The following is a 57524-nucleotide window of genomic DNA, read 5'->3' as shown; positions in this document are numbered from 1 at the left end:
GCTTCGCAAGAGCAGTGACTGCCGCGCAATTATCTTTTGTGCCTCGTGTGACAAGAAGGCAGCCCCTTATTCGTCCGCTCCGGGAACACCCCCGGATGATCAACCCCGAGACATGCTATGCCAAAGCCAGCGCGGGGGTGCCACCCTTTTCTCGGTCTCCAACTTGACTATTGTCATGTAAGGGCGGGCGCCACTGGCATAGGTTCAACGAAATTTCAGTTATCCGGGGAGCACGCCAGATGGACTTCGAGCAATTTTTCAGCCAGAGCCTCGACACTTTGAAAGACGAAGGCAACTACCGGATTTTCATCGACCTGCAACGCCGTCGTGGCGCGTTTCCGAACGCGCGTCAAACCGACGGGCCGGTTCAGCGGGATGTGCGGATCTGGTGCTCAAATGACTATCTGGGCATGGGTCAGCACCCTTCGGTGATCTCTGCCATGCACGACGCTCTGGATCGCTGTGGAGCAGGCGCTGGCGGTACGCGCAATATCTCGGGCACCACGCATGATCACGTTCTGCTTGAGGCAGAGCTGGCCGATCTGCACGGGAAAGAAGCGGCGTTGCTGTTCACCTCAGGATATGTGTCGAACTGGGCTGCTTTGGGGACATTGGCCGCGCGAATTCCCGGGCTGATCGTGTTTTCTGATGCGCTCAACCACGCCTCGATGATCGAAGGTATCCGGCATTCGCGTGCCCAGAAGGTGATTTGGAAACATAATGACCTGGCGGATTTGGACGCCAAACTGGCCGCAGCTGATCCCAACACACCCAAGATGATCGCCTTTGAATCGGTTTATTCCATGGATGGCGATATCGCCCCCATCAAGGAAATCTGCGATCTGGCGGACAAGTACGGCGCGATGACCTATCTGGACGAGGTTCATGCCGTCGGCCTTTACGGCCCGCGTGGTGGCGGGATTGCTGAACGCGATGGATTGATGGATCGCCTGACGGTCATCGAAGGTACATTGGGCAAAGCGTTCGGCGTGGTTGGTGGGTATATCGCGGCCTCAGCCGCGCTGTGTGATTTTGTCCGCAGCTTTGCCAGTGGCTTCATCTTCACCACTGCCCTACCCCCATCGATTGCAGCCGGCGCTGCCGCATCGATCCGGCATTTGAAGCATTCAAGTGCAGAGCGTGACTTGCAAAAAACCCGCGTGGCGCAGGTACGCGCCCGATTGGATGCCGAGGGCATTCCGCATTTGCCCAACCCCAGCCATATCATCCCGGTGATGGTTGGCGACCCTGTGAAGTGTAAATTCATTTCGGACACCCTGCTTGAGGAGTTTGGCATCTACATTCAGCCGATCAACTATCCTACAGTTCCCAAAGGAACCGAGCGCCTGCGGATCACGCCGTCACCCGTTCATACGGATGAGGATATCGATCATCTGGTGGGCGCCTTGTCGGCGCTGTGGCAGCGCTGTCAGATCGCGCGGATGCCAATGGCCGCACAATAACCTAAGCGTCCCTTTGCTTGGTAACCTGCCGTCCCTTTTAGGGGCGGCTTTTTTCAGATCAGGTAAAGTGCGAAGATCACAGCAGAGAACCCCGTCAGAACCATGGTGAAACCCCGCAGCCAGCCCGGGCTTTCAGCCAGGTCCAGATATCGGGCCAGGATCACACGGGCTTTGATCAGGGCAAGGAGCAGGATACCACCTGCAATGAGTTCTCCAGGCGTTTTCATCAGGGTCAATAGCGTTGAGGCCAGACTGAGCGCCAAAAGCGCCAGCCATGCGCTGGTGAGTGAGTTCGGACGCCTCCGGAGGGAGTATTTAGCAAAAGATGAAATTGCCGACATCTTGGTTATCCCAGAAGATAAATAACGGGAAACAGCAGGATCCAGACCAGGTCAACCATGTGCCAGAACTGTGCGCCCGCCTCGATGTTACGAGGATCATCGCGCCACGCGACCAGCAACAGGATACACACCCCGGCCAGAACATGCGCCGCGTGAAATCCTGTCAGCAGGTAGTAGAACATGAAAAACGGGTGGGTTTCATAGGTAATGCCCTGCCCCGCCTTTCCAGCATATTCCACGCTTTTGATAATCAGGAATGCGATCCCAAGTACGGCCGCGCCTGTCAGGGCAAGCCTGGCCTTGAACCGGAATGCTGCGCGGCGCCAGTTCAGGGCCTGCGCGGCCAGGTAGCCAGATGTGACCAGTATTGCAGTGTTAAAGGCTGCACCTGTTCGATAAAGATGCGATTGCGCCTCGGCAAAGCCTGCAGGGTCTGTCAGGCGAACGCCCATGAACGCGATCAGCCCGGCACCAAAAACCAGCAGCTCACTAATAATCAGAACCCACATCAGCAATTCGCCCGGAAGCTCGTCGATGAAGGAGGTTTCGCTCATGCACCGACCAATTGGCGATATATTTGCGGCAACGCCATGGTCAGGCGGTGCGGGTCTGGGATAACAGCGAAACCGCCCTGTCCGAACATGCGGGGGAACCAGCTTTTGCCGGTTTTGTCGATGGTGACGCCAAAAACCGATTGCCCGGCGCGGCGTGCCTCACGCACGGCCATGCACGTGTCTTCAATACCGTGACGCCCTTCGTAATGGTCAAGGTCATTGGGTTTGCCATCGGTGATCACCAGCAACAGGCGGCGTTTGCGGGTCTGACTTGCCAGATCCTTTGAACAGTGGCGGATCGCGGCCCCAAGCCGCGTGTAGTGACCGGGTCGCAGTGATGCGATACGTTGTTCAACTTTGGCGCCCATCGGCTCATCAAACCGTTTGCATCGCTGGATATAGACGCGCTGACGTTTCAGCGAACTGAAGGCATGAATGGCGAAATCGTCACCGCAGGCGTTCAGGCCCCAGGCCAAAGCAGCCAGGGCTTCACGTTCAATGTCGATCACGGCGCGACCGGTTACGGCACTTTCAGTGGAACGGCTGACATCCAGCAGGATCGAGACTGCCAGGTCGCGCGCCTCGGGGCGGGATTGTTGCCAAATGCGGTCGTTGCTTTCGCCACTGGCCATGCGGTCAGTTTCGGCACGCACGGCGGCTTCGATATCCAGCTGGTCACCATCAAGATGGCCGCGTGTCATCACACGACCGGGGCGCAGCGCCTCGAACTGGCGTTTGACCGCGCGGATGCGGCGAGCGGTGGCTGGGTCCTTGCCAAACGCGGCAGCATCGTCGCGGATATCTGCATCCGACAGCAGGACGTTGACGTGATCTGGCAGATACCGGCCCGAGCGCACGTCCCATTCGGGATAGAGGATGCGGCCGGACAGACGCTCGCGGTTCACATCCTCGGGTGCCAGATCAAGGTGCAGCTTCAGCCGCGTTGGGGGGGCTTTTGATATCTGACCCAGGCCAATCTCTTCCTGATCATCGGCCGCTTTCTTGGCATTGTCGGGATCATCATCGTCGATGCGGCGGTTGATGTTCAGGAACTCGGCCCAGCTGAGGATGGCTTCGAACTTATGCAGAATGAAACTGTCGCTGCGCTCGGCCTGATCCGATTTGCGACGACGGGCGCGGTGGGTTTTCTCACCGGATTCCTCAGGCGGACCTTCAGTTTCGGGGTTTTCCACCTCGTTATGTTCGGAAAAGCCAACTGCGCGCAGTTCAGGCCATAGGGGAACCGGGCGCATAGGCTGATAGCCGCGGGGGGCGATCAGGTCATCGTCCAATGTCAGAAGCTGCTCGGCTTTGGCCGAGAGCGGTTGAGGGTCGCCCAACTTATGGCGGATCAGCTCTTCGACTGCGTCCTCAACCGGTGGCAAGTTGGGGATATCGCGCTGATGCAACACGCCCTTGCAAAGCTCGGTATATAGCGGGCGCAGGCCGGGGGCGTCGTCCAGCGTCGCATCAACCATTCTCTGCGCGGCGATCAGCGCGCGCAGGTCGGCGCGCAGCGGATCGTCTTCATCAATTCGCGTTCCGGCATGGGCAGCCGCAGCGGCCAGCCAGACATACAGCGCGCCGTTTGCTTCGCGGGCTGGAAAAACCGCCAGCCGGTCCGGTAGGCGCAGAACTTCACCGTCGAACGAGGCGCGTGGCATCAGTTCTGCCTCTGTCGCCAGACGACGACGCCAACCCAGACGGTGGTGTGAAACCTCGGGCGAGACCGGACGCAATTCTACGCCCGGACCACCGCCCAGCCCTCGAAAGAGGACGGCCAGCCGCCCCGCGACCTCAGAGAGGTCGACCGCGGCTCCATCGTGCACCAGGGGTGCATCGAGGCGGCTGGCAAGGGTGTGCCACAGTTTCCCGATCGTTTCTTCGGGTTCCCATGGCTCAAAATCGATCTTGACCATCGGCCGGCCTCACCCAAAGACAGCCGTAACAAGATCGAGGAGCCCGCGTTTGATATCCTCGTCATCTGTCAGAGGTTCGATCATGGCGGCAAGGATGGCACGGTCGGTGGACATTCCTTGTGCGATCAGTGTCGCGGCATAAACAACCAGTCGGGTGGAAACGCCTTCCTCAAGATCCTGACCCTTGAGCCCGCGCAGCTTACCCGCCAGCCGCACCAGCGGCTTGCAACGTTCCAGCGGCAGACCGCTTTCCTGTGCAACCACTTCGGCTTCCATCTGCGCGGACGGGAAATCAAACTCCAAAGAGATGAAGCGTTGCCGAGTCGAAGGTTTCAGGGTTTTCAGGATATTCTGGTAACCGGGGTTGTACGACGCCACCAGCATGAAGCCATGTGCGGCCTCAAGCTCTTCGCCGGTGCGGTCGATTGGCAGGATGCGCCGGTCATCGGTCAGCGGGTGCAGAACGACAGTCACATCCTTACGGGCCTCGACCACCTCGTCGAGGTAGCAGATCGCGCCTTCGCGCACTGCGCGGGTCAGGGGGCCATCGACCCAGACGGTTTCCCCGCCTTTCAGCAGATAACGGCCAATCAGGTCAGCAGCCGCCAGATCATCATGGCAGGCTACGGTATAAAGCGGGCGGCCAAGTTTTGCGGCCATGTGGGCCACAAAGCGGGTCTTGCCGCAGCCCGTCGGACCTTTCAGCAGAACTGGCAAGTCGTTGTTATAAGCCGCGGTGAACACATCGCATTCATCGCCTTGGGGCAGGTAGAAGGGGGCGTTTGCCGCCCCCTCATTCAGTTTTATGGAGCCATCCATATCCATCATCACTCCGCAGGGGTTTCGGCGGCGCCGGGTTCAATAACTTCTTTCCGGGGAACCCAGATCGAGTAGATGAACAGCAGCGCGCCAAGGACCACGACGATACCGGAACCCAGACGCATCCAGTAGAAGATTGCGATCTGGTCTTGTACGTCCATGAAGTAATCTCCGACCACACGTTGCATGTGCGTCTGCACGGTTCCGCCGAAGGTCAGCACGAAGGTCATAAAGACCATACCGCTGGTCATCAGCCAGAACGATCCCATGTTCAGCACCTGATTGTAAGGATCACGGTTCTTGAGGATCGGCATCGCATAGCTGAAGATCGCCAGGTTGAGGCAAACATAGGCTCCGTAGAAGGCCAGGTGACCGTGGGCCGCAGTGATCTGTGTGCCGTGGGTATAGTAGTTTACCCCGTGCAGCGTATGCAGGAAGCCCCAGACACCAGCACCGAAGAAGGCAAGCGTTGCGCAGCCCAGCGACCACAGCAAAGCGGCCTTGTTGGGATGGTCACGACGGCCTTTCCAGACCATGACGAAGGCAAAGGCCATCATCGCGAAGAACGGGATCACCTCGAGGCTTGAGAAGATCGACCCAATCCACTGCCAGTAACCGGGGGTGCCGATCCAATAGTAGTGGTGACCTGTTCCAAGAATTCCCGAGAACAGCGCAGCGGCCACGATGACATAAAGCCATTTTTCGACCACCTCACGGTCCACACCGGTCAGCTTCAGCATCAGGTAGGCCAGGATCGACGCCATGATCAGTTCCCACACACCTTCGACCCACAGGTGGACAACATACCACCAGTATTGCTTGTCCAGCGACAGGTTGCCCGGGTTGTAGAAGGCAAACAGGAACAGCAGCGCCAAACCCCACAGACCCAACAACAGGATGTTGGTGATGGCAGTCTTCTTGCCTTTCAGAACGGTCATCGACACGTTGTAAAGGAAGATCAGCGCGGCAACGACGATACCGGCCTTGACCCATTTGGGTTGCTCAAGGAACTCGCGCCCCTCTTTGCCCAGCAGCCAGTTGCCTTCGAACAGGTTGAAGACATAGGTCAAAACCACGCCCAACGTACCGACCACAAGAATGATCAGCTGCAAATAGGCCAGCTTGGGCGAATGGATTTCACGCTCGGCCTCTTCCGGGATCAGGAAATAGGCCGCCCCGAAGAAGCCCAGTATCAGCCAGACAATCAGCGAGTTGGTGTGCAGCATCCGCACGATATTGAACGGCAGAAGCTCGCTCAGGAAGTTAGGCGACACATAGATCAGACCGGCCAGCAGGCCGCCGATCACCTGGATCGCGAACAACGCCATGGCTACCGCAAAGTAGGCATAGGCGATTTTTTGGGATTCATATTTCATTGCTCCATTCCCCTTCTCAGCCAGCCTCGTTGGGCGGCCAGTCCTGAGCATCGATATTGTCCGTCCAGATCAGGAAGTTGGTCAGATCCCGGATCTCTTCGTCGCTGAGGTTGAATTGCGGCATCTGCCGACGACCGGGAATGCCGGTGGGTTGTGCCTCCATCCAGCCCTTGAGGGATTCAAAGGCCGATTCCGGGTCGTCCAACACGCCCCAACGTGTCATCACATTGCCGACTTCAGGGGCAAAGTACGCCCCTTCGCCAAGGATCGTGTGGCAGTTGATACAGGCGTGTTTTTCCCAAACATGTTTGCCCCGAACCACACTTTCGTCGAGCTTCGCGGCATTTTCGGAATTGACGATATACAGGTGTGAATGGGCTGATAGAGCCAGAAAGATGAGGATGAAGAACAGTGACCCGCCATAGAATATGTTGCGAGCCATGCTCTTTGTCATGACTTCTCGCATCGCGCTCTCCTTTGCGCAGATTAGCTAGTGCAGGCAACATGACGCGCGGGTAACAGGGCTGCCTTAACGAAAGTCAAGACTTGTAAAGTATCCTCAGGAACGAGATCAGAGATCCGCAAGCAGCGAGAATAACGAAATGACCTTAGGGTCGCCTTGAAATCTGAGGCAATTGTGAACACTTTCGCGTCGACTTCTTGATATACCGGACGTAATCAACCACCTGAGAAAAGGTGAAAATTCCGTTTCAAAGATTGATGGGCAAAAATGGCGAACTATTCTTATATCGGTTATACACCCGGTGTCATCACGGTGAATACGATTGGGCCGGACACGGTTACGTTGGATGTCAATTTTGATCCCGACACGGATCGTCGTTTGTTTAGCGTGACGGACGCAGCTGGTGGTTTTATTCAAAACGGCGGCGGACCACCTATCGCCGACACAGGGGATGTTTTCAACGGTGACCGCTTTGACGACGAAGACGGCGATGACCTGACGCAGACCGGTACTGTCACCACCCTCGATGGTTCGACCACCTTTCTAAGCGGCCCAATATACCTGGAAGAATCCTACGTTCTGTCCAAACCAGGCGGGGGCACAATTACTGTATATCGCGTCGAAGTTGACGGCGTATTGGGCGGCTATATTACCTCAGAACCTCTTGTGCCCGGTACGACCTACTCGATGAACATCGTGAATGTCACGCCGACCAATGCGCCCGACACAACTGACCCGGCTGCCATCATTGACGTGCCGTGCTTTACTGCCGGAACACTTATCATGACGCCAGAAGGTCCGATGCCCATCGAGGATCTGAAGGTGGGTGACATGGTCGTGACTGCCGACAACGGACCGCAACACATACGTTGGATCGGAACGCGAAACCTATCGCATGAAGAGCTGGCGAAAAAACCCAAGCTGCTTCCAATCCTCATCAAAGCCGGGGCCTTGGGGTGTGACTTGCCAAAACGCGACCTGCTTGTTTCGCCACAGCACCGGATGTTGGTTCGATCCCGGATCGCCGTCAGAATGTTTGACGCAGAGGAAATCCTGGTCCCCGCGCGCATTCTTACCGCCAGCCCCGGTATCAGCGTTGCAAAAGACACCCTGTCAGTCACGTATTACCATCTATTGTTCGACCGCCATGAAATCATCTTCGCAGAAGGTGCCCCGTCAGAAAGCCTTTTTGTCGGCGCACAGGCTCTGTCCAGCGTTCCCCCAGAAGCAAGGGCAGAAATCTTCGACCTGTTTCCGGAACTAGAGACCCCTTGGCACGTTCCTCAGTCTGTGCGGCACATACCTGAAAACGGAAGACGCGCTCGTGCGCTCGTGTCCCGCCACGTAAAGAACGAACGCCCCTTAATATTCTGAACTGCAATCCGCGCTTAAGGTTCCGTGTCAGCCGTGCTTTGCTGCGCGCGGACCCGTCAGCGCTGGCCACATGGCAAACAGGTACAACCCAATTGCGGCAATCCATAACCCGTCAGCCGTCAGCATGGCGGTCATATATCCACCTGCTAGCCCGGACCCCAGCCAGCGGACCAAAGCCGCCGCCGCCATAAGCCCGTATCCGACCGCCATGGGCGACGGTGCAACAAGGGGGCGGCCACTGTGGCCAAGGGCAGCGCGGCTCATGACGGCAAGGGTCATGCCACCAACGCACCCAATCCCCAAAATGTGCAGCGCGCCGATCTCATTACCATATCCGATGACGGCAGACCCCCACAGCAACAACCCGAGGGCCAGCATCATCAAGCCTAAGTGCAGAGCAATCAGGATCGGCTGCCGCAGCGCCCAACCCGCTCTCCACCGTGCCATGCGCATCAGCTGGGCGCCGCCCAGCAACAACGCGCAGATACCCGCCAAGGAAACACTGCCCAAGCTCAGCACCAACAACGGCAGCACAAGGGCAAGCGCCATCACGGCCTTTTCCAGCGCCGCGTTTGAAGCCGGCCACAGGGCCTCGGGAACACCCTCGCGTTTCATTGCATTGCGCGTAAAGGCCGGAGTTATACGTCCCCCCAGTATCGCTATCATTGAACACAAGGTCAGTAGCCCTGCACGAACCCCGGTATTCAACGTGTCTGCGGCGACACCTATCCATTCCAGATGAACCATCAGGTTGGCCACCCACACCAAACTCAGAAGATACAGAAATATCATGTTCTGTGGCTTGGGCCTTCGTACCAGCTGGCTAGCAATTTTCAGGACAAGAATCGGAACAAAGCTCAGGTCAACAATCGCGACGGTAATCGGAGAGAGCGATCCTGAAAACCACACCGCCAACCGCCCCGCCATCCAGATCAGCGCTACGATCGTGACAAAGCGCGCCCGCACTTCCGGCGTACCGGTCCAGTTCGGAACTGCAGTCAGAAAGAACCCACCCAGTGCCGCCGTTGCATAGCCAAAAATCATCTCATGGGCATGCCACATGACCGGGGGCATTCCATAACTTTGCTCGTCATAAGGTAAAAGCCCATCCAATGAGGCCAGCCAAATACCCCAAGCGACACCGGCAAACACACCATAAAGACCGGCGGAAAGGAAAAATATCCGAAACCCTTCGCTGAAAATGCGCGATATTGCAGATGACATGCCTGCTCTCCATGGCCCATCTTGTCGTTCAACAAGCAGTACCGTCCGACGGGATTGGGGCACTTAACCGAAATCAAGACGCCAAAAACATGTGTGAAAAAAACAGGTTTTATTGGTGAAATCTGCACCTGGTTTTTGTCCAAAGAACAAAGTTAGCGCCGCGCCCGTTGACTTTGGTCAAGGATGACAATCCCGTGATGGATCAGTCTCCGCATTGCCTCACCACGCAAATGGAGAGTGATCATGTCACTTGGAATCAGCTACAACAAGACCGGCCGCGCTTTTGGGGTCGGATTGGCAATGTTGTTGGGCAGCGTCGCTGCTCCAGCTTTTGCCGACGAGCCAACACTTAGCGACGAAGCCTTTGAAGCTTCGAAACAACTGTACTTTGAACAATGTGCAGGCTGCCACGGGGTTTTGCGCAAAGGCGCTACCGGTAAAAACCTGGAGCCGCATTGGAAGAAGACCGCAGCCGACGGCACCGTAACCGAAGGCGGCACCCTGAAACTGGGTCAGGAACGCCTTGAGAAAATCATCGCCTGGGGAACTGAAGGCGGGATGAACAACTTCTCGGACATCATGTCCGAGCAGGAAATCAAGGATATGGCGACCTACATCATGATGGAGGCCCCAAAGCCGCCTGAAATGTCGCTGGAACAGATGAAGGCAACCCGCAAGGTTTACGTCGAAGAAGCAGACTACCCGACCGAGCCGCTTCACGGCCGCAACTGGGAAAACTTCTTTGTCGTCATCGAACGCGATGTGGGCAAGGTTGCCGTCATCGACGGTGACACGAAAGAAGTGCTGACGCATATTCCGACCGGCTATGCCGTGCACGTCCTGAAGGCTTCGGAACATCACAACATCACCGAACCCGAAACACCTGGACGTTTCTGGTACACAATGGGCCGTGACGGCAAGATGACCAAGATCGACCTCTGGCAAACGCCGGACAAGATGCTGGTTTCGGAAGTCAAGATCGCCTATGACGCGCGCGATGTCGCCGTGTCCGGTGACGGCAAATACGTCATCGGTGGTGGGTACTGGCCGCCTCACTTTGCGATCGTTGATGCGCAGACCATGGAGCCGGTCAAAGTCGTTTCGACCCGTGGCACAAACGTAGATGGTGAGTATGTGGAAGAAGCCCGTGTGGCCGCTATCTACACCACGCCGAACGAACCCACCTGGATCGTTGCCGTGAAAGAGCTGGGTCAGCTTTGGCAGGTTGACTACACCGACCTCGACAACTTGCGGATTGACAAGATCAACTCGGCCAAGTTCCTGCATGACGGGTTCTTCGACCCGACAGGCCGGTACTTCCAGATCGCGGCAAACGCATCGAACAAGATGGTCGTTGTCGATACCGAAACGCACAAGCTTGAGGCTATGATCGACACCGCTGCCCTGCCGCACCCCGGCCCGGGCGCGAACTGGATTGACCCGAACTGCGGACCTGTGGCGGGCACAACCCACCTGGGTGTCGGTACCGTGACAGTCTGGGGCAACGACCCAGAAGGCCACCCGGATCAGGCGTGGAAAACCTGTTACGAGGTGGAAACCGACGGCCCCGGCCTGTTTGTCCGCACCCACCCGAACTCGGATTACATCTGGGCTGATCAGACCAAACACCCCGAGCCGGAAATTCAACAATCGGTTCAGGTCATCTCGAAAGAGACCGGCGAGATCGTGAAAACCATCCAGATCACCGAAGACGAAGGCAGCGCCGCTGTTCACTTCGAATTCAACGCCGATGGTACCGAGGTCTGGGTTTCCAAGTGGAACCTGTCGGACTCGAAGGAACCCAACGGTCAGATTGTGATCTTCGACGCCAAGACATTGGAAGAGATCGGTCGGATTGACGGACTTTACGCGCCAACCGGCAAGTTCAATGTCCACAACCGGTCGAACCACGTCACCTGAGGGGTTCGCAACCTAAACCGGAAAGGGCGGGCCCCTCGCCCGCCCTTTCCTCGTTTGACAGATCCGCCAAACTCACCGGCCTGCCACCCAAGGCCAGACAAGACAGCCAAAACGGAGCCCGGATATGACTTCCGAACCGGATAAGAAAAAACCGATCTGGCGCCGGTATTTCCTGTGGGGAATGCCCGTGGCCGGTATTGCTGCGGCTTTCGCCGCCGGCATCATCTTCTGGGGTGGGTTCAACACCGCCATGGAAGCCACGAATACCAAGGAATTCTGTGTCTCGTGCCACGAGATGCGAGATTTTGTTTATGCGGAATACCAGGGCACGATCCACGACGTGAACCGGTCGGGCGTTGGTGCGGTCTGCTCGGACTGTCACGTGCCCAAGGACTGGACCCACAAAATCATCCGCAAAATAAAAGCCTCGAAAGAGCTTTATGGAAAGATGGTCGGCACCATCAACACCCGAGAGAAATTCGAAGCCAAGCGCATTCATCTTGCCATGAATGAGTGGGAGAGGATGAAATCAACGGACTCGCGTGAATGTCGAAACTGCCATGACTTTGAATCGATGATGCCTGAATTCCAGCGTCCGCGTGCACGTCAGCAGCACCTGAACGCAATGGAAACCGGTCAGACCTGTATCGACTGCCACAAGGGCATTGCACACTCGAACATCCGAGACCGCGCATCCGACGAATATCTGGAAGAGCTTGAAGCGCCAAATCCGGCCTTCATTCGACCAATTCCGCCAGAATACCTTGCCAGCCTTGAACGGATCGAAGCCAAGGAAGCTGCCGAGGCCGAGGCTGAGAAAGCTGCAAAGAAAGCCCAGCAGGAGGCCGTTCAGGCCCAGATTGCGGCAGCAGTTGACGCCGCTGTCGCGGAAGAGCGGGCAGCGGCTGCAACCGATGGTTCGGCAACACCTGCCAGCAGTGAAAGCGGCGATGTCGGTGCCAACATCGACTGGAATGCGGTGGCCAGTGCGGACTTGAAACTGTTCTATCCAGGCCAGGCGTCGTTTGAATGGGTGCAGAACGGAAAAACCCATGGCGGGGCCCGTCCGCTGACCAAAGGTGGCGATCAATGTTCGACCTGTCATGCCAAGGAACTGGATGCGATTGGTAACAAGATCGTTGCCGGTGGCGAGTTGGAACCCACTCCGATCCCCGGCAAACGCGGTGTGATCGACGCAACCGTTCAGGCGGCACATGATGACGAAAACCTGTACATCCGTCTGCAATGGCCGGATGTGGGGCACAACCCTGCTCCGTTTGTCGATGGCGGCAAAATGGATCCTGAAAACCAGATCAAGGTCGCTATGATGATCACTGGAACCGGTATCGAACTGGGCGATCAGGTCGGGTGCTGGGCGTCGTGCCACGCCGACAACACCTATATGCCCTTTGCGCCTGAGGCCGATGCAATTGCCGCAATCGGGGATGTTTCCGGTCGCCTGACCGCTCAGGACACCGTGACCAAGTACCTCAGCGAAAGCCGCACCGAGATCGAGATCAAAGGTCGAGGCGGCAAGGCTTTGGGCGGTTGGGACAAGTTGCAGGCCGCCGAACAAATCGAGCAGTATCTGGCTGACGGCACCTATCTTGACCTGATGCGTGTCTACGCGGACGGCAGCGCCACAAATGGTTATCTGCTGGAACAGCGGGTGGTCAATGATGGTGAGATTGCAGCCTCGGCAAACCTGTCTGGTGGCATGTGGACGGTTGTTTTCACACGTCCGCTGAACTCGGGCGCACCCGGCGATGTTCCGCTGGAGGCCGGTCAAACCTATACGGTCGGTTTTGCAATCCATGATGACTTTGCCGCCGCACGGTTCCACCACGTAACGCTGGATACCAGCCTAGCGCTCGACGACGACAGCGCGTTTATCAACGTGGTCAAGCAATAACAGTTTGGGGCCGGTTCTCCCGGCCCCAATTACTTTGGAAAGGAGACATGGACCATGAAACCCCACCGCCTTCTTCCCGCGCTGCTGCTTCTTCCCGCGCCAGCCTGGTCAGATGAAACTGCCGAGATCTGCGCCGAAGCCGAAGAGCGCTATGTCGAGCTGTTCGGCCACCCCTCGGCCTCGGTCGAGGACGCCAAAGTGGTTTTGATGTACAACTACAATTTCTGCCCGTTCGAACTGACCGTAAAGGCAGGTACAACTGTCCGATGGGTGAATGTCGACAAGCGCACCAGCCACAGTGTGTTGCTGAAAGATGGCAGCGAACCCGAAAGCGACCGGTTGTTCCCGGAAGAAACGGTTGAAATGACCTTCCTGACACCCGGCCCTCAGGATTATCTTTGCGGGCCCCATTGGGAGACACAGAACATGATCGGGATGATCACTGTCGAGCCCTGATCCCGGGTGTTTTCATAGGCTGAACAGAGGGGCGCGGGCGCAAATCCCGCGCTCCTTAACTTATGTCAAGGAGGTTGGTTTTCGATTGCGCCAATCTGCCCTCATGACACGCCCGGCCTACCCAGCAACGTCCCGCAAAAGCATTGGATTCGCGCAGGAAACCCCGGGTTTCGAAGACATTCAGACCCAGCGAGTTTGAACATGAGCGGTAAGGTTTTTCTGATTGGTGCAGGCCCCGGCGACCCCGAACTGATGACGCTGCGTGCCCTGCGAATGCTGCAGGAAGCAGATGTGGTGGTCTATGACAGGCTGGTGTCTGCTGATATCCTGAATCTGCACGCCGAAGGCGCGCGGCTGATCCCTGTTGGGAAAGCGCCCAAATGCCACACCGTCCCACAGGACCGGATCAACGAAATCCTTCTGGAAGAGGCCAGCGCAGGTCACACGGTCGCCCGTCTGAAAGGTGGCGATCCGATGATCTTTGGCCGCGGCTCGGAAGAAGCCGCTTATCTGATGGCCCATGGCGTGGCGGTAGAATACGCACCGGGGATCACCGCGGCGCAGGGCGCGTCCTGTTCGACCGGCGTGCCGCTGACCCATCGCGGGCTGGCGACCTCGGTTCAATATGTCACCGGACACCGGCAGGCAGACAAAGTGCTGGACCTGGACTGGAAACGCCTGGCCGACCCGGACACGACACTGGTGGTTTACATGGGTGTGGCCAATATCGGCCAAATCGCCATGGGTCTGATGACCGAAAACCTGCCAGGATCGACGCCGGTTCTGGCCATCGGAAATGCGACGACACCTGATGAACACCGGCTGGTGTCACGGCTGGACCAATTGGCCAACGACGTGCGCACCTCCGGGCTGAAGGCGCCAACGCTTTTCATCATCGGCAAAGTTGTCTCACTTTACGCCGAACAGCCCATGGCGGACATTCTGGAACGGGCCCATGGCTAAGCTGGGGTGCAGAAATCGTGTGCCGTGTCCCGCGCCGAACGGAAATGTGCCCGGCCGTGCGGGGTGGGTTGCCCGAACTTTTCTGACAACTGCGGTTCTGGCTGCAACGTCCGCCTTTGCTGCCGATGTCATTGATCCCAACGCACTGAAAAGACTTGTGCATCAGGACTGCGGCTCGTGCCACGGACTGTCGCTGAAAGGCGGCCTGGGGCCCGATCTGCGCTCGAATACACTGAAGCATTACGACGCCGAGGTTTTGACCGGTGTCATCCTTGACGGCATCCCCGATACGGCGATGCCCCCGTGGCGGCCCCTGATCAGTGAAGAAGAGGCCGAATGGATTGCCCGATACCTGCTGGAACAGGAGGCACGATGAAACACCTTATCCTCAGCCTTGCGGCGACATTGATGATGACCACGGCCCAAGCCGAGCCAATGGCGACTGGAGACCTTGGGCTGGTGATCGAACGTGCCAGCGGATCGGTCCTGCTGGTGGACCAGTCCGACCGCGCCGCTCTGGCCCGGATAGAAGGACTGGGCGATCTGTCCCACGCCTCGTTGGTCTATTCACCGGATGAACGTTTCGCCTATGTCTTTGGCCGCGACGGAGGCCTGACCAAGGTTGACATTGTCACCCGTCAGATCGTGAACCGCGTTGTTCAGTCCGGAAACGCCATTGGCGGCGCCATCTCGGACGATGGTACGCTTGTGGCGGTATCGAATTACGAACCCGGCGGTGCGCGCGTGTTTGATGCGCAAACGCTGGAGATGGTGGCTGACATTCCCACCGGCAGCAAAACGATTGGTCTGGTCGACGCGCCGGGCCGCCGTTTCGTTTTCACAATGTGGGACACCGGCGAGACATGGATCGCGGATTTCGCACAAGGCGCGCCCGAGATCACCAAGATCACCGATATCGGCAAGAACCCCTACGATGCGCTGATCACTGCCAATGGCCGCACCTATATCACCGGCCTGTTTGGAGAGGATGGTCTGACGGCGCTTGATCTGTGGTCCGACAACCCAGAACCGATCCGCGTTCTACCCGGCTATGGCCGTGGTCAGGAGGAAATGCCGGTCTACAAGATGCCCCATCTGGAAGGTTGGGCGCTGACAGGGTCCGAATTCGTCTTGCCCGCCGTTGGTCACCACGAAGTTTTGTGGATTGACGCCACCACCCTGACCGAGACCGGACGCACACAAACCCACGGACAGCCGGTCTTTGCCATGGCGCGCCCGGACGGTCGGCAGGTCTGGGTTAACTTTGCCCACCCGCTGAACGATACCATTCAGGTCATCGATACCGTCAGCAAACAGATCATCCGCGAATTCAAGCCCGGCCCTGCCGTTTTGCACATGGAATTCACACCGCGCGGGCACGAGGTTTGGATCAGTGTGCGCGATGCGAACAAGGTCATGGTTTATGACACGCATAGTTTCGAAAAACTGCGCGAGATCGAGGCCGAAAGCCCTTCGGGTATCTTTTTTACCGCGCGTGCGCACAAGACGGGTCTGTAAGTCATGCAACACATTACAGACCCGATCGACCGCCGCTTGCTGGATGAATTTCAGCGCGATTTCCCGGTAACCGAACGCCCGTTTCAGGTTCTTGGAAACGCACTTGGACTTGACGAAAGCGAAGTCATCCACCGCCTTTCAAGAATGCGCACTACGGGTCGCATCACGCGGGTTGGCGCAACCATCACGCCCGGCGCGGTGACGGCCAGTACGCTGGCGGCTGTGTCCGTCCCGGAGGAGCGGCTGGAAGAGGTCGCCGCCCTGATCGACGCCGAACCGGGTGTAAACCACAATTATCAGCGCGAGGACGCCTGGAACCTCTGGTTTGTTGCAACCGGCCCGGATCGGGCGCATGTGAATGCTACCCTAGCGCGGATCAGCCGGGTCACCGGGCTGCGGGTGCTGGATTTGCGGCTGGTGCGCCCTTTCAACGTTGATCTTGGGTTCCGCATGATCGGCGGGGTCAAAACCGTGCCTACAGCACGCCAGGTGGATGCAACTGCGATGCGCGAGGGTGATCGGTATCTACTGCAGACGCTGAGTTCGGGACTGTCTCTGGTCGCTGAACCCTATGCAGATTTGGCACATTCACTGAACCGGGACGTTGATGATGTGATGGCGCGAGTCATCGCGTTGCATTCGGCCGGTATCATCTCGCGGCTGGGCGTCATCGTACGTCACCGGGCGCTTGGCTGGTCGGCCAATGCGATGGTTGTCTGGGACCTGCCAGCGGAGCAGGTCGATACAGCCGGCCCCGCTTTGGCGGCTTTCCCCGGTGTGACCTTGTGTTACGAGCGCAACCCGGTGCCCGGTGTGTGGCCATATCGCCTGTATTCCATGATCCACGCGCGATCCCGCAGCGAAGCTTTGGACGTACTGGCCCGTGCGACGGCCCTGCCAGAACTATCGGGCGCACGGAACAAGGTTCTGTTCTCAACCCGCTGCTTCAAGCAGACCGGCGCGCTGATTCAAACCAAAGAGGTCGCCGCATGACGCTGGACCAAACTGACCGTGCGATCCTGAACCGGATGCAAGACGATCTGCCACTGGTTTCACATCCTTACGCAACAGTCGCCAAAGAACTTGGCCTGTCCGAGGCCGAATTGCTGGCGAGCCTGACGCGCATGAAAGAGACCCGCGTCATCACACGTTTTGGGCCGTTTTTCGATGCCGCGGCGATGGGCGGTGCTTTTTGCCTCTGTGCGATGGCCGTTCCGGTCGGGGAATTTGAAGCCGTCCTGACCAAAGTCAATACACACCCCGAGGTCGCCCATAATTATGAACGCACGCACCGGCTGAACATGTGGTTCGTACTGGCCACGGAAACGCCCGAAGGGATCGAGGCCGCGGCCGATGCAATCGAACGGGAAACGGGGATCGAGGTTCTTTGTTTCCCCAAACTTCAGGAATTTTATATCGGCTTTCGGGTGGCGGCATGATCGACGCAACAGACAGACAGATTATCCAAGCACTACAGGGCGGATTGCCTCTGGTTTCTGCCCCATATGCTCAGGTTGCTGATGATCTGGGGATGCAGGAAGCCGATCTGCTTGAGAGGCTGTCAGCCCTCAAAGCGCGTGGCGTAATCCGCCGCATCGCGGCCGCCCCCAACCACTACAAGCTGGGCATGACCTCGAACGGCATGACTGTCTGGGATGTCGAAGATGACCGCATCGCCGAATTGGGCGCTCAGATCGGTGCTCTACCCTTTGTCACCCATTGCTATGAACGCCCGCGCGCCCTGCCCGACTGGCCCTACAATCTGTTTGCCATGGTTCACGGATCGGATCGGGATGAAGTCGAGGAAAAACGCGCCCAGATCACTACGATCCTGGGTGACGCCTGCCGGGCCAAGGATATCCTCTATTCCACGCGCATTCTGAAAAAGACCGGGCTGCGCCTGAAAAAGAAAGGCTGAGACGATGTTCCGCCTGACCGAATACATGCACCAGCTGGTCAAACCGACCCCGGTGCGAAAACGCCGCCCCGGTCCTGTGAAACCGGTTGTAATCTGGAACCTAACGCGGCGCTGCAATCTGAAGTGCCGTCATTGCTACACCGTCTCGGCGGATGTTGCGTTCCCGGGCGAACTCAGCCACGAGCAAGCCATGGTAACCCTTGAGGATCTGGGCCAGTTTCGCGTCCCGGCCCTGATCCTCTCGGGCGGGGAACCGCTGGACCGATTTGATTTCTTCGACATTGCCAAACGTGCCCGCGACCTTGTGCCGATGCTGGCGCTGTCGACCAACGGGACACGCATTCATGATGAGACCGCCGACATGATTGCCGATGTCGGATTCAACTACGTTGGTATCTCGTTGGATGGGATCGGGGCCACGAATGACTGGTTCCGCGGCGTTGAAGGGGCTTTTGCCGACGCCCTGCGCGGTGTGCGCGAATGCAAGAGGCGCGGCATCAAGGTTGGCTTGCGGTTCTGCCTGACCGAAGGCACGCAGCATCACCTGCCGGACCTGCTTCAGCTATGCGATGACGAGGGCGTCGACAAGTTTTACCTGTCGCACCTGGTTTATGCCGGGCGCGGCGACAAGAACCGCGGCGAGGATGCTGAGCATCAGCGCACCCGCAAGGGAATGGATCTGCTGTTGGAGCGCGCGTGGGAGGCTGCCTCGGGCGGTCGCCCGCTGGATATCGTGACCGGCAACAATGATGCAGACGCGGGGTATTTTCTGAACTGGATTCGTGCGCATTTCGACGCTGACAAGGCTGCGCATGTCCGCGAGCATCTGGCCGCTTGGGGAGGAAATTCCAGCGGTTTGGGTGTGGCCAATATCGACAATCTGGGCCGGGTCCATCCTGACACCTACTGGTCCGATTACACAGTAGGCAACGTTAAGACTAATCCGTTTTCCGAGCTTTGGACCAGCGACGATCCGATGCTGGCCATGCTGCGCACGCGTCCGCGCCCGCTTAGGGGTCGATGTGGGGCCTGCGAGCTAAAGGACGTCTGCGGTGGCAACACCCGCATCCGGGCCCTGCAACTGACCGGTGATCCCTGGGCCGAAGATCCGGCCTGTTACCTGACAAACGAAGAAATCGGTGTTGACGACGCAGGCGAGCGTCTGCGGGTTACGCCGTTCCGGGGGAAAAGCCATGATCCGGCGCATCAATTCTTTTAATCCCGTCTGCTCTGAGCCTTCGACATGGGTGCCAGAGACACCCAAGGGAGCCTCCGGCGGGAGTATTTTTGAAAAGATGAAGCTCGTGGTGATGTGTTCCGTGCTGACCGCAGGTGCAGCCTGGGCAGACGCACCAACGGATTATGCTGAACATTGTGCGTCCTGCCACGGTGAAAACCGTCTGGGCGGCGTCGGCCCGGCCTTGATCCCAGAGACGCTCCAGCGCATGCGCGGGCCCCGCATCGCAGCGGTGATAGCCGAAGGGCGCGCGGCGACGCAGATGCCTGCTTTCTCGCACGAACTTGACGCTTTGCAGATTGAAGAGCTGGCTGGCTGGCTAAAATCACCGCTGGAAACCGACCCCGAATGGGGCGAGGCCCATATCATGGACAGCCGCACGCTGGATGACGGTTACATCCCCGTTGAGGCGCCAGTGTGGTCAAGTGACCCGATGAACATCACTCTGGTGGTCGAAACCGGGGACCATCACGTCAGTGTGCTGGATGGTGACACGTTTGAGGTTCTGGACAGGTTCGAGACACCCTTCGCGGTTCACGGCGGGCCGAAGTTCAGCCCGGATGGGCGTTTCGTTTTCATCATGTCCCGGGATGGCTGGGTTCAGAAATACGACATCTGGGCCCTGCAACAGGTGGGGCGCGTACGGGCGGGGCTTAACAGCCGTAACATCGCAATGTCCGGCGACGGCAAGTGGCTGGCTGTTGCGAATTATTTGCCCAACAGTCTGACCTTGCTGTCGACCGAAGACTTGTCGGTGGCAAAAGTCATTGCGATCAAAGGAAAAGCGGGAAAATCCAGCCGCGTATCCGCGGTGTATCAGGCCCCCCCGCGTGAGAGCTTTGTTCTGGCGCTCAAGGATGTTCCCGAGATCTGGGAGGTCTTCTACGGAGCCAACCCGCCGCAATCCGGGCTGGGTCACGACTTTCGCATCGAAGGGCAGTTCAAGAACCCCGATCCTTTCCCGGTGCGCAAGATCACAACGCCCGACTATCTGGACGATTTCTTTTTCGATCAGAGCTATGAATACGTCATGGGTGCCGCGCGCGATGGCAAGGGCGGACAGGTGATCGACCTTGTTATTGGGCACAAGGTGGCCGATCTGGACTTGCCGGGGATGCCGCATCTAGGCTCGGGGATTACGTGGAAACATGGCGATACGACCGTTATGGCCACGCCGCATCTGACTGACGGCACGGTGTCGGTGATCGACATGGGGACTTGGGAAACCGTCAAGCGGATCAAGACCGAAGGGCCGGGATTCTTCATGCGGAGCCACGAGAATTCGCCTTTCGTCTGGGCCGATGTCTTCTTTGGTCCCAACAAGGATGCCATGCATGTGATCGACAAGCAAAGCCTTGAAATCGTAAAGACTTTGCGCCCTGCCCCGGGCAAGACCGTGGCACATGTAGAGTTCACAAAGGATGGCCGCCACGCGCTTGTGTCGATCTGGGAAGATGACGGCGCGGTGATCGTTTATGACGCGCAGACGCTGGAAGAAGTGCGCCGCCTGCCGATGCGTAAACCATCTGGGAAGTACAATGTCTGGAACAAAATCACCTTCTCGGAAGGCACCAGCCACTGAGGGCAAATGGCCGGTCTGGAAACTGGCCATTCTGCTTTATCCAGCCACCATGTTGACCGTGGCCATCAACCTGTTTCTGGCCGGGCTGATCCTGCATAGCGCCGGTTTCGGGGTGATTGGACCGGTTCCGGCAATCCTTTGGTCAATACCTTTAGGCATACCCGCGTCCTGGTTGGCAGGGCGATGGGTGCGTGGGTTGATGGACGAAGCGGACGGCTGAAGGGAAATTCCAAAGGCCTGACGAAAGTCAAGTATCGGACAGGGAAAACCGCCTACGACTCGGGAAAGAATACCGAGTTGGATTCTCCATGCCTGCCTTTAACTCTTTCCACACCCTCCCTGTTCGCGCATTACGCGCGGCGTGTGGACTGGCAGGTATTTTCCTTCTGTTGTTGCAAATGCTTGGCCCGGTTCTGGCGAGTCCCGGTGAGAGCATGTGGGTGGAGATCTGCTCGGAGGCGGGCGCGGTCTGGGTTCAAGTTGACCTTGAAGAAGAAGGCGACAACGATCCAACCGCGCCCTGCCCGAAATGCGCGGACTGTGCGCTTTGTGCGGTGACGGTGTCAGCACCGATGCCGGGCGCTTTGCAGCCCGCAAGCGTCGTAAATGTTCAAAATGTACGCTTTGAACATGGGGGGCAGTGCATTTTGTACAGCCCCAAACACCTGTGGCCCGAAACCCGGGGGCCCCCGTTCACGACCCAAGAAGAATCTGAACGCGCCCCGCGCGCGTCCATGGCGTCTACCCAATTGATCGGAGGTGCGCCGTGGTTATAAGTCGCGCAATCCATTTCCTTCTGGCCCTCGTTCTGTCCTGCGGTGTTGCAATCAGTGCACGCGCCGACAGTCTTGCCAGCTTTCTTCCTGACATTGATCCGGCTGACCTGGCCCCGGGTGCCGACGCGTTTGGCCCGGTACGCAGCGACGTGAAGGTTGCCCCGGTCCTTCGGGGTGGCGAGACCATCGCGTGGGCTTTTCTGACTTCGGACTTTGTCGGAACGACCGGCTATTCCGGCAAACCCATTCACGTGGTTGCTGCCATCGACGCAGACGCTGTTCTGACCGGTGTTCAGCTGGTCAAGCATTCCGAACCCATCGTACTGATCGGCATTCCCAATTCCCGGATGGTTGAACTGACCGAAGGCTATGCGGGCCTTGACCTGAAACGAGAGGCCGAGACCGGGGGTGAGGGGCATGACCTAGACATTATCTCGGGTGCGACCGTGACGATCATGGTGATCGATGACAGCCTTGTGCGCGGAGGGATCAAAGTGGCCCGCGCGCTGGGGCTGGGCGGATTGTCTCCGGTACAGGCTGGCGGGCCGAAGCGCGAAGTCGATATGGCGCAGGATGCCATTTACGACTGGACCACATTGTCTGGAGACGGCTCGGTCCGGCGGATGACGCTGGATGTCGGGCAGGTCAATGCTGCCTTTGAAGCCACCGGGGATCAGCGCGCGATCAAGCGCCCCGAACCGGGCGAGCCGGATGACACCTTCATCGACATGCACATGGCGCTTGTTTCGGTGCCATCGATCGGCAAGTCGCTGCTGGGTGAGGCTGAATACCAGAACCTGATCAACTGGCTGGACGAAGGTGAACAGGCCATTCTGGTACTGGGGCGCGGGGCCTATAGTTTCAAGGGATCGGGCTATGTCCGGGGTGGGATCTTTGACCGGATTCAGCTGATCCAGGGCGACAGCTCGGTGCGGTTCTTCGACAAGCAGCAGCGCCGTCTGGGTGAGGTTGCCGCGCCAGATGCCCCCAGCTTTACCGAACTGGATATCTTCAAGATCCCCGCTGATGCCGAGTTTGACCCGGCCGAGCCGTTCCGCCTGCAATTGCTGGTGCAGCGTGCCGTCGGGGCGGTTGAAAAGACCTTTCTGACCTTCGATCTGGGATACAAGCTGCCGGAACAGTACCTGTTGCCCGTCACCACCCCATCGGTTGTGGATGATGCAACCGGCGAAGCGGCCGCCAAGGCCGCCCTGTGGCAGCGCATCTGGAAGGATCGCACCGTCGAGATCGCCGGGCTTGGTGTCATGCTGCTGGTGTTGACGGCGACGTTCTTCTTCCAGTTCCACGCCACGATGAATGCGCGCGTCTTTTACTGGTTCCGCATCGGGTACCTGACGATGACCCTGTTCTTCATCGGCTGGTATGCCAACGCGCAGCTGAGCGTGGTGAACCTGATGGCGCTGGCGGGCAGTTTACGCACGGGGTTCTCGTGGGACGCGTTCCTGCTGGATCCGCTGGTCTTTATCCAGTGGTTTGCCGTGGCCGCCGCCCTGTTGTTCTGGGGTCGTGGGGCCTATTGCGGCTGGCTGTGCCCGTTTGGCGCGCTTCAGGAGCTGACCAACAAGATCGCACGGGCGTTTAAAGTGCCGCAATGGACTTTGCCCTGGGGCCTGAACGAGCGGCTCTGGCCTGCGAAATACATGATCTTTTTGGGTCTTTTTGGTCTGAGTTTCGTCTCGATCCCGCTGGCCGAGCAATATGCCGAGATCGAGCCGTTCAAGACCGCGATCATTCTGAAATTCATGCGCGACTGGCCGTTTGTGGTCTTTGCGCTGGTCCTGCTGGGGATCGGGCTGTTCATCGAACGGTTCTATTGCCGCTATCTTTGCCCGCTGGGCGGAGCGCTGGCGATCCCTGCCCGTATCCGCATGTTCGACTGGCTGCGCCGCTACAACGATTGTGGCACGCCCTGTCAGACCTGCGCCAATGAATGCCCCGTTCAGGCGATCCACCCCACTGGTGAGATCAATCCGAACGAGTGCGTCACCTGCCTGCATTGTCAGGTGCTCTATCAGTCCGAGGACAAATGTCCCGTCGTTATCCGCCAACTGAAACGGCGGGCCAAGACCGGGTCGGTCACACCTAAGACCCCCCTCGGGCAACCACCGGCGAACCATCCAAACGCCAAACCGAAAACCGTTTCCTAAAAGGAGGAACGACCATGTCGGACCAAGAAAATAAACTGAACATCACGCGCCGCGGTATGCTGGGGGCCACTGCCACCGGTGCCGTCATCGCCGGGACCGGTCTGGGATCGACCCTGATGACCGCGAAAGAGGCCAGCGCTGCCGCCAAGCAGCATCTGGAGCCGGGCGAGCTGGACGAATATTACGGCTTCTGGTCGTCGGGCCAGACCGGCGAACTGCGCATTCTGGGCGTGCCGTCCATGCGCGAGCTGATGCGGGTGCCTGTGTTCAACCGCTGCTCGGCCACGGGCTGGGGCCAAACCAACGAGTCGCTGAAGGTTCTGACCGAGGGCCTGCTGCCTGAAACCAAGGAGTTCCTGGCTGCAAACGGCAAGGTCACCTATGACAACGGCGACCTGCACCACCCGCATATGTCGTTCACCGACGGCACCTATGATGGCCGTTATCTGTTCATGAACGACAAGGCCAACACCCGCGTGGCCCGTGTGCGCTGTGACGTGATGAAATGCGACAAGATCATCGAGATCCCGAACGCGCATGACATCCACGGCCTGCGTCCGCAAAAATTCCCGCGCACCGGCTATGTCTTTGCCAACGGTGAGCACGAGGCCCCGCTGGTCAATGACGGCCAGATCCTTGATGATCCGTCACAATATGTGAACATCTTTACTGCCATCGACGGCGACACCATGGAAGTTGCATGGCAGGTGATGGTGTCGGGTAACCTCGATAACACCGACTGCGACTATCAGGGCAAATACGCCTTCTCGACCTCGTATAACTCGGAAATGGGTATGAACCTGGCCGAGATGACCGAGAACGAGCTGGACCATGTGGTCGTGTTCAACCTCAAAGGTATCGAAGAGGCCGTAGCGGCCGGGAACTATCAGGAACTGAACGGCGTCAAGGTCGTGGACGGGCGTAAAGAGGCGGGTGGAAACCTGACCCGGTACATCCCGATCCCGAACTCGCCACACGGTGTGAACGCAGCGCCTGACAAGAAACACATCATGATCAACGGCAAGCTGTCGCCGACCGTGTCCGTGATCGATGTGGAAAAGGTCGATGCGCTGTTCAGCGAAAACGCCGATCCGCGTTCCGCTGTTGTCGCCGAGCCGCAGCTGGGCCTTGGCCCGCTTCACACGGCATTCGACGGCAAGGGCAACGCCTATACCACCCTGTTCCTGGACAGCCAGGTGGTGAAGTGGGACATCGCCAAGGCGATCGAGGCCTATGCGGGTGCCGATGTTGACCCGATCGTCGACAAGGTCGACGTGCATTACCAGCCGGGCCACAACTCGACCTCGATGGGTGAAACTGCCGAAGCGGATGGCAAGTGGCTGATTTCGATGAACAAGTTCTCGAAAGACCGCTTCCTGAACGTGGGTCCTCTGAAGCCCGAGAATGAGCAGCTGATCGACATTTCCGGCGACAAGATGAAGGTGGTCCATGACGGCCCGACCTTTGCCGAGCCGCATGACTCGATCATTGTTCACCGGTCCAAGGTGAACCCGGTCAATGTCTGGGACCGCAACGACCCGATGTGGGAAGAGGCGCGTGCGCAGGCTGCCGCTGACGGTGTCGATCTGGACGAAGGTGCCGAGGAACCGATCCGGGATGGCAACAAGGTGCGGGTCTACATGACCTCGACCGCGCCCGTGTTCAGCATGGAGAAGTTCACCGTCAAACAGGGTGACGAAGTGACCGTCTATGTCACCAACCTGGACGACGTGGATGATGTGACCCACGGCTTCTGCCTGTCGAACTTCGGTATCGCGATGGAGGTCGCACCGCAGGCCACCGCCTCGGTCACGTTCATTGCCGACCGTCCGGGCGTGCACTGGTTCTATTGCCAGTGGTTCTGTCACGCGCTGCACATGGAGATGCGCGGCCGGATGTTTGTTGAGCCGCGGAGCGCATAAACATGCGTTGGCCCCTGCTCATACCGCTCATGCTCGGCTCGCCCCTTTGGGCGGCGGATTGGGATGTGCCCAATCGGGCGGGGGCCATCAACGAGATACTGGCGCAGGCGGCGGATGGGGACACCCTTCGCCTGAGCCCCGGCGTTTACGTCGAGCAGTTGGTTCTGGACCGGCCCGTGACCCTCGACGGGCTGGGACAGGCCACCATCGACGGCCAAGGCCAAGGCAGCGTGATCACAGTGACCGGGCCGGGCGTGACCCTGCGCGGGCTGACGGTGATCGGATCGGGATCGGACCATGACGGGATCGACAGCGGCATCCAGCTGACCAAGACGGCGCGCGCGCCGGTGGTCGAGGACAATGTGCTGCTGGGCAATCTTTACGGCATCGACATCCACGGTGCGAAGGACAGCATCGTGCGCGGCAACCGGATTGAAGGGCGGCAGGATCGCCATATGAACGCGCGCGGCAATGGTGTCTATGTCTGGAACGCGCCGGGTGCGGTGGTTGAAGGCAATGACATCCGCTATGGCCGCGACGGGATCTTTGTGAATTCGTCCAAGAAGAACACCTTTACCGGCAACGTGTTCCGCGATCTGCGGTTTGCCGTTCACTACATGTATGCCGACGACTCGGTTGTCAGCGACAATGTCTCGATCGGCAACGATCTGGGCTATGCGGTGATGTTCACGACCAATGTGCGGGTTGCCAACAATGTCTCGATCGGGGACCGCGAACATGGCGTGATGCTAAACTATGCCAACAAGAGCGTCATCACCGGTAATGTGGTGAAAGGTGCCAAGGAAAAATGCACCTTCCTGTATAACTCGAACAAGAACGAATTCACCGACAACTGGTTCGAGGGATGTGGCATCGGCATCCACTTTACCGCTGGCAGTGAACGCAACCGCATCGTTGGCAATTCATTCATCGGCAACCGGACGCAGGTGAAATACGTCTCGACCAAGTGGGTCGAGTGGTCCGAAGACGGGCGCGGCAATTACTGGTCCGATTTTGCCGCCTATGATGTGGATGGCAACGGCATCGCCGATGTCCCCTATCGACCCAATGACAGTATGGACCATGTGCTGTGGACCCAACCCGCAGCCAAAATGCTGCTCGGCTCGCCTGCCGTGCAGCTGGTGCGCTGGTCGCAATCGGCCTTCCCGGCACTGTTGCCGGGGGGTGTGATGGACAGCAACCCATTGATGCAAGCCCCTGAACCCCCAGCTATGAAAAAGGTGCCTCATGACGGATAAGGCCCTGTCAATTGACCATGTCAGCAAGAACCGGGGGAAAACCTGCGTTCTTGACGATATCACCCTGTCCCTTGCCCCAGGTCAGCGCGTGGCGCTGCTGGGCCATAACGGCGCGGGCAAGTCGACCCTGATCAAATCCATCCTTGGCCTGACGCCCATTCAGGACGGGACTATTCGGATCGGGGATGCCACCCCCGGCAGTGCGCAGGCACGACGGGATACGGCCTATCTGCCCGAGGCGGTCTCGTTTCACCCGGCGTTGACCGGGCGCGAGCAGCTGACGCTGTTTGCGAAACTGTCCGGGTCGAAAGCCGATGTGCCCGGTCTGCTGGAACGCGTCGGCCTGAGCGACGCATTGGACCGCCGGATCGGTGCCTATTCCAAGGGGATGCGGCAACGTCTGGGGCTGGCGCAGGTGCTGCTGGGACAGCCGAAAGTGGCGCTGCTGGATGAGCCGACATCGGGCCTGGACCCGATCTCGCGTCAGGACCTCTATGCCATTATCGACGAATTGGCCGCGCAGGGTACCGCCGTGCTGATTGCCAGCCATGCGTTGACCGAGGTTGAGGCGCGCACCGACCGGATCGCCATCATGCGCAAGGGTCGGATGGTGGCCGATGACACGCTGAACAACCTGTCGGCGCTGGCCGGTCTGCCTATCCGCCTGAAGGTGCGCGCCAGCGCCAATGCGGATGCCCTGGCCGCTGAACTGGGCGGCAACCGGATCAACGGCGCATCGGTCGAGCTGCTGTGCACACCCGAAGACAAGATGGAGGCCCTGCGCCGGATCGCCGGGTTGGGCGATGCAGTGGCGGATGTGGAAATGACCCCGCCCAAGCTGGAGGATCTTTATCGCCACTACGCACAAGAGGAGAGGACATGACCCGCTTCCTTGCCATCACCCGAACTGAAATGCTGATCCTGCGCCGCAACCGCTGGCTGTTGGTTGCCACGCTGATCATGGTGCTGTTCGCCTTGGCGCTGACCTTTGCGGGCAGTGCGCCCACCGGCACTTTGGGTGTTGATATGCTGACCGTCTCGGTCGCGTCGATGACCACATTGTCGGTTTACCTTGCGCCTTTGCTGGCGCTGATGATTTCCTTTGACGCCATCGCAGGCGATGTGGACCGGGGCAGCCTGTCGCTGCTGCTGTCCTATCCGGCTGGACGCGGGGAAATCCTGTTGGGCAAGTTCTGCGCCCATCTGGCCGCGCTGGCCTTTGCCATGACCGTGGGTTTTGGCACCGCAGGTGCGGTAGCCGCGTTCTTTGGTGGTGCGGGGCCGGAAAGCCTGATGGCGCTGGTGCGACTTATCCTGACCTCGATCCTGCTGGGCGCCGTGTTTCTGGCGCTTGGATACCTGCTGTCCGCTTTGGCGAGGGGCGCCACGGCGGCAGCGGGTCTGTCGGCCGGGCTTTGGCTGGTTTTTGTCGTCCTTTATGATCTGGGCCTGTTGGGGGCCGTCGTCATGGACAATGGCGGCGCATTCACCCAATCCGTCTTTCCATGGGTGATGGTGGCCAACCCGGCCGACGCGTTCCGTTTGTGGAACATCGCCGCGACGGAAGGCGTGGCAATGGCTTCGGGCATGACCGGGGCCGCACAGGCCCTGCCGGTCTGGGCCGCACCCGCGTCGCTGCTGATCTGGCCGGTGCTGGGCTTTGCCCTCGCCCGGCTGGCTTTCCGGAGGGTCGAGCCATGAGACGCCTTGCCCTGATCGCATTGCTTGCACTGGTGGCCTGCAAGGAAGAGCTGGCCGAGGCCCCCGATCCGGTCGATCTGACACCGGATGCGCTGAGCTATTTCTGTCAGATGAATGTCGCCGAGCATGGCGGGCCCAAGGGGCAGATTCATCTGAAAGGCTATCCGGCCCCGCTGTTCTTTGCACAGGTGCGGGACATGGTGGCCTATCTGAAAAGCCCCGAGCGCGATGCGGATATCACTGCCATCTATGTCAGCGATATGGGCGTCGCGCCAAGCTGGCGGCAGCCGGGGATTTCGAACTGGATCGCTGCGGATGATGCGACTTTTGTGGTTGGTGCCGATGTGGCTGGCGGCATGGGTGCGCGCGAAGTGGTGCCCTTTGCTGATCCAGCGGATGCCCAGATTTTCGCGGAGACCTATGGCGGGACCGCGATGCGCCTGCCCGACATTCCTGATGCCGAAGTGCTTGGCCCGGTCGATCTTGATCTGAAGTTGGAGACCCCCGTATGATCGCCCTGTCCCGTCGCCGATTTCTGATCATTTCGGCCGCCTGTGCGGCCTCCCCGGCCATGGCCTTTGACACGCACTGGCGCGGCACCGCCCTTGGGGCTGCGGCCAGCCTGCGGCTGGTTGGGCTGACGGATGCCGAGGCCGCACCGATCATCACCGCCGTCGAGGGTGAGGTGACCCGGCTGGAGGATATCTTCAGCCTGTACCGTCCGCAGTCACAGCTGAGCCGCCTGAACCGCGACGGAGTTTTGACCGAACCCGCGCCTGAGCTGTTGAATGTGCTGAGCCTGAGCAGTGCGCTGCATCAGGCATCCGGCGGCGCATTCGACCCCAGCATTCAGCCCCTGTGGTATGCCTTGGCAACAGGCGCTGGCCCCGAAGATCTGGCTGCCGCCCGCGCTGCTGTGGGCTGGGAACGGGTGTCTTTCGATGCCGCGTCGGTGCGACTGCCGGTGCCGGGTCAGTCGGCCCTGACGCTGAACGGTATCGCCCAAGGCGCGATCACGGATCGGATCGCTGCGCTGCTGCGTGGCTTTGGCCTGCGTGATGTTCTGGTCGACATGGGAGAGGTTGCCGCCTTGGGTGTGCGTGGCGACGGCACGCCCTGGAAAGCCGGGTTGGCCGCGCCGGACCAGCGGGTTCTGAAACGGGTCGCGCTGCGTGACCGCGCGGTCGCGACATCATCGTCGCTGGGGACGCAGCTGGGACAGGGTTTGGGCCACATCATCACCCCGGACGGACCTGCAAACCGGGACAGAACGGTTTCGGTTTCTGCCCCTGACGCGGTGATCGCAGATGGGCTGTCTACTGCGATATGCGCGGCGCCCGAAAGCCAAGTCGCTGAAATCTTGAGATATTTTATCGGAGCCCGTGTCGAGCTGAATGTATGACGCATGGTCGCAAATCTCAGGTGGGTCAGGAAAATTCACCAAGAACATGATATTCGCGAAAAACATGATATAGGTCAATTCGTGCGCTGCTTCGCGCAGTTAGGAAGTAAGGACGCGAACCAATCTATCCACACTCGAGTCGCCAGCCATGAGCCAGTTGACCAGCAGACGCGCTTTTCTGAGCGCACGTATCCTACGGGAGGATCCTGATGCGATCCGACCGCCGGGTGCGGGCGTGACAGGCTTTGCCGATCTGTGCACCGGCTGCGAAGACTGCGCCGGGGCTTGCCCGGAAGACATCATCACATTCGACAACAGCGGCTTTCCGGTTCTGGATCTTTCTGGAGGCGGCTGCACCTTATGCGGCGCATGTGCCGAGGTTTGCCCGACCCCGGCGCTGTTGCCCGAGCGTGTGGCAGAGTGGCCGTGGCGCGCACGGATCGAGGCCGCAAGCTGCCTGTCGATGAACGGGGTAAGCTGCCGCCTGTGCCAGGACACTTGCGAACAGGAAGCCATCCGCTTTCGCCTGCAATTGGGCGGGCGGGCTGAACCGGCGCTTGAAACCGAAACCTGCATCGGATGCGGCACATGTTCTGCCGCCTGCCCCGCCGGGGCAATCACGATGCACCGCCCCGCCCCTTTGCACCCGGAGGTGACCCAATGAATATCTGTGGCTGTCTTGTCCACATCGCCCCCGATCACACCGACGCCGCACGCGCGGCGATGACCGGCACCGATGGCGTCGAGCTTCATGCCGAGGCCGAGGATGGCCGGTTCGTCGTGGTTGTCGAGGATACAGCCGACCGGCTGGCCTCGGAAACCATCATGGATCTGCACCAGATCCCCGGCGTGATCTCGCTATCGCTGACCTATCACCATTTCGAAGATCCCGCGGAGGCTGCTCCGCGTCCTGATGCTCCAAGCCAACCGTCCAGCAGGAGGCCCATGCAATGACCATCTCTGAATCCCGTCGTACATTTCTGAAAGCGTCCGCAGCGGCTGCCACGGCCTCGGCTGCCGGCATTCCAATGGCCGCTGGTTCGGCCAGCGCCCAGGCCGCCGCGCCCGATATCCGCTGGGACAAGGCCGCCTGCCGGTTCTGCGGCACGGGCTGTTCGGTTCTGGTGGGCACCAAGGATGGCCGCGTAGTCGCCACGCAGGGCGACCCGGATGCGCCGGTCAACCGGGGTCTGAACTGTATCAAGGGCTATTTCCTGTCCAAGATCATGTATGGCAAGGACCGCTTGACCACGCCGCTTTTGCGCAAAACCAACGGCGAATATGACAAGAATGGCGAGTTTGAGCCGGTCAGCTGGGACGAAGCCTTTGACGTCATGGCTGCCAAGTGGAAAGAGGCGCTGGCCAAGAAAGGCCCGACCAGCGTGGGTATGTTCGGTTCCGGTCAGTGGACCGTCTGGGAAGGTTATGCGGCGGCCAAGATGATGAAGGCCGGGTTCCGGTCGAACAACATCGACCCCAACGCGCGTCACTGCATGGCGTCGGCCGTGGTCGGCTTTATCCGTACCTTCGGCATCGACGAGCCGATGGGCTGCTATGACGACCTTGAGCACGCAGATACGTTTGTTCTGTGGGGGTCGAACATGGCCGAGATGCACCCGATCCTGTGGTCGCGTCTGACCGATACGCGCCTGACCAAGCCGGGATGCGAAGTGCATGTTCTGTCGACCTTCGAGCACCGTTCGTTCGAGCTGGCCGACAATGGCATGGTGTTCAACCCGCAGACCGATCTGGCGATCCTGAACTACATTGCCAATTACATCATCCAGAATGGCGCGGTGAACGAAGAGTTCGTCAAGAACCACGTCAACATCACCAAGACCGCCACCGATATCGGTTATGGCCTGCGCGACAATCATCCGCTGCAACAAGAGGCCGCGAACCCCAATGTCGGCAAGATGGAGCCGATCAGCTTTGAGGAATATGCCGAGGCGGTATCGGCATACACGCTGGAATACACTTCGGAGTTGTCCGGTGTTCCGGCGGACAAGTTGGAGCGTCTGGCCCAGCAATATGCCGACCCGAACCGCAAGGTCATGAGCCTATGGACCATGGGGTTCAACCAGCATACCCGCGGGTCGTGGGTGAACTCGTTGATGTACAACGTGCACCTGCTGGTGGGCAAGATTTCCGAGCCCGGAAACTCGCCCTTCTCGCTAACCGGTCAGCCGTCGGCCTGCGGAACCGCGCGTGAAGTTGGCACCTTTGCCCACCGTCTGCCTGCCGACATGGTTGTCATGAATGACGAGCACCGCAAGATTTGTGAAACCGCCTGGAACGTGCCTGCGGGTACCATTCCGGCCAAGCCCGGCTTTCACGCCGTGCAGCAGCACCGCAAGCTGAAGGATGGCGATCTGAACGCCTATTGGGTGCAGTGCAACAACAACATGCAGGCCGCACCGAACATCAACGAAGAAGGCTATCCCGGGTATCGCAACCCCGAAAACTTCATCACCGTATCAGACCCCTACCCGACCGTCACGGCCGTGTCCGCCGACCTGATCCTGCCTACCGCCATGTGGGTCGAGAAGGAAGGTGCCTATGGCAACGCGGAACGCCGTACCCAGTTCTGGCGGCAGCAGGTCAAGGCACCCGGCGAGGCCAAGTCGGACATGTGGCAGGTGATGGAATTCTCGAAACGCTTTACAGTCGAAGAGGTTTGGGGCGAAGAGTTGCTGGCCACCATGCCAGAGCATCGCGGCAAGACCATGTACGAGGTTCTGTTCGCCAATGGCAGCGTCGACAAGTTCCCGCTGTCGGAAACGGCCGAGGGCTTTGACAACGACGAATCCGAGCATTTCGGGTTCTACGTTCAGAAGGGTCTGTTCGAGGAATATGCCAACTTCGGGCGCGGCCACGCGCACGATCTGGCTCCGTTTGAAACCTATCACCAAGCCCGTGGCCTGCGCTGGCCGGTCGTGGATGGCAAGGAAACGCTGTATCGTTTCCGCGAAGGCTATGACCCTTATGTGCCCGAAGGTGCGGGCGTGAAGTTCTATGGCAAGAAGGATGGCAAGGCGAGCATCATCTTTGCGCCTTACGAACCTGCGGCCGAGGAACCGGATGCCGAATATGATCTGTGGCTGTGCACCGGTCGCGTGCTGGAACACTGGCATTCGGGGTCGATGACACGCCGTGTGCCAGAACTGCACCGCGCCTATCCCGCTGCTGTGGTTTACATGCATCCGCAGGACGCCAAGGATCGGGATCTGCGCCGGGGTCAGGAGATTGTTCTGTCCACCCGTCGGGGCGAGGTCACCAGCCGGGTCGAAACCCGTGGGCGCAACAAGGTGCCGCGCGGTCTGGTGTTCATGCCGTGGTTTGATGAAGGCCAGCTGACCAACAAGCTGACGCTGGACGCGACCTGCCCGCTGTCGAAAGAGACCGACTTCAAGAAATGCGCCTGCAAGGTCGAGCGCGCATAGGCAACAAGGATCGTACGGGTAAATCCTCATGTCTTTTGCCGACAAACCCCTTTCGCCGCAGCGGCGCCGGTTCCTGCAGGATTCGGCGCGGGCGGCGGGCGGCTGCGTGGTCGCCGGGACGGTGCTGGCCTATCTGGCCCGCGACGCCCGCGCCCTGCCAGCCGAGGCTTTGCGCCCGCCCGGCGCGCTGCCGGAAAAGGAGTTTCTGTCGGCCTGCATCCGCTGCGGATTATGCGTGCGGGATTGCCCATACGATACCCTGAAACTGGCCGAGTTGGGCTCGGACGCGGTGGCGACGGGAACACCCTTTTTCACCGCTCGGGATATTCCCTGCGAGATGTGCGACGACATCCCATGTGTCGCCGCATGTCCGACCGGGGCACTGGATCCCGCGTTGGACAATATCGACGATGCGAAGATGGGGGTCGCGGTTCTGGTCGATCAGGAGAACTGCCTGAACTTCCTCGGGTTGCGCTGCGATGTCTGTTACCGCGTCTGCCCCGTCATCGACGAGGCGATCACGCTGGACACCACGCACAACACGCGGTCGGGCCATCACGCGATGTTCATCCCGACCGTCCACGCCGACCGCTGCACCGGCTGCGGCATGTGCGAGAAAAGCTGTGTTCTGCCCGAGGCCGCCATCAAGGTGCTGCCTGCCCGGCTAGCGCGGGGCAGTTCGGCAGAGCACTACCGCAAGGGCTGGGAAGAAAAGGCCGCGAAAGGCGCGCCGGTGGTCGAGGGGATCATCGATCTGCCGGACCGTTTGCCCGGACCGGGCACGGACAATCTGGTCACGCCCGGCGGCTTTGCTCCGGGATATGATCTGCCGGGGGTGGGACAATGAGCGCCCGCACAGATATGCCCACAGGTCACGAGGCCATCGCCAGCAAGGGCTGGATCGGCGCGCATCGCTATCTGCTGCTGCGCCGTGCAAGCCAGCTGTTCTTTCTGGTTCTGTTTCTGCTGGGCCCATGGTTCGGCATCTGGATCGTTCAGGGCACGCTGGCCGGGTCGCTGACGCTGGGCGTGCTGCCTTTGACCGATCCGTTCATCCTGTTGCAGAGCATGGTTGCAGGCCACTGGCCCGAGGTGACGGCACTGATCGGCGGGGCGATCGTTCTGGTGATCTACGCGCTGATCGGCGGGCGGGTCTATTGTTCCTGGGTCTGCCCGATCAATCCGGTGACGGATGCGGCCAACTGGCTGCATCGCAAGCTGGACCTGCCGAAGGGCTGGCAACCAAAGCGCGGCACGCGCCTGTGGATTCTGGCAACCGTCCTGCTTGTTTCGGGTCTGAGCGGCATGATCGCGTGGGAACTGATCAACCCGATCACCATGCTGCATCGCGGGCTGGTCTTTGGAATGGGCTTTGTCTGGGCCTTGATCGCCGCCATCTTTGTCTTTGACGTCTTCGTCTCGCGCCACGGATGGTGCGGGCACCTGTGCCCGGTGGGCGCGTTCTATGGCCTGATCGGAGCAAAAAGCCTGCTGCGGATCAGCGCCACAAACCGCGCCGCCTGCGATGACTGCATGGATTGTTACGCGATCTGCCCGGAAAATCAGGTGATCTCGCCAGCGCTGAAGGGCAAACCGGGAAGTACCCCGCTGATCCTGTCACCCGACTGCACGAATTGTGGCCGCTGCATCGATGTCTGCGCGGTCGACGTCTTTACCTTTACTCACCGGTTCGACGACCACGTCGTCCAACCTTTCGATCCAGTTGCCGCGCCCGAGCCGCGCGCCGCCAGACCTATCTAGGGGAGTGCCAAGATGAAAAAATCGATCGTTACAGGCGGAATTGCCCTTCTACCCGTATTATTGCTGAGCGGTTGGGCCGTCGCGCAATCTGCTCAGGTTGAATCCCTGCGTGGTGCGGACGTGGATGAGCCGGTGCCGCTGGACCAGATCCACCGCAATGTCGAAGGGCGGCAGCAGCGCAATTACCGGCAGCAACCGCCATTGATCCCGCATTCGGTCGAACAGTACCAGATCGACATCCGTACCAACCAGTGCCTGTCCTGCCATGACTGGACCAAAGCCGGTGACCGCAACGCACCGACGCTGTCGATGACCCATTATCTGGACCGCGAAGGCCGCGAACTGGATCGGATCGCCGGAACGCGGTATTTCTGCAACCAGTGCCACGTACCGCAGGCCGACGCCCCGCCGCTGGTCGACAACGTGTTCCAGCCCTCCGCCGGCAATTGATCCAACGCAAGACTGAAAGGAGCACCGACATGGCCGACTCCCCTGAAAACCGCGGCTTGCTTGGTCGCCTCTGGAACGCGATCTGGACGCCGACGGTGTTGTTCAGTTCAGGCTTTCTGGTCCTGGCCGGATTTCTGGCCGGTATCCTGTTCTGGGGTGGATTTCACTGGACCCTTGAGCTGACGAATACCGAAGAATTCTGTACTTCGTGCCACACGATGGAAACGAACCTGGGCGAATATCGCGAAACGGTCCATTACAACAACCATTCCGGCGTTCGTGCGATCTGTTCCGACTGCCACGTGCCGGATGAATGGAGCCACAAGATCAAAGCCAAGATCATGGCCGTCAAAGACGTCTATCATGAGCTGGCCGGAACCATCAGCACACCCGAGCAATACGAGGCGCATCGCCTGAGCATGGCTTCGGCCGTGTGGAAGAAGATGAAGGAATCGGACAGCCGTGAATGCCGCAACTGTCATAACTTCGACTACATGGACTTTACCATTCAGGAAACACGGGCCGCGTCGGAACACCAGCGCGCCATTGACACCGGCATGACATGTATCGACTGCCATCAGGGCATCGCGCATAATCTGCCCGCAAACTATCTGGAACAGTACCAGAAAATAAGCGAGGCCGTGGAGGGCGAGGTTCTGCAGGAACATGCATCCGCCTCGGGCAGCGACATCCGCGCGTTTCTGAACAACAGCTCGAATTGATGTGGGGACGGACATGCTAGACTTACTTGGAACAATCGGCGCCAATGTCCTGGGCCTGCCCGGCATACTAGGGCTGGCGCTTGGAATGATGACCCGCAAGCTGTGGTTGGGTGCGGCACTGGGGGCCGGTGTCGGCATTCTGGAAACGCTGGTTTTCGCGGGCTTTCAGTTCGCCCATGTGGAAGCGCTGGAACTTGGTATCTCGGTTCTGGTCGGGCTTTGCGCGGGCAGCCTTGGCACTGCCATCCGCCTGAAGGGCGCAACCGTCTGAAGAAGAAACCGGTTCTGCCCATTGGTGGAACCGGTATCCTGCCGGGTCACGTTTCCAGCGCCAAAGCGGGTGCTTGTACCGCGCGCGACACGTCCATTGACGTAGGGGAAGCGCTTAAGGCGCGCGGCAGTGTCGAAAATCGGCAGGGTCTGATTTTCGCATTTCCACAACTTCGATAAAAGCGCACGAGGCCCTAGCGCCTATGGGAAAACACCCTTCCCCATTACGCGCGGCAAGGCAGCATGCCGGGTTCAGTTTTGCGCGTGAAAAATCAATATGAAACTGAAAGCCAATGATTCGACACGAAAAACTCAAAGTGGAGTGGAATTTCAACGCTACATCTGCCACAGCAGATAACAAGTTAACAATGGTGTCCCTGCGTCATGTGGATTGAACGTAAATTCCTCTCTATTTTTGCTTATACAAATACAATATGTTTTGAGGGGAGTAAGGGGGGAAGGAAAATGGGCGGGGGCGCAGAACGATGACGGGGGTCCTTGAGGCATCGCCGCGTATCTCAAAAGTTCTTCGACTGGCTGATCTGGAAAACCATGCCACCCTGTTTCGGCAGGAAGGCGTGGATGATGATATTCTGGACGAGTTGACAGATCCCGAACTGCGCGATCTGGGGCTGACGGTTGGCGAAAGAAAGCGGTTTCGCAAGGCGCAGGCCCGTCTGAAATCTGAGGAGGCATCGACCCGGCAGGAGCTTAGGTCCGAAGCCGAGCGGCGGCAGCTTACGCTGGTTTTCTGCGATCTCGTGGGGTCGACGCAGCTGGCCCAGCGGTATGACCCGGAAGACCTGATGCAGATCATGAATCTGTATCTGGATACGGCGATCGGCACCCTGAAACAGCATGGCTGTCATCTGGCCTACAGGCAGGGCGACGGGATCATGGTCTATTTCGGATATCCCAAAGCCATGGAGGACGATGCCGAACGCGCCGTTCGCGCCGTGCTGGAAACCATCGAAGCCGTACAAAACCTTGAAAACAGGTTTGGCGAAAAACTGGATCTGCGGGCGGGAATTGCCACCGGTATGGTCGTTGTGGGGGTGGTCTCGTCAACAAGTCTTGGGTCGCAGGACTTTCTGGTCGGTGAAACCGCGAACCTTGCATCCCGCCTGCAGGGTCTGGCCGAGCCGGGCGAGGTGATCGTTTCCGCAGAGACGTGGCGATTGACACAGGGCGCATTCGAGTTCGAGCCCCGTGGCAGCCAGAACCTGAAAGGGTTTGACAATCAGCGCACCGTCTATCGCGCAATTTCCGAAAGCGTCGCGACCAGCCGGTTCGATGCGCGTGTCGGACAGTCAGCCGTTGATCTTGTCGCCCGTGGCGACGATCTTTCGGTCCTGACCCAGCTTTGGAAAGACGCACAGGCGGGGTCCGGCAAGTTTGCGTTTGTCGGTGGCGCCGCAGGCATTGGCAAATCGCGGCTGATCAAGTCCTTGTCTGAAACAATTGGCGTCAAACCCTTTACCTTGCAGTGCATTCCGCATCTGGCCAGCCTTCCGCTTCACCCGATCGTGGGAGAGTTGAGGCGCGTTTCAGGCGACAAGTCCAATGACGGCATCCGGGGCGCGATTTCCGATTTTGTTCAGGCCGCCTCTCGTCTGAGCGACGCGGATTTGCCTGTTCTTCTGGATATGGCCGGGGTCGAAACGGGCGCAGCGCCGGATCCCGATCCCCTGAAGAAGGCCCGCAAATCGCTGGACGTGTTGTTGCGCAGCCTTGGCAGCCTGTGTGACAGGCGCGGCACCTTGTTGCTGGTGGTGGAAGACGTGCACTGGGCTGACGCAACCACGCTGGACGTGCTGGAGGCGCTGGCATCAGGTCTGGACGGGTTCCCGATACTGGTGGTCCTGTCGCATCGCCCTGAATACGAGCCGCCTGAGCATTACGAGGGCCGCGCGGCGCGCATCGATCTGACGCCTTTGGCCAGCAGTGAAGCCTCGGAACTGGTCCGGCGCGTGGCCGAGCCATACAGTTTGCCGGTCATCCTGATCAGGCAGATTGTCGAGAAGGCCGATGGCGTGCCGCTTTACATCGAAGAGATGACCAAGGCGGTTCTGGACCAGCTGCCGCAAGATGCGCCGATCAACGCCGAGGTTCTGGATGCCCTGAGTATCCCCGCAACCCTTCAGGATTCGTTGATGTCGCGTCTTGACCGGATGGAAAACGCCAAGCCCATTGCGCAGCTTGGGTCTGTTATCGGGCGCAGTTTCACCTCGGCGATGATCCAGGCGGTGGCGCAGGAAGACATGGATGTGGAAAGCGCGCTGATGCAGCTGATGGCGGCTGGCGTTGTGCTGATCACGGGCGAAGCCGGAACGGCCACCTACACGTTCAACCACGCGCTGGTTCAGGATACGGCCTATAACTCGCTGCTGCGCGAAGACCGGCAGAAGGTTCATCTTAAAATCGCACGGGCCTTGCTGGCCGGACATAACGCATTCGGAAACCCTGCCCCCGATACCGTGGCGCATCACTGCGACCATGGCGGGTTGAAGGATGAGGCGGTGTCCAACTGGTTTACGGCAGGCGAACAAGCCCTGACGCGGTTGGCGAACCTGCCTGCAATCTCGGCATTTCGCGCGGCACTGCGCAATATCGGAACGATGCCCGCCAATGCCGAGCGTGACGGGTTCGAGCTTCGGGTGCAGATGAATATCCTTCCGGCTTACATGGCGATCTATGGATGGTCCTCCGATCAGGTCGGAGAGACAGCCGCCCGCGCGATGGAGCTTGCCCATGCATTGGGCGATGGCGAAACCCTTTTCGCGGCCACCTTCTGCCGCTGGACCAATTTCTTTGTGGCAGGCCAGATGAACCGGGCAATGGAGATGGGACAGGCTCTGGACGCGATGGCCGGTATGAGTGGCGATCCTGTCACCAACGTGCTGGCAGCCCGCGCGCTGAGTTTCACGCATTACTTCCGCGGGGAGTTCGCGGATTGCGAGCAGCAGCTTGACCGTGCCTTTGCGCTGATCACGCCTGAGCTGGACATGGCCATGATGCCGATGACCCAGTCCTCGACCACGGCGTCTTTGCTGGCCATTCAGGGGTGCCTTCTGTGGCAGCAGGGCAAGTTTGATGAGGCGGAGGCCGCACGTCTGAAAGCCATCGACGTCAGCCGGGCACTGAACCACGCACCCAATCTTGTCTATGTCATGGGCGCGTGCAGCATGTTCCTGCCCTACGCGGGCGAATGGGACCGGCTGGACGTCACTATGAAAGAAGCGCGCAAGATCGCCGATGAGGAAGGGTTCCTGTATCTTCACGCCATGCAGGATATCTACATGGGTCTTGCGCAGGCGGGAAAAGGTGACATCGAGGGCGTCCCGGCCCATATCGAGGCCTGCATGAACCTGATCTCAAAGTCTGGTGGAAACTTTACTTTTCCGCAGAATCAGATTGTTCTGTCTGAGTTGATGATCGATCACGGGGATATTGATCAGGCCCTGGACCGGCTTGAAACCGTGTGTACCCCCGGTTGGGAACGAGGAGAAACGCTGAACAAACCGGAATATCACCGCGTGCGGGCCAAAGCCTTTGCTGCCAAGGGTGATCGGGATAGCGCGATTGCCGAGGGTGAACTGGCATTGGCGCTTGCCCGCGAATGTGGTGCCGTTGTTCAGGAACAACGCGCCGAGGCACTTCTGGACAGTTTGACGAAAGCCGAATGAACGAGACGGACTGCCCGGCCAAACAGGGCAGCATCACCAAGAGGGATTTACAATGACCGACGCATTGGATTGGAACACCGAACAGTGGAATGCCGTTAACAAGGCCGTCCATGATGAAGCGCTGCGTGCGCGGGTGGCTGCGAGTTTTCTGCCGCTTTATGGGCCGCTGCCGGCGGACACGCAATCTGTTCCCCTGAACAAGCTGGGTCTGGTCGACAACGCATCAGGCGCGGCCAAGCGTCTGGAAGTGAATGATTATGACACCCTGCGGCTGACGACGGTTTCCGTCAACGTCTACCTGAAAGGCGCGCAGGTGGCTGATCCGGAACTGGCCGCGGCCATGATCATGTTCCGCCGGGCCGCCGCCGTCGTGGCCAAGGTCGAGGATGACATCGTTTTCAACGGCCAGCCAGGCAGCAGCGAAGCGCCCAAACATGCCGGTGGCGCACCTGCGGATCTACCGCCGATCTATACCGTCAGCGGTGGCGGCAAATACCCGGGGCTGCTGGAGGCTGGCGAAGGTCAATCCATATCGATCAACGGGAAGAAAAAACCCTGTTCCGGCCCCGAGGTTTTCGAGGCCGTGGTCGCGGGCATCAACAAGCTGGAAGCGCATGGATACCTTGGGCCTTTTGCCTGCGTGATGGGCAATGGGCTGTTTCAGGCCGTGACCACGCCGATCGAAAACTCGATGGTGCTGCCGCGTGACAGTATTCTTCCGTTCCTTGACGGCCCGCTGCTGCGATCGGGCACCCTGCCCGCAAACAAGGCAGCACTTGTATCGCTGCAAGGTGCGCCGGTCGAGATTGTCGTGCCTTCGGATATCGCGGTGAAGTATCTGCAAACCTCGTCTGACGGTGAGCACATCTTCCGCGTGCAGCAGAAGTTCCACCTGAGGATCAAGGAAGCACAGGCGATCTGCACCATCACGTGCTGACCGGAGAACTGGTCATGCGAGAATTCACAGACCGGGGTGTGACATTGCGTTGGTCCGAATTGATCAACGTAAATGGGTTAAATCGGGTGCTGATCGAAGCCGGACCCGCCGTGTCTTCGCATGACGTGGTGCGTGTGATCTTTTCCGAAGATGGCGGCCCCGAACGCGCCATTCGCGGCTGGCCCTTGCAATGCGACCCGATGACGGGGTTTCAGCAGTTTGCAGCCATGCTGCCATCTGTGACCCAGGAAAAGACATTGACCTGGCGACCGGTGCTGACGACCGGTGGTCGCGAATATGATCCCGGCCCCGGAAAGGCCCCCGAGCCTGCGCCGCCAAGCCCGGCAAAGCCTGTCACGCAAATGCCCGCGCTTGAACACGTTGGCAGGTTTGTGGTGCCGTTCACCGACGAGTTCTATCCGTCAGGTGAAACACCGGACGGCATCTGGCTGCATTTCGGGATCAAAGAGGGCGGAACGGTTGAAGGACCTCATCTGAAGGGGACGATCGATCCGCTGGGGGGCGACTGGATGCGCGTGCGATCCGACGGAGTTGGGCTTTTGCACGCCCGAGCGCTTATTCAACCCGTTGAAGGGGGTGCGCCGATCCTGTTTGAAGATACCGGCGTGTGTGACTTTGGCCCGGATGGGTTTGCCGGGCTGGCGAAGGGCACTCTGCCCGCCTCGGCCCCGGTCCGGCTGGCACCGCGATACCTGACGTCAAACCCGAATTATGCCTGGATGAACAGGTTGCAGGGGTTCGGCATCGGCGAAGCCAGCCTGTCCGATATCACCCTGCGCTTTGACGTCTATTCCGCGAAAGGAACATCCGATGGCTGAAAAGGTTGTCATACTGGGCGGTGGCGTGGCCGGAATGAGCGCCGCGCATGAGCTGATCGAGCGCGGGTACGAGGTCGAGATTCACGAGCGCCAGCTGATCCCCGGCGGTAAGGCACGCAGCATCCCCGTGATGAAGGGCGAAGGCGATCACGGGTCCAAGGCGAAACACATCAAGGCGCTTGAAAAATGGGCCGAGATGGACGGTGCCAGTTATCCCCCCGGTGTGAAACGCCCCTGGCTGCCCGGCGAGCACGGGTTCCGGTTCTTTCCGAATTTCTACCGCCATATCACCGATACGATGGCACGCACGCCCTATTATGGCAAAGGCACCTGTTACGATAATCTGGTGTCCACCACTCAGGTTCTGGTCAGCCAGTTCGATGACCCTGGCATCATCGTTCCCGAACGGTTTCCCCGCACGCTGAAAGACGTGGCCGACGTGCTCAAGACGGTTGCATTCACGCTCTCGCCACGGGACCAGATTGCCTATGAGGATGTCGAACATTTCATCGCCTGCATGTGGCGCATCGCGACATCCTGCAAGGAGCGCCGGTTCGATGAATATGAACGCATCGGGTGGTGGGATTTCATCGGTGCCGAAAAACGCTCGGAAGCGTATCAGAAGTTTTTGGCGATTGGCCTGACCCGTTCGCTGGTGGCCGCGAAGGCGACAACTGCCAGTACAAAGACGGTGGGCGACATTGCGGTTCAACTTCAGCTGGGTATCGCGACGCCCGAGCCGCATGGCAACCGGCTGTTGAACGGTCCCACCAACCTTGTCTGGATACAGCCGTGGCTGGATTACCTCAAAAGCAAGGGGGTCGTGTACAAGTTCAACTCAAAGGTCACGGGCATCGACTGCGAGGATGGCCGCATCGTCAGCGCGACGGTTGAACAGGATGGCGAAGAAAAGCAGGTCACCGGGGACTGGTTCATCAGTGCGATGCCGATCGAACGGATCGCTCCGCTGATCACCCCTGCGATGACGGCAATCGACCCGTCTCTGGCCAAGCTGCCCCTGCTGGCCGATGACGTGCAATGGATGAACGGAATTCAGTTCTATCTGACCAAGGATGTTGAACTGACGCACGGCCATGTCATTTTCATTGACAGCCCCTGGGCCCTGACCGCGGTTTCACAAAAACAGTTCTGGTCGGCCATCAACTTTGAAAACTGGGCAGAAGGCAAGACCAAGGGTTTGCTTTCAATAGATATCTCGGAATGGGACAAGCCGGGCCTGAATGGAAAAACCGCGCGTGATTGCAGCCGTGAGGAGATTGCGCAAGAGGTTTGGGAACAACTCAAGCGGAGCGTCAACGTGGATGGCCAGACCGTCCTGCGCGACGAGGATATGCATTACTGGTTCCTTGATCCGGATATTGTGCAGGATCCCAACGACCCCAAGCGCCAAACCAATGTGGAGCCGCTGTTGGTCAACCGCATCAACAGCTGGCGGTTGCGCCCTGAGGCGGCCACGTTGATCCCGAACTTCATGCTGGCGTCGGATTATGTACGCACCTACACCGACCTTGCCACCATGGAAGGAGCAAACGAAGCGGCACGTCGGGCGGTCAATGCCATCCTGCAACGCGGCGGATCAAAAGCAGAGCCCTGCCAAATCTGGGACCTGCACGAGCCGGATATCCTGAAACCGCTGCGCGCCTATGATTTTGCCCGCTATCAGGCCGGCCTGCCCTGGGACAACCGGTTTGCGGTTGCAGTCGAAGCCGCGCTGAGGATGGGACAGGATTCCGTGGGTGTTGAGCGTGGCGGTGAAGGGCCGCTGGCCGTCATCGGGGAACCGGCGGCTGAGTATTCAAAACCCGGCGGGATTACCGAAGACCCTGCTATTGCGGACGCGTTGCGCATGATCTGCCCTCCGAAAGAGCTGTTTGACCTGATGGCGGCCTACGAGCCGACCGCTGATCTTCCGATCCCGGGAGAGGAGATTGCAGAGGATGTTGCCTTTGATCTGGGACGGGACAGCGGCCAGTCGGGGGTGTTGTCCAAAGCCTTGCCGCTGACGGATTCACCTTTGTCCGCAACCGGAACCAACCTAGCCGAGACGGGCAGGAACGAGACCAAAACCCGTGTGATCATCACCCAGAAGGGATGACCCTGTGGCCACTGGCACAGCACATCTGGATCCTGCGGCACAGCAGGATTTTCTGAAAACGCTGACCTCATACGGGGATCGGGCCCGTGAGACGCTTTTGCAACTGCTGCCGACGGGCGAGCCGCAGGCTTATCTGTACGGGCCGATGCGGGATTACATCGAAACCTCGGGCAAGGGGTTGCGGCCCGCGCTGTTGCTGGCCACATGCGAGGCTTTCGGCGGTGACAGCGAAAACGCACGGGTGTCTGCCGCCGTTCTTGAACTGCTGCACAACGCATTTCTGATCCATGACGATATCGAGGATCAAAGCGATTTCAGGCGCGGGCGCGAATGTATGCACAAGCGGCTTGGGGTTCCTCTGGCGATCAATACCGGCGACGGGATGCAATCGCTGGCCCTGCGCCTGTTGCGCCAGAACCTTGGGCCGCTGGGCCCTGAAACGGGTATACGCGTGGTGGACGAGTTCGATCACCTTTTGCAGCAGTCCATTGAAGGTCAGGCGCTGGAGCTTGGCTGGATACGGGACAACCGGCTGAACGTGGATGCATCGGATTATCTGACGATGTGTCTGAAGAAGACCTGCTGGTACAGTTTCATTCACCCCATGCGCATCGGGGCGCTGATTGCCCGGCCACATGATGTGGCGTCAGGCGCGCTTAATCTGGACGATTTCAACGCGTTTGGGTTTTTTCTGGGGGCCGCGTTTCAGATACAGGATGATGTTCTGAACCTCGTGGGCTCGCAGGACAAATATGGCAAAGAGATCGGCGGGGACATTTACGAAGGCAAACGCACGCTGATGCTGGGGCGGCTTAGCTTGCAGGCGGATGAGCCCGAAAAAGCGCGCCTGTCGGAGATGCTGTCAAACCCGCGTGACAACCGTTCGACGCAGGATGTCAGCTGGGTTCTGGATCGCATGGATCACTATGGCTGCATCAGATATGCACAGGACGCGGCCAATGACTTGCTGGCCTCGGCCCGTCAGGAGTTTGCGCAGGTTTTTGCAGCCACCGAAGAGGTGCCGCGCGCGTTTCTGGGTCATTTCATGGACTATCTCGTAACCCGTCAGGTTTGAGCGCCCGCCACCTCATACATCACGACGATCGAGGTTTGCACTGTGCCTGTGCAGGCAATCCGACCGTGATATTCGCCGGGATCGGCGAGGTCCGGCACGGTTACAATGACGGCAACATCTGTTGACTCGCCGGGGTTTAGCTGGATTTGCGGGGGGACAACATTGACCCGGTTTGCCGGAAGAGTGTCGCCGTTCCGGTTGATCAGGTCGCCCGGTTCGAACTGTAGTGCGACGGGCCCGCCATCGTTTGGTGCGTCAAAGGACAGCAATATGGTCGCGGTGCCGCCGGGGTGGCAGGTTTTGCGGCACGCAAATGGCCCTTCAAGCGGCTGTTGCGCGCCCCGTTCAGCCCCAAGCACGCGGCGGGCAATGTCCGAGATCGGTTGCGCATCCGGCTGTGGCGCGATCGGGCTGACCGGAAGTGGCGTGCTAACGTATGGTTTTCGTTCGAAATAAGGCATGCCTAACTGTGCACCTGTGGCGCGGATCAGTAAATGGGAAATTTACCGGATCCGCGCCACAAACACACCGCGTTATTATTTGCCTTTCCAGACCGGATCGCGTTTTTCAGCAAATGCACGCGCGCCTTCAAGCTGGTCCTCGCTGGAATAGAGGACATCCACGCTGCGCAGTTGCCGTTTGGTGATGCGGTTCATGGCGTCCTGAAACTTGGCGTCTTCGGCATCGCGCACGATTTCCTTGATGGCCGCGTAGACCAGCGGCGGCCCTGACGCCAGCAGGCGGGCGAGGTCCCACGCGCGGTCCATCAGCTGATCAGCGGCGACGATCTCGTTCACCAGACCCCAGCGGTTGGCTTCTTCGACATCAAACCAGCGGCCTGTCAGAAGCAGCTCCATCGCGATGTGATAGGGAATGCGCTTGGGCAGTTTGACGCTGGCGGCATCCGCAACGGTGCCCGAGCGGATTTCCGGCAAAGCAAAAGTGGCGTGGTCAGCTGCAAGGATCATGTCAGTGGACAAGGCCAACTCTAGCCCGCCGCCGCAGGCGATACCGTTGACGGCCGCAATCACGGGCTTGTTCAGGTCGCGCAGCTCTTGCAGGCCTCCGAACCCGCCGACGCCGTAATCTCCGTCCACCGCGTCGCCGTCGGCGGCGGCTTTCAGATCCCAGCCAGGGCAAAAGAACTTTTCGCCAGCGCCGGTCAGGATGGCCACGCGCAGGTCCGGGTCGTCGCGGAATTCGGCAAAGACCTCGCCCATTCTGCGGCTGGTGATCAGATCAATCGCGTTTGCCTTGGGGCGGTCCAGCGTAACCTCAAGGATCGAACCATCGCGGCGGGTTTTGATCGGGTCCATATCTCAGGCCTTTCTTATCAGGGCGTCCACGGCAACGGCCTTGTCCGGCGTGCACAGGAGCGGGTTAATCTCGACCTCGCCAAGCGTGTCGGCATTTTGCATGACATAGGTCTGAACGGCCTCGACCGCGGCAACAATCGCATCCATATCAGCCGCCGGTTGGCCGCGATAGCCCGCCAGCAGTGGGGCGATCTTCAATTGACCGAGGGCGGAGCGGATGTCTCCGGGCGGGCTGGGCACCAGCAAGGATACCGTGTCGCGCAGCAGTTCGGTCAGCACGCCCCCTGCCCCAAAGGTCAGAACAAACCCATGGGCGGGATCACGCACCACGCCAATCAGAAGCTCGGCAACGGGTCCGGCGACCATCTCTTCGATCAGGATGTCTTCGGTGCCGATATCTGCCGCGACAGCCGCGACGTCCTGGGCCTGGATGCCCAGCCGAACGGCGCTGTGTTCGGATTTATGCGCAAGCCCGACACCTTTGACGGCAAAGGGGCCTTCCATCTGGCCCGCTGCGGCACGGGCAGCTTCCGCGCCCCGCACCGTCCGGTTCTGCGGGATACGCAGGCCGCATTCCGCCAGCGCCGCCTTCGAAGCGCCTTCGGTCAGGGTTTGGGTTGGTTCCATTGTACCCGGTTGCAAAACGGGCGCAGCGGATGGGGCCTTGACCTGCCCTGCGGCGCGGGTCGCAGACAGCGCCTCGCGCAGGCCCATGAAGGGGACAACACCCCCGGCCATCAACTGTTGTGCGATGTCTTCCGGTAAAAGTTCCGGCAAGGTGGCGACAATCGCGAACCGGGCGCCGGTTTCTGCCCGTACGTTCAACGCTGCCTGCGTTGCGCAGGCCCAATCGGTGGAGTCGGTGGTCGGGTAGTCGACGATCGAGAATGTCATGTCGATATCGTCGCCCGTCATGCCCGACCAGGCCCGCGTCATCGCCAGCTCGTCACGCCAGATATAGGTGTGATAATCCAGCGGGTTGTTCAGCGCGACCATTGGCCCGAGTGCGCCGCGCAGGCGGGTCAGCTTTTCACCGCTCAGCCGTGGAAATTGCAACCCCGTGCCGACGGCCATATCGGCAATCAGGCTCGCCTCGCCCCCCGAACAGCTGATCGAGGAAATGTTGCCCCCCGGCAGCGGCCCGTAGCAGTGCAACAGTTTGAGCGTTTCAAGGAAGTCGGGCAGTGCGGGAAGGCGTGGAATGCCAAGCCGGTCAAGCAGCGCCTGCGCCCCGGCATCGCTGCCCGCCAGAGATGCGGTATGGGAAACGGTTGCCGCTTGCGCCTGTTCCGATGCGCCGACCTTGAGGGCAACCAGCGGGATGCTTTTTGCATGGGCTTTGGCGGCCAGCGCTTCCCACTCGCGGATGTTATTGAAGCCTTCGATATGCAGGCCCACGGCAGTCACGCGCGGGTCATCGATCAGGGCCGAGGCGATCTGCGCCTGACTGGTCTGAGCCATGTTCCCGCAGGTCACCATATAGGCAATCGGCAACCCGCGTTTCTGCATGGTCAGGTTGATCGAGATGTTCGAGCTTTGCGTCAGGATCGCCACGCCCTTGTCAACTGGCACAACCCCGTGCTGATCCGGCCACAGCAATGCCCCGTCCAGCGCGTTGATGAAGCCATAGCAATTCGGGCCCAGAATGGGCATGTCTCCGGCCGCGGCGATCAGTTGATCCTGCAAATCCCCGCCGGTGTCGTCCTCGGCCACAGCCTCGGAAAAGCCCGAGGCGAAGCAGACGGCGCCACCCGCACCCATGCTGGACAGGACTTGAACCGCTTCAATCGTGGCATGGCGGTTGATGCCGATAAAAACCGCGTCAGGTGCATTGGGCAGGTCTTCGATATGGCCATAAACCTTGTGGCCCGCAATGTCCGAAGCCTTGGGATGGACCGGCCAGATCTGACCAGCATATCCCATGCGTTCGGATTGCAGGATAACCTGTTGGCACCATGCACCGCCGCCAATGACAGCGATGCTTTTCGGGCGCAGCAGCCGGGTCAGGTCTTTGGTCATGGTCAGGCGCCCAGCGGACGCAGAAGATCGCGGCTGATGATGTGGCGCTGAATCTCGCTGGTGCCGTCCCAGATCCGTTCGACCCGGGCGTCGCGCCAAAACCGTTCAATCGGGAAATCATCCATCAGGCCCATGCCGCCGAAGATTTGCAGCGTCGTGTCGGTGACCCGCGCCAATGCCTCGGAGGCATAGAGCTTGGCCGAGGCGATCTCGCGGTTTGCGGGCAGGTTCTGATCCAGACGCCAAGCGGCGGCAAGGGTCAGCCAATCGGCGGCGTCAATCTCGGTGATCATGTCGGCAATCTGAAAGCCGACACCCTGAAACTTGCCGATGGGCTGGCCGAATTGCTTGCGCTCGGCGGCGTAGTTCAGCGCATAATCAAAGCAGCGCCGCGCGCGCCCGACCGAGAAGGCCGCAACCGTCAGACGGGTCGCGTAAAGCCATTCGTTCATCACCGCAAAACCGCCATCGACCTCGCCCAGAACCTGCGCATCGGACAGGCGGCAATTGTCGAAATACAGGATACAGTTTTTATAGCCCCTGTGGCTGACGGATCTGTAGCCGTCGCGTACTTCAAAGCCCGGTGTGCCGCGATCCACCAGGAAGGTGGTGATGCGTTTTTTGGGGCCTTTAGGGGTCTCATCCACGCCGGTGGCAACGAAGACAATGAAGAAATCCGCGTGTTCCGCGCCCGAGATGAAGTGTTTTGATCCGTTGACGACCCAGTCGCCACCGTCGCGCACCGCCTGACATTTCATGCCGCGCACGTCCGATCCGGCATCCGGTTCGGTCATCGCCAGCGCGTCCATCTTTTCCCCGCGCACTGCGGGCAGCAGATAGCGTTCGCGCTGTTCGTCGTTGCAGGCCATGAGGATGTTTTGCGGGCGGCCAAAGAAATGCGTCAGCGCCATCGACCCACGGCCCAGTTCACGCTCGACCAGTGTAAAATCCAGATGCGACAGGCCCGCGCCGCCCACTTCTTCGGGGAAGTTGCAGGCATAGAACCCCAGATCGATACATTTCTGCTTGATCTCGTTGCCAAGCTCCGGCGGGACCGTTCCGCTGCGTTCGACCGCGTCTTCATGCGGGTAGATTTCTTTTTCTACAAAGCTGCGGACCGTCGAGACGATCATGTCCTGTTCTTCTGTCAGACCAAACTGCATGGCGCGTGTTCCCTGGATCGGTGGTTGACCAACCAAACGCCATCGCTCATGGTCGCGGCATGCAGAGATAGATCAGTTTCATGCCAAATTCGAAAATATTAACGCAGCAGTACAATGTCCTGCTGTTCAACGGGTTCTCGAACCATTGCCTTGCGAACATGGTCGAACCGTTGCGGGCGGCAAACACCCTGTCGCGGCAGGCGTTATATACGTGGCGCTTCTGTTCGCTTGACGGCAACCCTGTTCAAAGCTCCAGCGGCCTTGTCGTCACCCCGAACGGGGCCATCGGCGATCAACAGGGGGATTTTCTTGTTGTCATGCCGTCATATGGATACCTGAAGCTGGATACGCGGTCGACCATGCGTGCCGTGCTGGCTGCGGCCAAGAAACACAAGCACCTGGCCGGGCTGGATACGGGAAGCTGGCTGCTTGCCAGCGCCGGATTGCTGGATGACCACAGGGCAACCATTCATTGGGACGAATTTTCGCGGTTCGAAGAAAGGTTTCCGGCGGTAGAGGCCGTGCGGGAACGGTTTGTCATCGATGGCAACCGTCTGACCTGTTCCGGGGCCATGGCAGCCTTCGATCTGGCCCTGACCCTTATCCGCCGGGATCACGGCCCGCTGCTGGCGATGGAGGTCGAGCACCTGTTCATGAGTCGGAACGGGCGTGGCCATTATGACCTGCCCCTGAAATCCGAGGACACGCTGGTCAATCGTGCGCTGACCGTCATGCAGGCGCATCTTGAAGCACCGCTGTCAGTCCGGAGTGTGGCCCGGAAAATCGGGTGTTCGCAAAAACGGCTTGAAACGCGTGTTCAGGCGGAATTGAAAACAACTCCGCAAGCGCTGTACCGGCGTCTGCGCCTGAACCGCGCGCGCAATCTGGCCGAGGATACGGAACAATCCATCGCCGAAATCGCGGGGCGCTGTGGATATGAAAACGCCAGCGCCATGACCCGCGCGTTCAAGGCCGAATTCGGTCAAACGCCGACCGCATTTCGGAATGGAAACCTGTCGGGGCGATGAGCCCGGACTGGCGGGAAGCCGTTTGTTGCTTTTCACAACCTGCAATAAAGCATGCGGTTTTCTGATATCACTCCAGCGAAACCCACAGAATCCTGGCGTCTTCGTCGCTGGTCGAGATACAGCCATGGCCCATTCCACTGTCGTAATACAGTGAATCCCCCGCCTTCATGGGCAGGGGTCGGTAATGTTCGGAAAGGAAAATCAGCTCGCCGCTGAGTACATACATGAATTCTTCGCCAGAGTGCCGAATCCAAGTGTCGAACTCGGATACATCCCGCGCCTTGATCGTTGCGATATAGGGCAGCATCCGTTTGCTGGTCAGTTCGGAACACAGCAGTTCGTGATGATAGGTGGGCGTGGTCTTGAATTCCCCTTCACCTTTTGGGGTGAAATCGCGGCGACCCGAGATGCCCGACTGACCCGATTGCAGGAACAGCTGTGGCGTGCTCATGTCGAGCGCCTGTGTCAAGCGCCGCACGATTTCAAAACTGGGCCGTGTCTGGTTGTTTTCGATCTTAGACAGAGTGGACCGACCAATACCCGCAGCACGGCCAGCCTCTTCCAAAGTCCAGCCTTTTGATCGCCGCGCATCGCGAATGGAGCGGCCCAAAGCCTCGCCTTCGTCCGGTTCTTCCAGCCCGGAAACATCGTTTTGGCTTTCATCGACCATGGATTTCCCCCTGTTTTTCAAAGGCTACAGGTTTTCCCATACATACGCAACTTCTTGAATAAGAGATTTATGTTGCTCTATTGGATCATTTTCCACTATTGGAAACAAAGTTTCGTACTGAGGATTCGGAACCGAAGGAGGGGATAATGTTCAAAACGTCGCTGAATGAGGCTGACCCGGTAATCGCCGCGTCGATCGCGCGCGAAGGAATACGTCAGGCGGAACAGATTGAATTGATCGCGTCCGAGAACATCGTCTCGAAAGCTGTGATCGAGGCTCAGGGCTCGGTCCTGACCAACAAATACGCCGAAGGTTATCCTGCGCGCCGCTATTATGGCGGGTGCGAATATGTCGACGAGGTCGAAGTCGAGGCCATCGAAAGGCTGAAACAGCTGTTCGGTTGTGAATACGCCAACGTTCAACCCCATTCCGGCGCTCAGGCGAACGGGGCGGTCAAACTGGCGTTGCTGAGCCCCGGTGACACCATCCTGGGCATGTCGCTGGATGCGGGCGGGCACCTGACACACGGTGCAAAACCTGCCCAATCCGGCAAGTGGTTCCGGCCGGTACAATACGGTCTGACCCAAGCCGGCCTGATCGATTACGACCAGGTGGCCGAGCTGGCCCGGGCGGAAAAGCCCAAGCTGATCATCGCAGGCGCATCGGCCTATTCCCAGAAGATCGACTTTGTCCGTTTCCGCGAGATCGCAGATGAAGTTGGTGCGTGGTTGCTGGCGGACATGGCGCATATCGCGGGTCTGGTCGCAACTGGCCTGCACCCTTCGCCCATTGGGCACGCGCATATCGTCACCTCAACCACCCACAAGACACTGCGCGGCCCGCGGGGCGGGATCATTCTGACCAATGACGAAGCGCTGGCGAAAAAGATCAACTCTGCCGTATTCCCGGGCTTGCAAGGTGGCCCGCTGATGCATGTGATCGCCGGCAAGGCGGTTGCATTCGGAGAGGCGCTGAAGCCGGAGTTCAAAGAATACATGCAGCGCGTTGTCGACAGTGCATCGGCTTTGGCCAATGTCATGATGGCGCGCGGATGTGACATCGTTTCGGGTGGCACCGAAAACCACCTGATGCTGGTCGATCTGCGCCCGATCGGTGTGACCGGCAAGGATGCCGAGGCCGCGCTGGAACGTGCCGGGTTCACCTGTAACAAGAACAGCGTTCCGGGCGATCCCCAGAAGCCCACCATCACCAGCGGCATCCGTCTGGGCACTGCCGCCGGGTGCAGCCGGGGTTTTGGCCCTGAAGAGTTCAAACAGATCGGCCATCTGATCGGCGATGTTCTGGACGCGTTGGCGCAGTCGCCCGAAGGCGACGCGGCCATCGAAAAAGAAACCCGCGAAAAGGTTCGCGCGCTTTGCGCAAGCCACCCGATCTACTGAAAGTGCGCGAAATGAACACCTACGATCTGATTGTCATCGGAGGCGGACCGGGCGGTTATGTTGCCGCGATCCGCGCGGCTCAGCTGGGACTGAAAGTTGCCTGCGTCGAAGGGCGCGGCGCTCTTGGCGGCACCTGTCTGAACGTGGGGTGCATCCCCTCCAAAGCGTTGCTGACCTCCTCGGCCAAATATGCCGAGCTTGCACATCTCTCCTCCCACGGTGTTGCGGTCGAGGGGGCCAGCATCAATGTCGGCGCAATGATGGAGCGCAAGGACAAGATCGTGGGCGACCTGACCAAAGGCATCGCATTCCTGTTCAAGAAGAACGGCGTTGACCTGATCGAAGGTTGGGCCAGCATCCCTTCAGTCGGGCAGATCAAGGTTGGCGCTGACATTTATGAGGCAAAGAAAATTCTAATCGCGACCGGGTCGGAACCTACCTCGCTACCGGGGATCGAGATTGATGAGCAGGACGTCCTGAGTTCGACCGGCGCGATTGCGATGGAAAGCGTGCCGGATCATCTGGTGGTGGTCGGCGCAGGTGTGATCGGTCTGGAACTTGGTCAGGTCTGGGCGCGTCTGGGCGCGAAAGTCACCGTCGTCGAATATCTGGACCGTGTGCTGCCCGGCATAGATGGCGAGATTGCAAAACTGGCGCAGCGGGCGCTGGCCAAGCGCGGCCTGAAGTTCCAGCTTGGTCGGGCATTGAAATCCGTCAACAAGACCGCGGCCGGATTGACGCTTGCTCTGGATCGGGTTGGCAAAGACAAGGAAGAGGTGATCGAGGCCGACAAGGTTCTGATCGCCGTCGGACGCCGACCGGTAACGCGCGGGTTGGGGCTGGAAGAACTGGGGATAGCCTGCGACCCGCGCGGCTTTATTCAGGTGGATGACACATTCTGTACCGCTGTTCCCGGCATCTATGCAATTGGCGACTGCGTTCCAGGGCCGATGCTGGCGCACAAAGCCGAAGAGGATGGCGTTGCCTGTGTCGAGATGCTGGCAGGCGAAGCGGGGCATGTTGACTACAATACCGTGCCCGGCGTGGTTTACACCGACCCCGAGGTCGCCTCGGTCGGGCTGACCGAAGAAGCCTTGCAAGAAACGGGCATTGAATACGTGGTCGGGAAGTTTGCCTTCATGGCCAATTCGCGGGCGCGCTCGACCGGCGAGACCGACGGGGCCGTCAAGGTGCTGGCCAGTTCCGAAGGCAAGATCTTGGGCGCGCATATTTGCGGTGCGCATGGGGGAGATCTGATTGCCGAGCTGGTTCTGGCCATGGCCAAGGGCATCACCGTCGCCGAGGTCGCAGCCGCCTGCCATGCCCACCCGGCGATGGGCGAGGCTGTGAAAGAAGCCTGCCTTGACGCCATGGGCCGGGCAATTCACGCGTAGCGGGGACCAGCCAGATGACCATCCAGCTTAGACCACGTCACCCGGAAAAAGCCAAAAAAGCCGACAGCGTCATTCCGCGCAAACCCAAGTGGATACGCAAGAAAAAAGGCGACAGCTCCGCCTATTACGAAACCCGGCGCCTGATGCGGGATCACAATCTGGCGACGGTCTGCGAAGAGGCGGCCTGCCCCAATATCGGCGAGTGTTGGTCCAAGCGCCACGCAACCATGATGATTATGGGCGAGGTCTGCACACGCGGATGTTCGTTCTGCAACGTATCGACTGGCCGCCCCGACGCGCTGGACGCTTTCGAACCCGGTCGCGTTGCAGCGGCGGTCAGGAAGCTGGGCCTGCGCCATGTCGTCATCACCTCGGTCGATCGCGACGATCTGGCCGATGGCGGGGCCGAGCATATTGCCCAGACCATTCGGGCGGTACGCCACCAAAACCCCGGCACCACGGTCGAAGTTCTGACCCCCGATTTTCTGGGCAAGGGCGACGCCGCCAAGGCAGTCTTTGACGCCGCACCGGACGTGTTCAACCACAATCTGGAAACCGTGCCGCACCTATATCCGACCGTCCGTCCTGGCGCGCGGTATTACACGTCGCTGCGGCTGCTGGATGATGCCAAGCGCGCCAATCCGGAACTATTCACCAAATCCGGCCTGATGGTGGGCCTGGGAGAAACACTCGCGGATGTGCGTCAGGTCATGGATGATCTGCGTGCAGCGCAGGTCGATTTCCTGACCGTTGGCCAATATCTGCAACCAACCCCGAAACACCATCCAATTGACCGATTCTGGACACCGGAAGAGTTCGCCCAGCTGGAACAGATTGCCCGGTCCAAGGGCTTTTTGCACGTGTCAGCAACCCCGCTGACCCGGTCGTCGTTCCATGCGGACGAAGATTTCGCAGCTCTCAGGCAGGCCCGCCAGCGGGCTATCGCCAAAGGGGCATAAACCAAACGCAAATGGGAGGGAATCCATGGAAGCGTTAAATTCAATCGTAGGGGCCATCAATGGCGTCGTGTGGGGGCCGCTGATGCTGGTTCTCATCCTTGGCGTCGGCTTCTTCCTGCAGGTCGGACTGAAGTTCATGCCGATCCTGCGCATTGGCACGGGCTTCAGCCTGCTGTTCAAAGGCCGTGAAGGTCAGGGCGAAGGGCAGATCAGCCCGTTCAACGCGTTGATGACTTCGCTGTCGGCCACCATCGGTACGGGGAACATCGCCGGTGTTGCCACTGCTGTCTTCCTGGGCGGTCCGGGCGCATTGTTCTGGATGTGGATGACCGCCCTGGTGGGCATGGCCACCAAATATGCCGAGGCTGTCTGCGCGGTGAAATACCGCGAAAAGGACGAGCTGGGCAACTTCGTCGGCGGCCCGATGTACTACATCAAGAACGGTCTGGGCGCGAAATGGGCGTGGCTGGGTGTTGCCTTTGCCCTGTTTGGCGCAGTTGCGGCCTTTGGCATTGGTAACGGCGTGCAGGCCAATGGTGTTGCACAGGTTCTGGAATCGAATTTCGGAGTAAACACCTCGGTCACCGGTGTCGCTCTGATGGTTCTGACCGCCGCTGTTATTCTGGGTGGTATCACCCGTATCGGTGCGGTCGCCGGTAAACTGGTTCCGTTCATGGCGATTGCCTATATCGTTGCCGGACTGCTGGTCCTGATCATCAACATCGGCAACATCGGTCATGCGCTGTCGCTGGTCTTCACCTACGCCTTCACCCCATCAGCCGCCGAAGGTGGTTTCGCAGGTGCAGCCGTCTGGGCCGCCATCCGCTTTGGTGTGGCGCGCGGTGTTTTCTCGAACGAAGCGGGTCTGGGTTCCGCTCCGATCGCGCACGCGGCAGCCGAGACCAAAGGCCCGGTCAACCAGGGCCTGATCGCGATGCTGGGAACGTTCATCGACACGATCATCGTCTGTTCGATCACCGGTTTGGCGATCATCTCGTCAGGTGCGTGGACGTCGGGAGAATCCGGTGCGGCGCTGACCTCGCTGGCGTTCGAGACCACTCTGCCGGGTATCGGCGGGTCGATCATCGCCATCGCTCTGTCGATCTTTGCCTTTACCACCATCCTCGGCTGGTCCTTCTATGGCGAGAAATGCGTCGAATTCCTGCTGGGCGTGAAATCCCTGCTTCCCTACCGCATCCTGTGGATCATCGCGATCTACTTCGGTGCAACCGCGGATCTGGGCTTTGTCTGGCTGCTGGCCGACACGCTGAACGCCATGATGGCCATTCCGAACCTGATCGCCCTGGCCCTGCTGAGCCCGATCGTCTTCAAGCTGACGAAAGAGTTCTTCGCCTCGGGCGGCAAGTCCGAAGAGCCGGGCGGCGCGCCTGCCGAATAAGCTTGGTCTGACTTGAAACCGGGGGGCCATTCCGGCCCCCCGCCTTTGAAACAGAATTCCATATCTCGAGGAGAGACGTGATGGCCACGAAAATCCTGCTGCCCATTGATCACACCGACGACCGTTCGTGGAAAAATGCCCTGCCAGTTGCCTTGGAACAGGCGAAATTCTACGGGGCTGAGCTGCATGCGGTTGCCGTTATCCCCGAGATCATCCAGCTGCCGAACCTGCCCGCCAACTACGGCGCCGGCGCCAAAGATCACGTGCGAAATGCGGTTCAGGCCATTCTGGATCATGGCAACGCATCGGACGTGCCTGTCCATATTGAAGAAGGCAGCGTTTACCGTGAAATCCTCAAGCGCGCCTACAAGGACGGCTTTGACCTGATCGTCATGGCCTCGACCAAGGGTGATTTTCCGAATTATGAAATCGGTCCGAACCTGGCCCGTGTCGTGCGCAACGCGCATTGCACCGTCATGGTTGTTCGCGACCAGTCCCGTTGAGTGAAAGGTTGGATCAATGACCGAGATTAGACGCACGCCGCTTTTTGGGCTTCACGTTGAGTTGGGCGGCAAGATGGTTGATTTTGCCGGGTGGGAGATGCCGGTTC

General features: G+C 59.4%; 53 protein-coding genes (1 of these 53 running past the window's edge). 40 read left to right on the top strand and 13 right to left on the bottom strand.

Annotation, left to right across the window (positions count from 1 at the left end; genetic code table 11):
• Window positions 1-54, bottom strand: the 5' portion of a protein-coding gene (locus ACR0J7_RS14675) for a Crp/Fnr family transcriptional regulator (RefSeq protein WP_267365173.1). 639 nt of this gene lie to the left of the window's left edge; only the first 54 of its 693 coding nucleotides appear in the window; it begins with the start codon at window positions 52-54; its stop codon lies beyond the left edge, outside the window.
• Between the two features lie 185 nt (window positions 55-239).
• On the opposite strand from ACR0J7_RS14675, the gene hemA reads away from it, so the two are divergent.
• On the top strand, window positions 240-1463 hold the full coding sequence (hemA, locus tag ACR0J7_RS14670) for a 5-aminolevulinate synthase (RefSeq protein WP_480914734.1): 1224 nt from the start codon (window positions 240-242) through the stop codon (window positions 1461-1463).
• Between the two features lie 53 nt (window positions 1464-1516).
• On the opposite strand, the gene ACR0J7_RS14665 is transcribed toward hemA, so the two are convergent.
• From ACR0J7_RS14665 to ACR0J7_RS14640, 6 genes are read right to left on the bottom strand one after another with little or no spacing between them, the layout of a single operon-like run.
• The gene (locus tag ACR0J7_RS14665) at window positions 1517-1804 is read right to left on the bottom strand and encodes a cytochrome C oxidase subunit IV family protein (protein ID WP_480914732.1); all 288 of its coding nucleotides are present in this window, start codon (window positions 1802-1804) and stop codon (window positions 1517-1519) included.
• Between the two features lie 5 nt (window positions 1805-1809).
• Window positions 1810-2358 carry a cytochrome c oxidase subunit 3 gene (locus ACR0J7_RS14660; RefSeq protein ID WP_480914731.1) on the bottom strand — a complete coding sequence of 183 codons (549 nt, stop codon included), beginning with the start codon at window positions 2356-2358 and terminating at the stop codon, window positions 1810-1812.
• Window positions 2355-4277, bottom strand: a complete 1923-nt coding sequence (locus ACR0J7_RS14655) for a nitric oxide reductase activation protein NorD (RefSeq protein ID WP_480914729.1) — start codon at window positions 4275-4277, stop codon at window positions 2355-2357. Before ACR0J7_RS14655 ends, ACR0J7_RS14660 begins: the two co-directional genes overlap by 4 nt.
• A gap of 9 nt (window positions 4278-4286) precedes the next feature.
• Window positions 4287-5096, bottom strand: coding sequence for an AAA family ATPase (locus ACR0J7_RS14650; RefSeq protein ID WP_480774218.1), 810 nt, complete (start codon window positions 5094-5096; stop codon window positions 4287-4289).
• A gap of 8 nt (window positions 5097-5104) precedes the next feature.
• Window positions 5105-6472, bottom strand: coding sequence for a cbb3-type cytochrome c oxidase subunit I (locus ACR0J7_RS14645; RefSeq protein ID WP_209507056.1), 1368 nt, complete (start codon window positions 6470-6472; stop codon window positions 5105-5107).
• A gap of 16 nt (window positions 6473-6488) precedes the next feature.
• Window positions 6489-6938 carry a c-type cytochrome gene (locus ACR0J7_RS14640; RefSeq protein WP_209597154.1) on the bottom strand — a complete coding sequence of 150 codons (450 nt, stop codon included), beginning with the start codon at window positions 6936-6938 and terminating at the stop codon, window positions 6489-6491.
• A gap of 264 nt (window positions 6939-7202) precedes the next feature.
• Here ACR0J7_RS14640 and ACR0J7_RS14635 point away from each other — a divergent pair, with 264 nt between their 5' ends.
• Window positions 7203-8309, top strand: a complete 1107-nt coding sequence (locus ACR0J7_RS14635; RefSeq protein ID WP_480900559.1) for a Hint domain-containing protein — start codon at window positions 7203-7205, stop codon at window positions 8307-8309.
• Between the two features lie 27 nt (window positions 8310-8336).
• On the opposite strand, the gene ACR0J7_RS14630 is transcribed toward ACR0J7_RS14635, so the two are convergent.
• Complete coding sequence (locus tag ACR0J7_RS14630) at window positions 8337-9533, bottom strand: NnrS family protein (protein WP_480914726.1); 1197 nt, start codon at window positions 9531-9533, stop codon at window positions 8337-8339.
• Between the two features lie 243 nt (window positions 9534-9776).
• On the opposite strand from ACR0J7_RS14630, the gene ACR0J7_RS14625 reads away from it, so the two are divergent.
• The 32 genes from ACR0J7_RS14625 (at window position 9777) to ACR0J7_RS14470 (ending at window position 45566) form a co-directional block, all read left to right on the top strand.
• Window positions 9777-11453 carry a cytochrome D1 domain-containing protein gene (locus ACR0J7_RS14625; protein ID WP_480484314.1) on the top strand — a complete coding sequence of 559 codons (1677 nt, stop codon included), beginning with the start codon at window positions 9777-9779 and terminating at the stop codon, window positions 11451-11453.
• A gap of 124 nt (window positions 11454-11577) precedes the next feature.
• Complete coding sequence (locus ACR0J7_RS14620) at window positions 11578-13365, top strand: NapC/NirT family cytochrome c (RefSeq protein ID WP_480914724.1); 1788 nt, start codon at window positions 11578-11580, stop codon at window positions 13363-13365.
• A 54-nt stretch (window positions 13366-13419) separates the two neighbouring features.
• Window positions 13420-13821 (top strand): cupredoxin domain-containing protein, encoded by a 402-nt coding sequence (locus tag ACR0J7_RS14615; RefSeq protein ID WP_480914722.1) that lies wholly within the window; start codon window positions 13420-13422, stop codon window positions 13819-13821.
• Between the two features lie 201 nt (window positions 13822-14022).
• Window positions 14023-14784: a uroporphyrinogen-III C-methyltransferase gene (cobA, locus tag ACR0J7_RS14610; RefSeq protein ID WP_480900555.1), complete on the top strand. Its 762-nt coding sequence runs from the start codon at window positions 14023-14025 to the stop codon at window positions 14782-14784.
• On the top strand, window positions 14777-15160 hold the full coding sequence (locus tag ACR0J7_RS14605) for a c-type cytochrome (RefSeq protein ID WP_209507049.1): 384 nt from the start codon (window positions 14777-14779) through the stop codon (window positions 15158-15160). The genes cobA and ACR0J7_RS14605 overlap by 8 nt, the downstream gene beginning before the upstream one ends.
• Entirely contained in the window at window positions 15157-16302 is a 1146-nt protein-coding gene (locus ACR0J7_RS14600; protein ID WP_480914720.1) for a cytochrome D1 domain-containing protein, read from the top strand. The genes ACR0J7_RS14605 and ACR0J7_RS14600 overlap by 4 nt, the downstream gene beginning before the upstream one ends.
• A gap of 3 nt (window positions 16303-16305) precedes the next feature.
• A complete protein-coding gene (gene ahbB / locus ACR0J7_RS14595; RefSeq protein ID WP_480871206.1) occupies window positions 16306-17295 on the top strand; it encodes a siroheme decarboxylase subunit beta in 990 nt (329 codons plus the stop codon).
• A complete protein-coding gene (locus tag ACR0J7_RS14590; RefSeq protein WP_480774215.1) occupies window positions 17292-17741 on the top strand; it encodes an Lrp/AsnC family transcriptional regulator in 450 nt (149 codons plus the stop codon). Before ahbB (ACR0J7_RS14595) ends, ACR0J7_RS14590 begins: the two co-directional genes overlap by 4 nt.
• Entirely contained in the window at window positions 17738-18220 is a 483-nt protein-coding gene (gene ahbB / locus ACR0J7_RS14585) for a siroheme decarboxylase subunit beta (protein WP_480774214.1), read from the top strand. The genes ACR0J7_RS14590 and ahbB (ACR0J7_RS14585) overlap by 4 nt, the downstream gene beginning before the upstream one ends.
• Window positions 18221-18224: 4 nt before the next feature.
• Window positions 18225-19439, top strand: a complete 1215-nt coding sequence (gene nirJ, locus ACR0J7_RS14580; RefSeq protein WP_480914718.1) for a heme d1 biosynthesis radical SAM protein NirJ — start codon at window positions 18225-18227, stop codon at window positions 19437-19439.
• Between the two features lie 76 nt (window positions 19440-19515).
• Window positions 19516-21039, top strand: coding sequence for a cytochrome D1 domain-containing protein (locus ACR0J7_RS14575; RefSeq protein ID WP_480774212.1), 1524 nt, complete (start codon window positions 19516-19518; stop codon window positions 21037-21039).
• Entirely contained in the window at window positions 20996-21259 is a 264-nt protein-coding gene (locus tag ACR0J7_RS14570) for a hypothetical protein (protein ID WP_209507042.1), read from the top strand. Before ACR0J7_RS14575 ends, ACR0J7_RS14570 begins: the two co-directional genes overlap by 44 nt.
• Before the next feature lie 546 nt (window positions 21260-21805).
• Window positions 21806-23983, top strand: coding sequence for a 4Fe-4S binding protein (locus ACR0J7_RS14565; RefSeq protein WP_480914716.1), 2178 nt, complete (start codon window positions 21806-21808; stop codon window positions 23981-23983).
• Between the two features lie 14 nt (window positions 23984-23997).
• Window positions 23998-25905: a TAT-dependent nitrous-oxide reductase gene (nosZ, locus tag ACR0J7_RS14560; RefSeq protein ID WP_480484303.1), complete on the top strand. Its 1908-nt coding sequence runs from the start codon at window positions 23998-24000 to the stop codon at window positions 25903-25905.
• A gap of 2 nt (window positions 25906-25907) precedes the next feature.
• Complete coding sequence (locus ACR0J7_RS14555) at window positions 25908-27164, top strand: nitrous oxide reductase family maturation protein NosD (protein WP_480914715.1); 1257 nt, start codon at window positions 25908-25910, stop codon at window positions 27162-27164.
• Window positions 27154-28047, top strand: coding sequence for an ABC transporter ATP-binding protein (locus ACR0J7_RS14550; RefSeq protein ID WP_480900535.1), 894 nt, complete (start codon window positions 27154-27156; stop codon window positions 28045-28047). Before ACR0J7_RS14555 ends, ACR0J7_RS14550 begins: the two co-directional genes overlap by 11 nt.
• A complete protein-coding gene (locus tag ACR0J7_RS14545) occupies window positions 28044-28865 on the top strand; it encodes an ABC transporter permease (protein ID WP_480914713.1) in 822 nt (273 codons plus the stop codon). Before ACR0J7_RS14550 ends, ACR0J7_RS14545 begins: the two co-directional genes overlap by 4 nt.
• A complete protein-coding gene (locus ACR0J7_RS14540; RefSeq protein ID WP_480914711.1) occupies window positions 28862-29377 on the top strand; it encodes a nitrous oxide reductase accessory protein NosL in 516 nt (171 codons plus the stop codon). Before ACR0J7_RS14545 ends, ACR0J7_RS14540 begins: the two co-directional genes overlap by 4 nt.
• Window positions 29374-30267: an FAD:protein FMN transferase gene (locus ACR0J7_RS14535; RefSeq protein WP_480914709.1), complete on the top strand. Its 894-nt coding sequence runs from the start codon at window positions 29374-29376 to the stop codon at window positions 30265-30267. The genes ACR0J7_RS14540 and ACR0J7_RS14535 overlap by 4 nt, the downstream gene beginning before the upstream one ends.
• Window positions 30268-30415: 148 nt before the next feature.
• A complete protein-coding gene (gene napF / locus ACR0J7_RS14530; RefSeq protein WP_480914707.1) occupies window positions 30416-30931 on the top strand; it encodes a ferredoxin-type protein NapF in 516 nt (171 codons plus the stop codon).
• Window positions 30928-31221, top strand: coding sequence for a chaperone NapD (locus ACR0J7_RS14525; protein WP_267363554.1), 294 nt, complete (start codon window positions 30928-30930; stop codon window positions 31219-31221). Before napF ends, ACR0J7_RS14525 begins: the two co-directional genes overlap by 4 nt.
• Window positions 31218-33710, top strand: coding sequence for a nitrate reductase catalytic subunit NapA (napA, locus tag ACR0J7_RS14520; protein WP_480914705.1), 2493 nt, complete (start codon window positions 31218-31220; stop codon window positions 33708-33710). The genes ACR0J7_RS14525 and napA overlap by 4 nt, the downstream gene beginning before the upstream one ends.
• A gap of 28 nt (window positions 33711-33738) precedes the next feature.
• Window positions 33739-34557 carry a ferredoxin-type protein NapG gene (gene napG, locus ACR0J7_RS14515; protein ID WP_480520461.1) on the top strand — a complete coding sequence of 273 codons (819 nt, stop codon included), beginning with the start codon at window positions 33739-33741 and terminating at the stop codon, window positions 34555-34557.
• Complete coding sequence (gene napH / locus ACR0J7_RS14510) at window positions 34554-35471, top strand: quinol dehydrogenase ferredoxin subunit NapH (RefSeq protein ID WP_480914703.1); 918 nt, start codon at window positions 34554-34556, stop codon at window positions 35469-35471. Before napG ends, napH begins: the two co-directional genes overlap by 4 nt.
• A gap of 12 nt (window positions 35472-35483) precedes the next feature.
• On the top strand, window positions 35484-35921 hold the full coding sequence (locus ACR0J7_RS14505; protein ID WP_480477413.1) for a nitrate reductase cytochrome c-type subunit: 438 nt from the start codon (window positions 35484-35486) through the stop codon (window positions 35919-35921).
• Between the two features lie 29 nt (window positions 35922-35950).
• On the top strand, window positions 35951-36643 hold the full coding sequence (locus ACR0J7_RS14500) for a NapC/NirT family cytochrome c (RefSeq protein WP_480900526.1): 693 nt from the start codon (window positions 35951-35953) through the stop codon (window positions 36641-36643).
• A gap of 13 nt (window positions 36644-36656) precedes the next feature.
• Window positions 36657-36914 (top strand): hypothetical protein, encoded by a 258-nt coding sequence (locus ACR0J7_RS14495; protein ID WP_267363546.1) that lies wholly within the window; start codon window positions 36657-36659, stop codon window positions 36912-36914.
• Window positions 36915-37398: 484 nt separating this feature from the next.
• Window positions 37399-40599, top strand: coding sequence for an adenylate/guanylate cyclase domain-containing protein (locus tag ACR0J7_RS14490; protein WP_480914701.1), 3201 nt, complete (start codon window positions 37399-37401; stop codon window positions 40597-40599).
• A 52-nt stretch (window positions 40600-40651) separates the two neighbouring features.
• Complete coding sequence (locus ACR0J7_RS14485; RefSeq protein ID WP_209507025.1) at window positions 40652-41536, top strand: encapsulin; 885 nt, start codon at window positions 40652-40654, stop codon at window positions 41534-41536.
• Between the two features lie 14 nt (window positions 41537-41550).
• A complete protein-coding gene (locus ACR0J7_RS14480) occupies window positions 41551-42375 on the top strand; it encodes a DUF3237 domain-containing protein (protein WP_480559924.1) in 825 nt (274 codons plus the stop codon).
• Entirely contained in the window at window positions 42368-44491 is a 2124-nt protein-coding gene (locus ACR0J7_RS14475; RefSeq protein WP_480914699.1) for a hydroxysqualene dehydroxylase, read from the top strand. Before ACR0J7_RS14480 ends, ACR0J7_RS14475 begins: the two co-directional genes overlap by 8 nt.
• Window positions 44492-44495: 4 nt before the next feature.
• Window positions 44496-45566: a polyprenyl synthetase family protein gene (locus ACR0J7_RS14470; protein WP_209507022.1), complete on the top strand. Its 1071-nt coding sequence runs from the start codon at window positions 44496-44498 to the stop codon at window positions 45564-45566.
• On the opposite strand, the gene ACR0J7_RS14465 is transcribed toward ACR0J7_RS14470, so the two are convergent.
• The 4 genes from ACR0J7_RS14465 to ACR0J7_RS14450 form a co-directional block, all read right to left on the bottom strand.
• Window positions 45557-46027 carry a hypothetical protein gene (locus tag ACR0J7_RS14465; RefSeq protein ID WP_480484288.1) on the bottom strand — a complete coding sequence of 157 codons (471 nt, stop codon included), beginning with the start codon at window positions 46025-46027 and terminating at the stop codon, window positions 45557-45559. The two genes, ACR0J7_RS14470 and ACR0J7_RS14465, sit on opposite strands and share 10 nt — an antisense overlap.
• Window positions 46028-46102: 75 nt before the next feature.
• Window positions 46103-46882, bottom strand: a complete 780-nt coding sequence (locus tag ACR0J7_RS14460) for a carnitinyl-CoA dehydratase (protein ID WP_480914697.1) — start codon at window positions 46880-46882, stop codon at window positions 46103-46105.
• 3 nt (window positions 46883-46885) lie between these two features.
• A complete protein-coding gene (locus ACR0J7_RS14455; RefSeq protein ID WP_480914695.1) occupies window positions 46886-48901 on the bottom strand; it encodes an acetate--CoA ligase family protein in 2016 nt (671 codons plus the stop codon).
• A gap of 2 nt (window positions 48902-48903) precedes the next feature.
• Window positions 48904-50064, bottom strand: coding sequence for an acyl-CoA dehydrogenase family protein (locus tag ACR0J7_RS14450; protein ID WP_209507018.1), 1161 nt, complete (start codon window positions 50062-50064; stop codon window positions 48904-48906).
• Window positions 50065-50144: 80 nt separating this feature from the next.
• Here ACR0J7_RS14450 and ACR0J7_RS14445 point away from each other — a divergent pair, with 80 nt between their 5' ends.
• Window positions 50145-51092, top strand: a complete 948-nt coding sequence (locus ACR0J7_RS14445) for a GlxA family transcriptional regulator (RefSeq protein WP_480914693.1) — start codon at window positions 50145-50147, stop codon at window positions 51090-51092.
• 67 nt (window positions 51093-51159) lie between these two features.
• Here ACR0J7_RS14445 and ACR0J7_RS14440 read toward each other — a convergent pair whose 3' ends face one another.
• Window positions 51160-51762 carry a helix-turn-helix domain-containing protein gene (locus tag ACR0J7_RS14440; protein ID WP_480484283.1) on the bottom strand — a complete coding sequence of 201 codons (603 nt, stop codon included), beginning with the start codon at window positions 51760-51762 and terminating at the stop codon, window positions 51160-51162.
• Window positions 51763-51908: 146 nt separating this feature from the next.
• On the opposite strand from ACR0J7_RS14440, the gene glyA reads away from it, so the two are divergent.
• From glyA to ACR0J7_RS14415, 5 genes are all read left to right on the top strand, one after another.
• Complete coding sequence (glyA, locus tag ACR0J7_RS14435; RefSeq protein WP_480484282.1) at window positions 51909-53162, top strand: serine hydroxymethyltransferase; 1254 nt, start codon at window positions 51909-51911, stop codon at window positions 53160-53162.
• A gap of 11 nt (window positions 53163-53173) precedes the next feature.
• Entirely contained in the window at window positions 53174-54556 is a 1383-nt protein-coding gene (lpdA, locus tag ACR0J7_RS14430; RefSeq protein ID WP_480914691.1) for a dihydrolipoyl dehydrogenase, read from the top strand.
• A 14-nt stretch (window positions 54557-54570) separates the two neighbouring features.
• Window positions 54571-55515, top strand: coding sequence for a lipoyl synthase (lipA, locus tag ACR0J7_RS14425; protein WP_480488769.1), 945 nt, complete (start codon window positions 54571-54573; stop codon window positions 55513-55515).
• A 25-nt stretch (window positions 55516-55540) separates the two neighbouring features.
• Window positions 55541-56914: an alanine/glycine:cation symporter family protein gene (locus ACR0J7_RS14420; protein WP_480488771.1), complete on the top strand. Its 1374-nt coding sequence runs from the start codon at window positions 55541-55543 to the stop codon at window positions 56912-56914.
• Window positions 56915-56994: 80 nt separating this feature from the next.
• Window positions 56995-57417: a universal stress protein gene (locus tag ACR0J7_RS14415; protein WP_480539726.1), complete on the top strand. Its 423-nt coding sequence runs from the start codon at window positions 56995-56997 to the stop codon at window positions 57415-57417.
• Window positions 57418-57524: the final 107 nt, after the last annotated feature.

The sequence above is a fragment of the Ruegeria sp. O4 genome (assembly GCF_056535125.1).
The sequence above is the reverse complement of the archived record's forward strand: the minus strand, read 5'-3'. Positions and strand labels throughout refer to the sequence as shown.

What these genes read in the sequence shown, in the direction of transcription:
- ACR0J7_RS14635 (WP_480900559.1), top strand. Translation starts at nt 7,203, where the DNA reads ATGGCGAACTATTCTTATATCGGTTATACACCCGGTGTCATCACGGTG.
- ACR0J7_RS14655 (WP_480914729.1), bottom strand. Translation starts at nt 4,277, where the DNA reads ATGGTCAAGATCGATTTTGAGCCATGGGAACCCGAAGAAACGATCGGG.
- ACR0J7_RS14640 (WP_209597154.1), bottom strand. Translation starts at nt 6,938, where the DNA reads ATGCGAGAAGTCATGACAAAGAGCATGGCTCGCAACATATTCTATGGC.
- cobA (WP_480900555.1), top strand. Translation starts at nt 14,023, where the DNA reads ATGAGCGGTAAGGTTTTTCTGATTGGTGCAGGCCCCGGCGACCCCGAA.
- napH (WP_480914703.1), top strand. Translation starts at nt 34,554, where the DNA reads ATGAGCGCCCGCACAGATATGCCCACAGGTCACGAGGCCATCGCCAGC.
- ACR0J7_RS14440 (WP_480484283.1), bottom strand. Translation starts at nt 51,762, where the DNA reads ATGGTCGATGAAAGCCAAAACGATGTTTCCGGGCTGGAAGAACCGGAC.
- ACR0J7_RS14460 (WP_480914697.1), bottom strand. Translation starts at nt 46,882, where the DNA reads ATGGACCCGATCAAAACCCGCCGCGATGGTTCGATCCTTGAGGTTACG.
- ACR0J7_RS14475 (WP_480914699.1), top strand. Translation starts at nt 42,368, where the DNA reads ATGGCTGAAAAGGTTGTCATACTGGGCGGTGGCGTGGCCGGAATGAGC.
- ACR0J7_RS14665 (WP_480914732.1), bottom strand. Translation starts at nt 1,804, where the DNA reads ATGTCGGCAATTTCATCTTTTGCTAAATACTCCCTCCGGAGGCGTCCG.
- ACR0J7_RS14545 (WP_480914713.1), top strand. Translation starts at nt 28,044, where the DNA reads ATGACCCGCTTCCTTGCCATCACCCGAACTGAAATGCTGATCCTGCGC.
- ACR0J7_RS14660 (WP_480914731.1), bottom strand. Translation starts at nt 2,358, where the DNA reads ATGAGCGAAACCTCCTTCATCGACGAGCTTCCGGGCGAATTGCTGATG.
- ACR0J7_RS14445 (WP_480914693.1), top strand. Translation starts at nt 50,145, where the DNA reads ATGCCAAATTCGAAAATATTAACGCAGCAGTACAATGTCCTGCTGTTC.
- ACR0J7_RS14500 (WP_480900526.1), top strand. Translation starts at nt 35,951, where the DNA reads ATGGCCGACTCCCCTGAAAACCGCGGCTTGCTTGGTCGCCTCTGGAAC.
- ACR0J7_RS14620 (WP_480914724.1), top strand. Translation starts at nt 11,578, where the DNA reads ATGACTTCCGAACCGGATAAGAAAAAACCGATCTGGCGCCGGTATTTC.
- ACR0J7_RS14645 (WP_209507056.1), bottom strand. Translation starts at nt 6,472, where the DNA reads ATGAAATATGAATCCCAAAAAATCGCCTATGCCTACTTTGCGGTAGCC.
- ACR0J7_RS14630 (WP_480914726.1), bottom strand. Translation starts at nt 9,533, where the DNA reads ATGTCATCTGCAATATCGCGCATTTTCAGCGAAGGGTTTCGGATATTT.
- ACR0J7_RS14525 (WP_267363554.1), top strand. Translation starts at nt 30,928, where the DNA reads ATGAATATCTGTGGCTGTCTTGTCCACATCGCCCCCGATCACACCGAC.
- lipA (WP_480488769.1), top strand. Translation starts at nt 54,571, where the DNA reads ATGACCATCCAGCTTAGACCACGTCACCCGGAAAAAGCCAAAAAAGCC.
- ACR0J7_RS14540 (WP_480914711.1), top strand. Translation starts at nt 28,862, where the DNA reads ATGAGACGCCTTGCCCTGATCGCATTGCTTGCACTGGTGGCCTGCAAG.
- ACR0J7_RS14450 (WP_209507018.1), bottom strand. Translation starts at nt 50,064, where the DNA reads ATGCAGTTTGGTCTGACAGAAGAACAGGACATGATCGTCTCGACGGTC.
- napG (WP_480520461.1), top strand. Translation starts at nt 33,739, where the DNA reads ATGTCTTTTGCCGACAAACCCCTTTCGCCGCAGCGGCGCCGGTTCCTG.
- ACR0J7_RS14420 (WP_480488771.1), top strand. Translation starts at nt 55,541, where the DNA reads ATGGAAGCGTTAAATTCAATCGTAGGGGCCATCAATGGCGTCGTGTGG.
- ACR0J7_RS14570 (WP_209507042.1), top strand. Translation starts at nt 20,996, where the DNA reads ATGTCTGGAACAAAATCACCTTCTCGGAAGGCACCAGCCACTGAGGGC.
- ACR0J7_RS14590 (WP_480774215.1), top strand. Translation starts at nt 17,292, where the DNA reads ATGACGCTGGACCAAACTGACCGTGCGATCCTGAACCGGATGCAAGAC.
- ACR0J7_RS14490 (WP_480914701.1), top strand. Translation starts at nt 37,399, where the DNA reads ATGACGGGGGTCCTTGAGGCATCGCCGCGTATCTCAAAAGTTCTTCGA.
- nirJ (WP_480914718.1), top strand. Translation starts at nt 18,225, where the DNA reads ATGTTCCGCCTGACCGAATACATGCACCAGCTGGTCAAACCGACCCCG.
- ahbB (WP_480774214.1), top strand. Translation starts at nt 17,738, where the DNA reads ATGATCGACGCAACAGACAGACAGATTATCCAAGCACTACAGGGCGGA.
- glyA (WP_480484282.1), top strand. Translation starts at nt 51,909, where the DNA reads ATGTTCAAAACGTCGCTGAATGAGGCTGACCCGGTAATCGCCGCGTCG.
- ACR0J7_RS14505 (WP_480477413.1), top strand. Translation starts at nt 35,484, where the DNA reads ATGAAAAAATCGATCGTTACAGGCGGAATTGCCCTTCTACCCGTATTA.
- ACR0J7_RS14550 (WP_480900535.1), top strand. Translation starts at nt 27,154, where the DNA reads ATGACGGATAAGGCCCTGTCAATTGACCATGTCAGCAAGAACCGGGGG.
- ACR0J7_RS14415 (WP_480539726.1), top strand. Translation starts at nt 56,995, where the DNA reads ATGGCCACGAAAATCCTGCTGCCCATTGATCACACCGACGACCGTTCG.
- ACR0J7_RS14485 (WP_209507025.1), top strand. Translation starts at nt 40,652, where the DNA reads ATGACCGACGCATTGGATTGGAACACCGAACAGTGGAATGCCGTTAAC.
- ACR0J7_RS14650 (WP_480774218.1), bottom strand. Translation starts at nt 5,096, where the DNA reads ATGGATGGCTCCATAAAACTGAATGAGGGGGCGGCAAACGCCCCCTTC.
- ahbB (WP_480871206.1), top strand. Translation starts at nt 16,306, where the DNA reads ATGCAACACATTACAGACCCGATCGACCGCCGCTTGCTGGATGAATTT.
- ACR0J7_RS14615 (WP_480914722.1), top strand. Translation starts at nt 13,420, where the DNA reads ATGAAACCCCACCGCCTTCTTCCCGCGCTGCTGCTTCTTCCCGCGCCA.
- ACR0J7_RS14600 (WP_480914720.1), top strand. Translation starts at nt 15,157, where the DNA reads ATGAAACACCTTATCCTCAGCCTTGCGGCGACATTGATGATGACCACG.
- ACR0J7_RS14605 (WP_209507049.1), top strand. Translation starts at nt 14,777, where the DNA reads ATGGCTAAGCTGGGGTGCAGAAATCGTGTGCCGTGTCCCGCGCCGAAC.
- ACR0J7_RS14575 (WP_480774212.1), top strand. Translation starts at nt 19,516, where the DNA reads ATGAAGCTCGTGGTGATGTGTTCCGTGCTGACCGCAGGTGCAGCCTGG.
- napF (WP_480914707.1), top strand. Translation starts at nt 30,416, where the DNA reads ATGAGCCAGTTGACCAGCAGACGCGCTTTTCTGAGCGCACGTATCCTA.
- ACR0J7_RS14480 (WP_480559924.1), top strand. Translation starts at nt 41,551, where the DNA reads ATGCGAGAATTCACAGACCGGGGTGTGACATTGCGTTGGTCCGAATTG.
- ACR0J7_RS14555 (WP_480914715.1), top strand. Translation starts at nt 25,908, where the DNA reads ATGCGTTGGCCCCTGCTCATACCGCTCATGCTCGGCTCGCCCCTTTGG.
- ACR0J7_RS14625 (WP_480484314.1), top strand. Translation starts at nt 9,777, where the DNA reads ATGTCACTTGGAATCAGCTACAACAAGACCGGCCGCGCTTTTGGGGTC.
- nosZ (WP_480484303.1), top strand. Translation starts at nt 23,998, where the DNA reads ATGTCGGACCAAGAAAATAAACTGAACATCACGCGCCGCGGTATGCTG.
- hemA (WP_480914734.1), top strand. Translation starts at nt 240, where the DNA reads ATGGACTTCGAGCAATTTTTCAGCCAGAGCCTCGACACTTTGAAAGAC.
- ACR0J7_RS14455 (WP_480914695.1), bottom strand. Translation starts at nt 48,901, where the DNA reads ATGACCAAAGACCTGACCCGGCTGCTGCGCCCGAAAAGCATCGCTGTC.
- ACR0J7_RS14465 (WP_480484288.1), bottom strand. Translation starts at nt 46,027, where the DNA reads ATGCCTTATTTCGAACGAAAACCATACGTTAGCACGCCACTTCCGGTC.
- ACR0J7_RS14495 (WP_267363546.1), top strand. Translation starts at nt 36,657, where the DNA reads ATGCTAGACTTACTTGGAACAATCGGCGCCAATGTCCTGGGCCTGCCC.
- lpdA (WP_480914691.1), top strand. Translation starts at nt 53,174, where the DNA reads ATGAACACCTACGATCTGATTGTCATCGGAGGCGGACCGGGCGGTTAT.
- ACR0J7_RS14535 (WP_480914709.1), top strand. Translation starts at nt 29,374, where the DNA reads ATGATCGCCCTGTCCCGTCGCCGATTTCTGATCATTTCGGCCGCCTGT.
- napA (WP_480914705.1), top strand. Translation starts at nt 31,218, where the DNA reads ATGACCATCTCTGAATCCCGTCGTACATTTCTGAAAGCGTCCGCAGCG.